This is a genomic window from Bifidobacterium sp. CP2, from assembly GCF_018555635.1.
In the GTDB taxonomy this organism is placed as follows: domain Bacteria; phylum Actinomycetota; class Actinomycetes; order Actinomycetales; family Bifidobacteriaceae; genus Bifidobacterium; species Bifidobacterium saguinibicoloris.
The window spans coordinates 287,661-345,331 of sequence record NZ_JAFEJX010000001.1 but is presented as its reverse complement, the minus strand read 5'-3'; the positions used below and the strand labels follow the sequence as shown (position 1 = coordinate 345,331).

Here is a 57,671-nt window from a genome sequence, read left to right as displayed (position 1 = left end):
CACATCAAATACCTGGCGGACAACGCCAGCGGCCTGTGGTACCACGGATGGACCTTCGACGAGCACCACAACTTCGTCGGCGCCCACTGGGCCCGCGGCAACTGCTGGGCCACGATGGCCATCCCCGAGATCGTCTCCATCCTCCGCCTGCCCGAAGGCGACGCGCTGCGCACGTGGCTCGTCGAGACCCTCGAGGCGCAGGTCGCGACCCTGGCCGAACACCAGGACGCCAGCGGCCTGTGGCACACGCTCATCGACGACCCGACCTCGTACTTGGAATCGTCCGGCACCGCCGGCATCGCCTACGGCATCCTCAAGGCCGTGCACGCGGGACTCCTCGACGAACGCTTCCTCGACGTCGCCTACAAGGCGGTCAAGGGCCTCATCGCCCAGATCGGCCCCTACGGCGAGGTGGGCAACGTGTCCGTCGGCACCGGCATGGGCGCCGACCTCGACTACTACCGCAACATCGAGATCTCCCCGATGCCGTACGGCCAGTCGCTCACGATCCTCGCCTTCACCGAGATGCTGGTCTCCTACTGCTGACCGGCCACCCATACCCGCCGTCGCGCCGCGATCTTCCAACCTCCTTACTCCTGCACGGCGCGGCGGCATCCACACCCCATAACCGAACACCACAGTCCAGCTCGCCAACAACCAAGCGGAACACCCGCGGAAAGGACACACCATGAGCTACGACATGAGCAAATTCTCCCTCGAAGGCAAAGTGGCCCTCGTCACCGGCGCCAGCTACGGAATCGGCTTCGCCATCGCCTCCGCCTTCGCCGCCGCCGGCGCGAAGATCGCCTTCAACGACCGCAACCAGGAGGCCGTCGACCGCGGCCTCGCCTCCTACAAGGCGGCCGGCATCGAAGCCCACGGCTACGTCGCCGACGTCACCGACGAGGAGGCCGTCGCCGGCCTCGTCGAGAACATCGAGAAGGACCTCGGCACCATCGACATCCTCGTCAACAACGCCGGCATCATCAAGCGCATCCCCATGCTCGAGATGTCCGCCGCCGACTTCCGCCAGGTCATCGACGTCGACCTCAACGGCCCGTTCATCGTCTCCAAGGCCGTCATCCCCGGCATGATCAAGAAGGGCCACGGCAAGATCATCAACATCTGCTCGATGATGTCCGAGCTCGGCCGCGAGACCGTCTCCGCCTACGCCGCCGCCAAGGGCGGACTCAAGATGCTCACCCGCAACATCTGCTCCGAGTACGGCGAGGCCAACATCCAGTGCAACGCCATCGGACCCGGCTACATCGCCACCCCGCAGACCGCGCCGCTGCGCGAACGCCAGCCCGACGGCTCCCGCCACCCGTTCGACGCCTTCATCGTGGCCAAGACCCCGGCCGCCCGCTGGGGCACCCCCGAGGACCTGCAGGGCCCGGCCATCTTCCTCGCCTCCGACGCCTCCGACTTCGTCAACGGCCACGTGCTGTACGTCGACGGCGGCATCCTGGCGTACATCGGCAAGCAGCCCCAGTGAGCGGCGACGCGCGATGACGGAGCGTCCGCGGCGTTGCCCTCGGTCGACGTGCCCTCGCACGCCTTCCCTCGGTGCGCCTTGCGGCCACACGGGTCATCGCGGTCTCCCATATAACCAACCGTCACCCATCACAAGGAATCCAAGCATATGAAGATCGCACTCATCAACGAGAACTCGCAGGCCGCCAAGAACGACGTCATCTACGGCGCGCTGAAGAAGGTCGCCGCCACCCACGGCTACGAGGTCGACAACTACGGCATGTACGCCGCGGATGACGCCGCGCAGCTCACCTACGTGCAGAACGGCATCCTCGCCGCGGCCCTCCTCAACACCAAGGCCGCCGACTTCGTCGTCACCGGCTGCGGCACCGGCGAAGGCGCCATGCTCGCCCTCAACAGCTTCCCCGGCGTGATCTGCGGACACGTCGAGGACCCGCTCGACGCCTACACCTTCGCCCAGATCAACGACGGCAACGCCATCGCCATCCCGTTCGCCCTCAAGAACGGCTGGGGCCAGGAGCTCAACCTCGAATACACGTTCGAGAAGCTGTGGCTCGAGGAGCCGGGCAGCGGCTATCCGAAGGAGCGCGTCGTCCCCGAGCAGCGCAACAAGAGGATCCTCGACGGCGTGCGCGCGGCCGCCTACCGCCCGCTCGTCGACATCTACAAGGACCTCGACCCGGAGCTCGTCAAGGGCGCCTTCGCGGGCGAGCACTTCCGCGAGCTGTTCACCGCCAACGCCGAGGACGGTGAGATCAAGGACTACGTGCTGTCCCTGATCGACTGATCGACGGCGTTTGCACGACCTTTCGCAACCAAGGCCGGGGAGCACCATGTGCTCTCCGGCCTTTCCCATAAACGGCGTCCATATTGGAAACGCTTATGCAAATCAGGTGGTACACCGCTGTGTACCATTGGAAACCAATGATGACTTTTCGAAACGGAGGTTCATACATGTCGGAAGCCACCATAACCGACGTCGCCAAGGCGGCGGGCGTGGCCGCGTCCACCGTCTCACGCGCCCTCAACGGCGGCAACGTCAAGGCCGAGACCCGCGAGCGCATCATCCAGTTCGCCCGCCAGATGGGATACCGCAACGGCACCGTCGCCGCCGCGCCCGTCCCGTCCGGCGACGGCAACAGCCGCGGCAACATCGCCGTGCTCGTCACCGACATCGGCAACTACTACTTCACCGACATCTTCAAGGGCCTGTTCTCCGTGGCCCAGAACGCGAAATACCGCCTGTTCGTGACCGACATCGACGTCTCCACGGACCGCGGCGAGACCATCCAGAGCGTCATCGGCGCCTCCGAGGGGCAGCTGCTCGTCTCGCCGCGTCTGAGCGACGCCGAGCTGCGCCGATACTGCGACCCGGCCACCACGGTGTTCACCAACCGCCAGGTGGAGGGCTACTCGTGCGTGGGCATCGACGACGCCTCCGGCATCCTCCAGGCGGTGCGGCATCTCGCCTCGCTGGGGCACCGCACCATCGCGTACGTCTCCGGCGCCGGCAACTCCTACGCCAACAGGGTGCGCTGCTCCACCTGCGTGGACGCGGCCAAGTCCTTCGGCATGGACTGCATCGTCATCGGTCCGTTCGAGCCGTCCTACGCGGGCGGCGTCAACGCGGGCGACGCGCTTCTGCTCGAGCAGGGGATCACCGGCGTGGTGGCGTTCAACGACCTCGTCGCCTCCGGCGTGATGGGGCGTCTGCAGGAGCGCGGCGTCGACATCCCGGGCGAGATGAGCGTGATCGGCGTGGACGACAGCGTCCTGTCGCGCGTGGTGCGCCCGCAGCTCACCACCATCGACGTGAGGCAGGAGCGCATGGGCGCCCTCGCCATGCAGATGCTCATCAACAAGATCGAGTCGCTGGCGCTCGGCGACGACGACCCCGAGTACCGTGAGCCGCGGGTGGAACTCGTTCCGGAAATCCTTGTCACCAGGGAATCCACCGGCATCGCCCCGGTGGTGGAACCACCGGAAAGCCAGGAACCTCCGGAAACGGCCAAAAACAAGGATTGAGAGAAGCGGCGAAAGCCGCTTCTCTGCTGTTTGCACGTCTTGCTGCAAGAATTTGTGGAAATAATTGCGGAAACAAGTTGCAACAAGGCGTGTTGTTATGGAAATCTTTGCTATAGTCTTTCTTGTCAAGGAAAACGTCACGGAAGACGGATTCCACACAGCCGATGGTCGATGAAGATCACACCTTCGGCAGTACAAGAAAGGTTCGCAGGATGAAGACCTACAAGAAGATCGTGGCCGCGATCGCCGCCGGTGCGGCGATGTTCTCGATGGCCGCGTGCGGCAACTCCAACTCCTCCGATGGCAAGGACGCCAACACCCTGACCGTCGCGTGGTGGGGCAACCAGCAGCGCAACGAACGCCAGGCGAAGGTCAACAAGCTGTTCGAGGAGGCCAACAAGGGCGTGACCGTCAACGGACAGTTCTCCGAGTGGGACGACTACTGGAAGAAGCTGTCCACCAACGCCGCCGGCAAGCAGATGCCCGACGTCATCGCCATGGACTACTCCTACCTGCAGCAGTACGTCGAGAACGGCCTGCTGCTCGACCTCGACGACTACCTGGGCAAGACCATCAAGACCGAGAACATCGACAAGAACGTGCTCCAGGCCGGCAAACTCGACGGCAAGACCTACGCGCTGAGCCTCGGCAACACCGCCCCGGCCCTCATCTACAACAAGACCCTGCTCGACAAGGCCGGCATCGAGGTCCCGGACCAGATGACCACCGACGACTTCATCGACATCTCCAAGCAGGTGTACGAGAAGACCGGCGTCAAGACCAACTACCGCTACTACGAGGCCTCCGAACTGCTCGAATACCAGCTGCGCGGCGAGGGCAAGACCCTGTTCGCCGACGGCAAGCTCGGCGCCAGCGCCAAGGACGTGGAGAAGTACCTCGACGTCTACCAGACCGGCATCGAGGACGGCTGGCACATCAGCCCCGAGATCTTCGCCCAGATCAAGGCCGGCTCCGTCGAGCAGGACCCGCTGGTCTACGGCTCCGACCCGGCCTCCCGCTCCTGGTGCTCCTTCAAGTTCACCTCCCACTTCACCTCGATGCAGTCCGTGCTCACCGACGGCACCGAACTGGCCATGACCACCTGGCCGGCCAAGAACGTCAAGAAGGCCGACTACGTCAAGCCCGCCATGTTCTTCGCGATCTCCAAGAGCGCCAAGAACCCCGAGCTCGCCGCCAAGTACATCGACTTCTACACCAACAACGAGAAGGCCGTGAAGGCCATGTCCACCGACCGCGGCCTGCCCATCAACTCCAAGATGATGGACGCCCTCGAGCCGTCGCTCGCCGACACCGACAAGAAGTCCGTCGCGTTCCTCAACGACCAGGTGATCCCGAACAGCTCCAAGATCAACCCGCCGGCCCCGTCCGCCGCCACCGAGTTCAACTCCACGATGCTGCCCACCGCCGAGGAGAACGTCCTGTACAAGAAGAACACCGCCGCCGAGGCCGCCAAGACCCTGGTCGACGAGGCCAACGACGCGCTCGCCAGCGGCAAGTGACGAAAGCGAGCGTGATAGCCACACCACGAACACACTTGTCCTGACGGACCGGAGCCGGGGCGACCAAGCCTCTTCTCACCAACACACCCCCGGTCCCGGTCCGCCCGGACATTCCAACCCCCGGCGGCACGCCGCCGGAACCGCAACTCCTTCTTTCTCCTTTCAACCTCCAACTCCAATCTCCTCCTTAGCGACTCAGGCCGGGGCACGGCTGGACAGGCACGTGTTCCGGCCTGAATCGCGCAAACTCCAACTTCTTCAGATTTCGAAAGGCATTGCCATGTCTCACGCAACCGCAGTCGCCCCCAAGGCGAACGGTCTACGGGCCAAGACGACATCCGGGGTGAGCTTCCGCAAGGAAGGCGCGATCCGCAGCTTCCTGCACAAGGAAAGCGTTTCAGGGTATGTCTGCGCCTCCCCGTTCATCTTCGGCTTCCTCATGTTCATGATCGTCCCGATGGTGCTCTCGCTGTACTACTCCTTCACCGACTACAGCATCATCGGCGAGGCCTCCTGGATCGGCCTCGACAACTACGTCGAGATGTTCACCAAGGACGACCTCTTCTGGAAGTCCCTCGGCGTGACCTTCCTGTTCGCCCTCGTCTCCGTGCCGCTCAAGCTCATCTTCGCCCTCTTCGTGGCCATGCTGCTGCTCAAGAACTCCAAGGCCTCCGGCTTCTACCGCGCCGCCTACTACCTGCCGTCCATCCTCGGCGGATCCGTGGCCATCGCCGTCCTGTGGAAGCAGATGTTCGCCTCCGACGGCACCATCAACCAGGTGCTGGGCCTGTTCGGCGTCAAGTCCGACTTCGCCTGGCTCGGCAACACGAAGACCGCCATCTGGACCCTCATCATCCTGGCCGTCTGGCAGTTCGGCTCCTCGATGCTCATCTTCCTCGCATCCCTCAAGCAGATCCCCGCCGAGCTGTACGAGGCCGCCAGCGTCGACGGCGCCAGCAAGTGGACGCAGTTCTGGAAGATCACCCTGCCCCTGCTCACCCCGACCATCTTCTTCAACCTGGTCATGCAGATGATCAACGGCTTCCTGGCCTTCACCCAGTGCTACATCATCACGCAGGGCAAGCCGATGAACTCCACGCTGTTCTACATGGTGCACATGTACGACGAGTCCTTCACCAACTACCATGCCGGCTACGGCGCCGCGATGGCATGGATCATGCTCCTTCTGGTCGGCGCCGTCACCCTGTTCCTGTTCGCCACCAAGCGTTTCTGGGTCTACGACGAGGAGGCCTGATCCACCATGACCGCTGCAACCACTTCCACCGCAGTCTCCGCATCGAAGCCGCGCATCAAGCCGGGCCGCGTGGTCTACCACGTCCTGGTCTTCGGATTCGCGCTGCTCATGCTGTACCCCATCGCCTGGATGGTGTTCAGCTCCTTCAAGCCCACCAAGACCGTGTTCACCACCGCCGGGCAGCTCTTCCCGACCACGTGGACGCTCAAAAACTACATCAACGGCTTCCGCGGCTTCGAACCCGGCATCCCGTTCTTCCGGTACATCGGCAACTCGCTGTTCATCGCCGTGACCGCCACCATCGGCACCGTGTTCTCCTCCGCCATCGTGGCCTACGCGCTGAGCCGCCTGAAGTTCAAGGGCCGCAAGCTCCTGTTCGTCGCCATGATGATCTCGATGATGCTGCCCGCCCAGGTGCTCATGGTCCCGCAGTACCTGTGGTACCAGAAGCTCGGCTGGACGAACTCCTACCTGCCGCTCATCGTCCCCTACTGCTTCGCCATCCAGGGCTTCTTCATCTACCTCATGATGAACTTCATCGAAGGCATCCCGAAGAGCCTCGACGAGGCCGCGAAGATCGACGGCTGCTCCTTCTACGGCATCTTCGCCCGCGTCATCTTCCCGCTGCTCACCCCGGCCCTCGTCACCGGCTGCATCTTCTCCTTCATGTGGCGCTGGGACGACTTCCTCGGAGCCCTGCTGTACGTGTCCGACACCGAGAAGTACCCGGTGGCCCTGGCGCTGAAGCTCTTCTCCGACCCCGGCTCCTCCTCCGACTACGGCGCCCTGTTCGCCATGGCGTCCGTCTCCATCCTTCCCTCCGTCCTGATCTTCCTCTTCTTCCAGAAGTACCTGGTGGAAGGCGTCAGCACCTCGGGTCTGAAGGGATAACACCAACCAACAACCGATACGTCCGGCACCATGCTTCTTGCTTCTCCTTCCTTCCGGCATGGTGCCGGACGCATCGCTATCACGTGGTTTCCATCTGTTCCATCCATCCTTACGAAAGTGGTGCGCCATGAGCCTGTACTCGATGCTCTACAACGGCAACGCGCATGAGAGCGACCGCCAGGCCAACCCCAAGGGCATCGCCCTGTTCTTCGCCGTCATCAAATGGCACTGGGGCCGGCTGATCGGCCTCAACCTCATGTTCATCCTCTCCTGCCTGCCCGTCGTGACCATCCCGTGCGCGATGACCGCGATGAGCGCGGTGACCGGGCGTCTGGTGCAGCGCCGCGTCTGCTATCCGGTCCACGACTACTGGCGCGCGTTCACGCGCGAGTGGAGGCGTTCCAGCCTGTGCGGCCTGGCCTTGTTCGGCGTGCTGGCGCTCGCCCTGTTCGGCGTGCTGTTCTACCCGCGTTCCGGCATGCCCGCCGGCATGGCGCTCGGCGGCGTGTGCCTCGTGGTGGCCGTGTTCGACGTCATGACCATGATGATGGCGTTCCCGATGGTGGCGTTCACCGACCTGTCCGTGGGGCGGGTGCTCAGGAACGCGGTGCTGGTCACGCAGATGCGTCTGGGGTGGATGGTCCTCGCGTTCGCGGCCTCGGCCGCGGTGCTCGTCGCCACCTATGCGTTCCTGCCGTACACGGTGGTCGTCATGCCGCTGTTCGGGTTCTCGCTCATCGCCCTGATCGGCGTGTTCGCCGCCTGGGACGGCATGAAGCGGTTCGTCGTGGTCGACCCCGCGGATTCCGGACGGGAGGACGCGCGATGAACGGCAAGGTGACGATCTACGACGTGGCGAAGCTCGCGGGCGTGGCGCCGTCCACCGTCTCGCGCACGTTCGCCGCCCCCGGGCGCGTGAGCGCCACCACCGCGCAGAAGGTGCAGGAGGCCGCCGATGCGCTCGGCTACCACGCCGCCCCCGTGCCCACGCGCAGGTCCGGCACCGGCAAGGGCCTCGTGGCGGTCATCGTGCCCGACCTGTCCAACCCGTTCTTCGCGGCCATCTGCCGCAGCGTGCAGGACGAATGCTCGGCGCGCGGCTTCGGCATGGTGGTGAGCGAATCGCGCGAGGTGGTGGCCAAGGAGCGCATCATCTTCGACGAGGTGCTGCCCTACGTGCGCGGCGTGCTGCTCGTGTCCTCGCGCATGCCCGACGTGATGATCCGCAAATGCGCGCAGCTGTGCCCGATCGTGGTGGTCAACCGCAACGTGCGCGGCGTGCCCAACGTGATCATCGACATCGGCGACGCCGTCAAGCAGGCCATCCGCTACTTCGCCATGATGGGCTTCCACCGGATCACCTACCTGGACGGCCCGCCGACGTCCTGGGTGGGCGGCGTGAAATGGCGCACCATCTCCGACGAATGCAACGCGCGCAACATCACGTTGCGCCGCTCCCACCCGTGCCTGCCCACCATCGACGGCGGCACCGTGTTCGTGGACGAGTACCTGGTGAACCCCACCGGGGCCGTCATCGCCTACAACGACCTCATGGCGCTGGGCTTCGTGGCCGGCATGCGCAAGCGCGGCTACGACTGCCCGGACTCCGTGTCCGTCATCGGCTTCGACAACGACAAGGTGGCGGCGCTCAACAACCCGTCGCTCACCTCCATCCACATGCCGGCCGCCGCGTTGGGCGCCGACGCCGCCGCGGCGCTGCTCAGCCGCCTGAGCGGCGGCGACGTGCCCGGCACCTCGGTGACCGTGCCGGCCCGACTGGTGCTGCGCCACAGCGTGGGCCGCGCCGCCTGACGGAAAGACGCAGAGAGAAAGGCGGAACGCCCGATGAAGGACGTCCGACATGCCGCGACGATGCGGCGATTGGGGGCCGCGCTGTGCGCGGCCGGTATGACGATGACGTTGGCGTGCGCGCCGCAGGCGGCCGTGGCGGACGATGGGGGCGTCGCGTCCGCCGCCGGCGCGCACGCCACGGCCTCCGGGACCGGCAGACTGATGGAGAACCTCGCGCGCGGCGTCGTCGCCGTGCGCCGGAACGCCACGGAGACGCTCGTCACCTGGCGACTGCTCGCGCAGGACCCGTCCGGCATCGCGTTCAACGTGTACCGCACGTCCGCCGACGGCGGCACGGTGCGGCTCAACGACGCGCCGCTGACCGGCGGCACGAACCTCGTCGACGCGACCGCCGACCCGGACGTCGACAACACGTACCGGGTCGTGCCCGTCGTCGACGGCAGGGAGCTGACGGAACAGTACGGCCGCGGCACCGGGGGAGAGGCGAACTCGTTCACCCTCAAGGCGGGCGCCGCCGCCGAGCCGATCGTGCGCATCCCCGTGGACGCCTCGCACGACCCGATCGCCTACCTGTGGCCCGGCGACCTCGACGGCGACGGCGAATACGATTACGTCATCGACCGCCAGCCCGAGGACACGTCCACGGCCGCCGGATCGCAGAAGCTCGAGGCCTACTCCTCCGACGGCACGTTCCTGTGGCGCGTGGACCTGGGCCGCAACAGCCTCGACCGCGGACGCATCGAAGGCGGATCGGCCGCCATCGACCAGGGGTCCGCCGACGGCGTCACCGTCTACGACCTCGACTCCGACGGCAAGGCGGAGGTCGCCGTGCGCATCGCGAACGGCACGACCTTCGCCGACGGCACGACGTACGAGGGACTCGACGGCGACGTGCGGCAGGCCATCGCCGTCATCGACGGCGAGACCGGCACGATGCGGGCCGTCGCGCCCGTACCCGAGACGTATCTCGCCGACGGGCCCATGTACGCGCGCTTCGGCGTCGGCTACCTGGACGGGCGCACGCCCAGCCTCATCGCCGCGTTGAAGAACCGGCAGGACGGGGCAAACGGCAAACCGAACGCCGGCGACTTCAACCTCATGTACACCGCGTGGGACTTCGACGGCACGTCGCTGAACCGCCGGTGGGAATGGGATGCGCCCGCCGACCTCACCGACGACGCGCACAACATCCGCATCGTCGACGTGGACGGCGACGGCCGTGACGAGACCTGCTCCATCCTCTTCTGCCTCACCCCGGACGGCACGCTGCGGCAGTCGTTCGCCGCCTCCGAGGGCACGCACCACGGCGACCGGTTCTACATCACCGACCTGCTGCCGGACCGCGACGGGCTCGAAGGATACGCGGTGCAGCAGCTCAACCCGAACGGCATGAAGGAATACGTGTACGACCCCGCCTACGTGGGGGAGGAGCCCGGTGCCACCTTATGGAAATACCCGGCCTCGAGCGGCGAGTGGGACGGCGTGGCCGAGGACGTGGGACGCGGCATGGTGGGCGACATCGACCCCGACGTGCCAGGCGCCGAGGTGTGGTCCAGCAGCGCCGGCCTCAAGAACGCCGCCACCGGCGAGACCATCGCGCCGCGCCAGGCGGGCGTCTCCGGCCGCATCTGGCCCGACATGGGCGTGCTGTGGGACGGCGACCTCGGCCGCGAGCTGCTCAACTCGATGACCTTCAACGAATGGGATCCGGCCGCGAAGAAGCTCAGGCGCATCACCTCCGCCTCCGGCACGGGGCTCAACGCGAAGAGCTTCGGCGCCGTGGCCTCGCGCGGCGGCTACGAATCGTCCGGCACACGCACCTCCCGTCCGCTGTTCTACGGCGATCTGTTCGGCGACTGGCGCGAGGAGGTGGTCTACACGGACGCCTCGTTCGGCGAGCTCGTCATCTTCAGCACCGACCAGCCCACCGACTACCGGGTGGCCACATTGGCGCAGAACCCCGCCTACCGCAACGACATGACCGTCAAGGGCTACATGCAGGACCACGAGCTCGACTACTACCTGGGCTTCGACACGCCGCTCGACGCCGACGGGCAGCCGATCACCCCGGAACGGAACGTCGAACCGATCGGCGCCGACGGGAAGACGGACGGTTCCGAGGGTACGGGCGGCGATGCGGGTGGTTCCGACGGATCCGGCGACGGTACGCAGGGCTCCGGCGGGACGGGGGACGGCTCCGGCGGTGGCGCGTCCGAGACCGGGAAACCCGATGCCGGGGACGATTCACCGCAACATCATGCAAATGGTTTCGAACAAATGGAAACCCTTGCCAACTCGGGTTCGTCGGTGTCCGCGGCGCTCGCGGCGGCACTGACGGCGGCCGTATTCGGGGGAGTCGTGCTGCTGGCGCGCCGCCGGCGGTAGTGTCCGTTGCAACAACGCGCGTCCGTTGCCAAAGCAATTCCATGCTTGGGTGGCGGACGCGTTTTTTCATGTTATGCTGTATCTAAGCAAATTAATGGAAAGTTTGCAGAAAATATGGCAAGCCAAAGTTGGCTTTGCCTCAGGTCCACCGCAACGCCGCATCCGGCATCCATAGTGGGCCGATCCAGAGGAAAGGAAACGCATGGGTGCATTCAGACAATGGGCCGCACGCGTCGTCACGATAGGCGTCTCCGCCGCAATGGCCGCGGCGATGATGCCGACGACGTCGGCCTTCGCCGACGCGTCCGCGGCCGCGGACTTCACCGGGTACACCGACAAGACCGCGCTCAAGGAAGCCGGACGGAACGTCGTCAAGGCGGGAAGCCTGCTCGTCGCCGACGACTCCGCCCCAGCCGGCGACGGCACCACCTACTATGTCGACTCCGCGGGCGGCGACGACGCCGCCGACGGCACCAGCGAAGCCACCGCATGGAAGACCTTCGCGAACGTGAACGCCAAGGAGTTCCAGCCCGGCGACCGCATCCTGCTCAAGGCCGGAAGCACCTGGACCGCCGAAGGCGACGCCGTCGCCAAGGAGGCCTACGACTACACCACGTGGAAGAACGGTGCCGGCACCGACGTGGACGGCGCGGCCCCCACCGCCCTGCTCGCGCCCAAGGGCTCCGGCACCGCCGAGAAGCCGATCGTCCTGTCCAGCTACGGCGACGGCGACGCGGACGCCGACCCGGCCCCCAAGCTGGAAGGCCGCGGCGTCGTCAACGACGTGCTGCAGCTCACCAACCAGCAGCACTGGGACATCTCCAACCTCGACATCTCCAACCTCACCGACGGCTTCGACCCCTCCAGGTTCACCTCCGACGAGGACCCCAAGGCCGGCGACCTGAGGGGCGTGCACATCCAGGGCGAAAGCGCCGGCGTCCTCGCCGGATACGACATCCACGGCCTGTACGTGCACGACGTGTCCGGACAGAAGTGGGCCATCGGCGCATGGGGCCTCGACCGCTCCAAGCGCACCGGCGGCATCATGTTCGAAGGCCTCAAGGGCGACGCGAAGACCGCCTCCACGTTCACCGACGTGACCGTGCGCGACAACGTGATCGCCAACACCTCCTTCGGCAACCTCGTCTTCAAGCAGTTCTCCGGCATGGGCACCGACAAGTACAAGGACCACGCCCCCGGCTGGGGCGACCGCGCCGTCGGCAAGGCCGCCGTGAACGGCACCATCAAGGAGGACCCGGACTGGGCCCCGCACACCGGCGTCACCATCTCCGGCAACTACATGACCAACCGCGACACCCAGTTCGGCTGGGACTCCATGTACCTCACGTCCGTCAAGGGCGCCACCGTGGAGAACAACGTGGTGGACGGCGCCGGCGTCTCCGGCATCGAGATGTACTACGCGGACGACATCGTCGTGCAGAACAACGAGGTCGCCGAGCTCGCCGCCCGCCCCAACGCCGCCGACTCCAACGGCATCGACCCGGACCGTGGCACCTCCAACGTCGTCATCCAAGGCAACTACGTGCATGACTCCGGCGAAGGCATCCTCCTGTGCGGCTTCGGCTTCAGCACCGCCGTCGTGCGCTACAACATCATCCAGGACGTCGAACGCTACTACGTCAACGGCCACGGCTCCACCGGCGTGAACGCCATCTACAACAACCTGATGGTCAACACCATCAAGCCGTGGAGCAAATCCAACGGCAACGTCGGATTCTTCGGCTCGTCCGGATCCAGCTACTTCAACACGAAGAACCTCCACTACGTGTTCAACAACACGTTCGTCAACCTCAACGCCAAGGACGTCAAGGGCGTCACCTTCTCCGACTCCAAGACCGGCGTCACCTTCTCCAACAACGCCTACTGGGGCGAGCACATGACCCCCGCCGCCGCGGACCAGGCCGCCGTCACCGACGACCCGAAGATCGGAAACCCCGCCGAAGGCCTCGACAACGCGAAGCCCGGCGAAGGCTCCCCGCTCATCGGCGCCGGCAAGGCCGTCGACCTCGCCGCCATCATGCCCGGCTTCACCGCCACCGGCGCCGACGGCGCGAACGACAACCCGATCGCCGCCGACTTCTTCGGCAACCCGATCGCCGATCCGCCGTCCATCGGCCCCGCCGGCACCCAGGCCGACGCCGAGGCCGGCACCGTCACCGGCACCGTGAAGACCGCGGACGGCACGCCCGTCGAAGGCGCGACCGTCACCGCCGACGGCGACGCCGCCAAGACGGCCTCCACCAACGCGGCCGGCGCGTACACGCTGAGCCTCAAGGCCGGCGGCCACACGCTCGTCGCCACCGCCCCCGGCCACAAGGACTCCGCCGCCACGACCGTCACCGTCGCCAAGGGACAGACCGTCGCCGCCGACCTCACGCTCGGCGAGGCCACCACGACCACCGGCACCATCGCCGGCACGACCACGGTGAACGGCAGCGCCGTCGGCGGCATCACCGTCACCCTCAAGGACAAGGACGGCAAGACCCTCGACACCACGACCAGCACGCTCGGCTCCGTCGACCCGGCCCACCCCGGCGCCTACTCGTTCGCCGTCGCCCCCGGCGAAGGCTACACGGTGACCGCCTCCCGCAAGAACTACGCGACCCGCACCGTGACGGACGTGGCCGTGAAGCTCGCGCAGACCACCACCGTCGACTTCGACCTCGTCAAGACCACCGACGACACCACGCTAGGATCGCTCACCGCCACCTCCGCCTACGGCGACCTCACGTTCACGCAGGCCGAGGACGGCACGTACGCCGCCGACGCCGGCCCGTACGCCGAGACCGCGACGCTCACCGCCAAGGCCAACAGCGCCGGAGCCAAGGTCGCCATCAACGGCGGCACGGCCTCCTCCGCCGCCACCGCGGACGTGCCGCTCGCCACCGGACCGAACAACGTCGAACTCGTCGTCACCTCCAAGAGCGGCAGGACCGCCACGTACACGGCCGTCATCACCCGCGCCGACGCCACCCAGACGGCCGCGCTCAAGGCGCTCGCCGTGGACGGCCACGAACTCACGCCCGCCTTCGACCACACGCGCCTCGGCGCCGAGAACCCGTACACCGTCACCGTGCCGGACTCCGTGAAGAGCCTCACGCTCACGTTCACGCGCGGCTGGGACGGACAGACCGTGCTCGTCAACGGCGCCAAGACCACCGGCGACACCGCCGACGTGGCCCTTACGGACGGCGAGAACACCATCGACGTGAACGTCGACGAATTCGCCGGCGACACCGCCGACTACGTCATCAAGGTCGCGCGCTCCGGCTCCGGCGGAACCACGCCGAACCCGCCCGCCACCGACCTCAGCCCGCTGCTCTCCGCCGACTTCACGCAGCAGACCGACCCGGAGAACCTCGGATTCACCGGCAACGCCGCCGTGACGGACGGCACGCTGACCGTCGGCACGGACCTCGCCGCCGGCAAGGCCGTCAAAGCCACGCTGCCGATCGCCGTGCGCGCCCAGAAGACCGCCGAAGCGCAGTTCACGTGGAAGGCCGACGCCACCGCCAAAGCCGGCCTCGAACTGCGTGACGCCTACGGACGCCTCCTGTTCGCCGTCGCCGCCGGCAACGACGGATCCAAGCAGACCGTACGATACGCGACCGCAGCCCCGCGCGACATCGAATGGACCGCCTCCACCGTCGGCGCCAAGCAGTTCAGGAACGGCGAACCCACCTGGACCGCCACCGAAGCCGACGCCACCGCCGCCTACCAGGTCAAGGTGCGCGCCGACTTCACGGCCGGCACGGTGACGTACGCGATCACCCCCGCCGCGGGCGGCGACCCGATCGCCTCCGGGGAGGCGGCCACGCGCGCCACCTCCATGGCCGCGCTGTTCGCCGTCAACTACGAAGGCACCGCCGTCCACACCATCGACGACGTGCTGTTCGCCGGCGCGACGAAGGCCGCCGACCTCGACCTGCCGCTCAACGGCAGGACCGCCTACGCGTTCGGCGACTCGATCATCGCCGGACACAAGTACGCGGACGCCAGCTTCGCCACCTTCGCCGGAGCCGAGGAGGGCGTGACCGTCCGACGCTACGCGCAGAACGGCGCCACCGTCATCAAGGGCGCCGCCGACTGGTCCACCCGCTACCTCGCCGCGCAGATCGACAAGGCCCCTGCCGCATCGCCGGACATGGTGATCTTCGACGGCGGCACCAACGACGCCATGTCCATCGACAAGGCCGGCGACAAGTGGACCACCGCCATGTACGAGGAGCAGCTGGGCGGCGTCATCGACCAGATGAAGGCCAAGTGGCCGGACGCGAAGATCGTGTTCGTCCAGGTGCCCAAGCTCAACACCCGCGACGCCGCGATCCAGGCCACGCTGCACGACATCCAGGACAAGGTCTGCGCCGCCAAGGGCGTGACCGTGGCCGACGTGTACGACACGTTCGAGGTGACCGACGCCAACCAGGGCGAGTTCTCGTTCACCGCGCTCGGCTCCACCGGCCTGCCGCAGACCAGCGGCTCGACCTCCGGCACCCACCCGAACTTCCCGGCCATCGAACGGTACTACGTGCCCGTCGTCCGCGCCGCCATGCGCGCCGCGTTCGCCGGCGGCGACACCCCGAACCCGCCCGTCGAGGACAAGGCCGCGCCGGTCATCTCCGGCGTCAGGGACGTCACGCTCGAGTACGGCGCCGACTACGACCCGCTCGCCGGCGTCACCGCCGTCGACGAGACCGACGGCGACGTCGCGGTCACGGTCGCGTCGGTCACGCGCGACGGCACCGCCGTCGACAAGGTCGACACCGCCACACCCGGCACGTACACGGTGACCTACACCGCCTCCGACAAGGCCGGCAACGCCGCCACCGCCACCGCCACGGTCACCGTCAAGGCGAAGGCCGGACCCGTCGACCCGAACCCGCCCGCCGGCGAAGTCGACCGGACCGGACTCGCCCAGGCCATCGCCGACGCCGAAGCCCTTGACCGGAACGACTACACGGCCGACAGCTGGAACGCGCTCGCCCAGGCGATCGCGAAGGCCAAGGGCGTCCTCACCGACGCCGACGCCGACCAGCAGGCCGTCGACGCGCAGGTCAAGGCCGTCAAGGCCGCGGTCGCCGCGCTCGAGGCCGTGCCCGCCGGCGACGCCGACAAGCCGGCCGCGAAGCCCTCCGACGGAACCCAAGGCGGGACGCTGTCCCGCACCGGATCCGCGGTCGCCGCGGTCGCCGCGCTGGCCGTCCTCGCCCTGACCGGCGGCCTCGCCGCCGCCGCCATCCGCCGGGAACGCCGCTGACGGCGGACCCGACCACCCACTTGGCGCGCCGCCTCCCGAGATCGCAACGACCGCGATGAGAGGAAGCGGAAGGCGGCGCGTCAACCCCATACCCATCAACCACACCACACCACGCCATCGCCGACGACGGCGAACGCATACGCAGGCCGGACCCACCGGAGGGCACGGCCGCAACATCCAAAGGATGGTCCATCAATGAAGACAGACAAGAACAGGAAGCCGTGGCTCAAGCGGGCCGTGGCCGCGCTCGCGGGCGCCGCCACGCTCGGCACCGTGGCGATCGCGGGGGCGCCCGCCGCCTACGCCTACGACGGCTCCCTCGACACGGCCGACAACGGCACCTCCTGGACGGCGGAACGGTACGCCGACCGCGCCCTCACCGTGGTGCCCACCACCCAGGGCGTGCTCGCCACCTGGCGCCTCTACGCGAACGACGCGAAGGACACCACGTTCACGCTCAAGCGCAACGGCGAGACCGTGTACACCGGAACCACCACCAACTACACCGACAAGGACGGCAAGCCCGGCGACACCTACACGCTGTCCGCCAGCAAGGGCGCATACGGCGAGGAGACCGCCACCGCATGGGCCTCCAAGTCACTCACCCTCAAGCTCGACCCGCCGGCCGACCAGAAGATGCCCGCCGGGCAGACCACCGGCGTGGACCAGGTCGCCACCTACACCGCCAACGACATGAGCCCCGCCGACCTCGACGGCGACGGCGTGCTCGACCTCGTCGTCAAATGGGATCCGAGCAACTGGCAGGACAACTACTACGCCGGCTTCACCGGCACCACGTTCCTCGACGGATACACGTTCGACCGCTCCACCGGCGCCACCAAGCGCCTGTGGCGCATCAACCTGGGTGTGAACATCCGCTCCGGCGCGCACTACACGCAGTTCCAGGTATGGGACTATGACGGCGACGGCAAGGCCGAAGTGCTCGTCAAGACCGCCGACGGCACCTCCACGTACAAGGACGAGGCCGGCAAGCTCGTCGAGACCGGGCACGTGGGCGCCGCCAGCGCCGAGGACCTGCCCACCGACACGGTCAGCGGCTCCGCCAAGCACGACTACCGCATGACCGGCAAGGCCAGCGACCCGAAGGACAAGAAGAACGGCAAGATCAACTCCGGTCCGGAGTACCTCACCGCCTTCGCCGGCGACGACGGCCACATCATCGACACCACCGACTTCCAGCCGAGCCGCGACGACGGCATGTGGCACTGGGGCCCCTCCGACGCGAACATCGTCGACCGCTTCCTCGCCGGCACCGCCTACCTCGACGGTGAGAACGGCAGGCCGTACGCCGTGTTCTCCCGCGGCTACTACTTCCGCACCGAGATCGCCACATACTCGCTCCAGGACGGCAAGCTCAAGCTCAACTGGCACTTCCGCGCCAACAAGGACACCTCGTCCGGCAAGGATCCGAGCTGGGTGGAGAACCCCGACTTCGCGCAGCAGGGCTTCCACAACCTGTCCATCAACGACGTGGACGGCGACGGCAAGGATGACATCGTCTTCGGCTCGATGACCGTCAAGAGCGACGGCACCGGCCTGGCCAGCTCCAAGCTCGGCCACGGCGACGCCCAGCACATCGGCGACTGGAACGACGACGGCGTGCTCGACACGTGGAACGTGCACGAGGGCAAGCGCGACGCCACGCTCACCAACCCGGCCACCGGCCAGGTGATGTTCCGCCAGCCCGTGAGCGGCGACAACGGCCGCGGCATGGCCGCCGACATCGACGCCCGCTACCAGGGCGCCGAACTGTGGAGCGCGATGGACGACAACACCTACAACGCCGTCACCCCGGCCCCCGCGGACAAGACCTCCTGCACCGCCAAGAGCCCGACGCCGTGCGTCAAGAAGATCTACAGCAAGACCAAGCCCGCCAGCGCCAACTTCTCCCTCCACTGGGACGGCGACCTGCTCGACGAGCTGTTCGAATACAGCGGCACGCAGGACCCGTCCATCACCACCGCGCACCAGGACCGCGTGGCCCCGCAGGTGCAGAAGTGGAACCCCGAGACCATGACCACCGACGTGATCTGGGAGGACGCGGCCGCGTCCACCAACAACGGCTCCAAGGGCAACGCGGGCCTCATCGGCGACATCATGGGCGACTGGCGCGACGAGATCATCGTGCGCGACACCAAGGACCCGTCCGTCGTACGCCTGTACTCGACCGACATCGCCACCCCGTACTCCATCGCCACGTCTCTCCAGTCCCGCTCCTACCGTGAGGGCCTCGCCTGGCAGAACACCGCCTACAACCAGCCGGCCCACCGCCAGACCATGCTCTCCGCCGGCGTGACCGTGCCGACCGTCACCGCCACGAAGCATGGCGCCGACGCCTCCGTCACCTGGACCGCCGCCACCGACGGCCGCGTCTGGGGCGTGGGCGTGGGCGGATACCGCGTCTACCGCGCCGCCAAGGGCTCCACCGAGTTCACCGCCGTGGCCGACGTCGCCGCCGACACGCTCTCCTACACGGACACCGGCCTCGACAAGGCCAAGGACTACACGTACCGCGTGGCCGCCCTCATCGACGGCAACCCCTACTACCAGTCCTTCGACGCGGATACCGCCGCCGGCGCGGTGACCGACCCGACCGCCGACCTCGTGTTCGCCGACGGCTACCCGCAGCTGTTCGACAAGGACGGCAAGCAGGTGACGCTCACCCCCGTGAACGGCAAGACCGACACCTACGCCGCCACCGTGCCGCTGGCCAACAGCAAGGTCACCGTGAAGGCCAAGGCCGCGAACGCCGGCCACGTGGTGTACATCGGCTCCAAGAAGCTCGAAAGCCGCGACCTGACCATCAGCCTCGAAGGCCTCAACAACGTCCACGTGTTCGTCAAGAGCGCCGACGGCAAGCTCAGCCGCGACTACCTGCTCCAGATCACCCGCAAGGATGAGGAGACCACGCCGTCCGCGAACAAGACCCGCCTGAACCGCCTCATCGACGCATACGATGGCGCTGACTCCGCCCTCAAGGAGGACGACTACACCGCCGAGGCGTGGGCCGAATTCCAGAAGGCGCTCGACGCGGCCAAGGCCGTTGCCGCCGACCAGGACGCCACGCAGGACCAGGTCGACGCCGCCGTCACCGCGCTCGCCGCCGCCAAGACCAAACTCGTCACCGACGGCAGGAAGCCCGCCGCGGAGAACAAGGCCCCGGTCGTCACGCTCAACGCGGGCGTGGACGCGGCCGTGACCCTCGACTACGGCGCCGACTTCGCCCAGCCGACCGCCGATGACGTCACCGTCACCGACGACGCGGACGCCGACCTCAAGGCCACGGTCGCCATCACCCTCGACGGCAAGGCCATCGACAAGGTCGACACCACCGTGCCCGGCACGTACACCGTCACCTACACGGCCACCGACTCCGGCAAGCTCACCGGCGCCGCGACCCGCACCGTGACCGTCGACGAGAAGGCCGCGCCCGTGATCGACACGGCCAAGCTGGAACTCGCCGTCAACGAGGCCAAGGCCAAGGCCGCCCTCGGCGAGGACGCCTACGTCGCCGACACGTGGACGCCGTTCGCCACGGCCCTCGCCGAAGCCGAGAAGGTGCTCGCCGCGCCGACCGACCAGACGACGGTCGACGCCGCCGCCGACGACCTCGCCGCGAAGACCGCCGCGCTCAAGACCAAGCCGGCCGTCACCCCGACCCCGGATCCGGACGGCGAAGGCAAGGGCGACCAGAACGGTGACGGCGACCAGAACGGCAAGGACGACGGCGGTTCCGATGCCGACGGCAAGTCCGACGGCAAGTCCGACGGCAAGTCCGACGGCAAGAACGACGGCTCCGGTACGACGCGGCGCCTGTCCCGCACCGGCTCCTCCGTGGCGACGGTCGCCGCGGCCGCCGCGCTGACGCTCGCCGCCGGCGGTGCCGCGTTCGCCCTGCGCAGGCGCGACACCGACCGCTGACCATGTGGCCTCCCGTGGGTTCCCGTCGGCCGGTCGGCGATCCGTCCGGTCGGCCGACGGGAACCCCGCCCATCCCATTCCCGTATCCAGTGCTTCCGCACGACGTGCCCGCACGGCGCACGGAAGCACGCCGCACACAATCCCCTCAACGAAGAAGGAAGACACATGCACACCCGCAACCCATGGCGTCCCATCGCCGCGGCGGCCCTCGCCCTCGCCACCGCGTTCGCCACGGCGGCACCCGCGGCGCTCGCCGCGGACGACACCGCCTCCGCCGGCATCGTCGCGACGTCGGAAGCCACGACGCCCACGGCCGGCGCCACCGGCACCATGACCGCCACCACCCAGCGCGTATTCGACAACGTGCAGTACGTGGACGGCTCCACCAACCCCGCCCAACAGCTCTTCATCCAACTGCCCGAAACCGGCTCCGGACCCTACCCGGTGCTCATCTACATCCACGGCGGCGGATGGAGCAAGGGCAACTACGGCTCCATGGCCGAAGTGCTCACGCAGAAGGCCGACGTCAAGGCCGCCCTCGCCAAGGGCTACGCCGTGGCCGCCGTCAACTACCGGCTCACCGACGAGGCCCAGTGGCCCGCCCAGATCCTCGACGTCAAGGCCGCCGTGCGCTACCTGCGCGCCCACGCCGCCGAGTACGGCCTCGACGCGGAGCATTTCGCCGCGCTCGGCGCCTCCGCCGGCGGACACCTCGCCCAGTTCCTCGGCGTCACCAACGGCGACGCCACCTGGGACGACGCCACGATGGGCAACGCCGGCGTTTCCAGCGCCGTGCAGGCCGTGCTCTCCGACTACGGCATCGCCGACCTCACCCGCTACAAGTCCACCAACCTGCTTGGATCCGGATACACCGCCGACCAGGCGAAAGCCGCCAGTCCGCTGAACTACGTGACCGCCGACGACGTGCCGTTCTACATCGCGCACGCCGCCGATGACAACAAGGTCAGGCAGCAGATCAGCAGGGACTTCGCCGCCAAGCTCAAGGAGACTATCGGCGCCGACAAGGTCGTCGAATACTACCCCGAGACCGGCGGGCACGGCAGCGCGGCCTTCTACAACGAGACCGCCATCGCCAACGAACTCGACTTCCTCGCCAAGGTCATGCCGCTCGGCGGAACCGGAACGGGTTCGGAAGGCGGAGCTGGGAACGGGTCCGGTTCGGAAGGCTCCGGCACCGAGGACGGCTCGGGGAACGCGGATTACGACCCCGCCTACCCGGACAACCACCAGGGCGAGAACACCACCGACTACCTCATGGCGTACTTCGTGACCGCCGCCGACTACAACCTGTGGGAGGAGCAGGTCTACTTCGCCACCAGCCATGACAGCCGCGAATGGACCGACCTGCACAAGGCCACGCTGCCCGTGCTCACCTCCACCGTGGGATGCAACGGCATCCGCGACCCGTTCCTGCTGCGCTCCCCGGACGGCTCGAAGTTCTACATCCTCGCCACCGACCAGAACCAGGTGAACAAAGGCAACCCCGGCTGCGGATGGAACGTGGACGGCTCCCGCAAGATCATCATCTGGGAATCCACCGATCTGGTGAACTGGAGCCAGCCGCGCGCCGTGGACGTCGGCTCCAAGATCCCCTCCAGCGAGAAGAAGGAGGGCATGGTCTGGGCGCCCGAGGCCGTGTGGGACGAGGAGAACCAGCAGTACTTCGTGTACTGGTCCACGAACTCCGGTGTGGATGACCAGTACGGCCGTTCCGACTCGCCGAACCAGTACTACGCCACCACGAAGGACTTCGTGACCTTCTCCGACCCGGTCAAATGGATCGACCGCAAGGGCTACACGCTCGACTCCACGATGATGAAGGCCGACGACGGCTACTGGTACCGCGTGCACAACGCCGGCATCATCGAACGCACGAAGAACCTGTACGCCACCTCCTTCAAGGAGAAGACCCGCAAGGCCGACGACACCAAGGAATGGAAGTACCTCACCCAGGTGCAGTCCGCGCTCTCCGTGAACAACAAGCAGGTCGAAGGCAACGAGTTCCTCGTCACCAACAAGGACGACATCGACGAACTCGGCTACAAGTACGCCATCGTGGCCGACCAGTTCAAGGAGGAGAAGGGCTTCGGCATCGTGAGGACCAACGACCTCGCCGCCACGACCCCCGCCGAATGGCACCGCGACGACCTCGTCGACTTCCATCAGGACCCGGCCAAGGGCGAGACCATCAAGAAGCACGGCAGCTTCCTCAACATCACCAGCGAAGAGTACGACCGCATCCACGCCGCCTTCGACAACGACAGATGGCCGGTCACGTTCGATACCGCAGGCGGATCCGCCGTGGCGATGGAGACGTTCGGCAAGGGGGAGAGGGTCACCAAGCCCGCCGACCCGACTCGTGACGGCTACACGTTCAAGGGCTGGGCCCTCGCCTCCGACACCACGCAGGTCTTCGACTTCGATCAGGCCATCGAGAACCCGACCGGCCCCATCAACCTCGTCGCCCAGTGGGAGAAGAGCGCGGAGACGCCCGACCCGGATCCGGAACCGACGCCCGACCCCGATCCCACGCCGGACCCGGACCCGGACAAGCCCGGCACACCCGATCCGGACACGCCGACCGACCAGACCAAGCCCGGTGACGGAGACGCCGACGGCAAGGACAAGGCCGACAAGGCCGACCCAGCCGACGGAAATGCGCGGACGAAGCCTCTGGCGCGCACCGGCGCCAACGTGGCCGGCCTCGCGGCAGTGGGCGTGCTCATGACGCTCGCCGCCGCCATGGCCGCGTACATCAGGCGCAACCCGATGCGCTGACGCCGGCACCGACCCGACGACCCGAACAGGTCCCGGACGCGGCCGTGGAATCAAGCGATTCCGCGGCCGCGTCCGCGTATGTGGCGGAGGTGCGACGGCGGGACGCGGAGAATCGGCTGGGCGCGGAGAATCGGCTGGGCGGCGTGGGAGGCCGCTGGGAGACGTTCTGTCGGACCATGGATATGCCAGCCGCTGCAACAGGCTGCAACTCATTGACGGGCGGCGGCGCGGCGGCGATAGTCTGGCCGCGGAAACCGCCGGACCGACGCCGCGCCCGGCCTGATGAAGGAGAGCTCCATGCCGTTGCCCGTTCCGCCGCGAGACTGCGGCTACGACCATGACCACGCCGTCGCCCTGGCGCGTCGGGAAGGCGTCACCGACGCCGAATTCGCCGAAGCCGCCGAATACGGGCGTCTGCTCGACGCGCACCGGGCGTGGGGGCTGCCGTTCAACGGCTACTGCAACGCCGCCGGATACGGCTATGTGCAGGAGCCGACGTTCGCCGTGGCCCGGGACGGTTGGAATGCTTATGAGGCGTTCAGCCGGCTCAGCCGCGGCGCGCAGACCGCGGTCGTCTACGAGAGCCTGACCGCCGGGCATGACGTCGACCACGAATCGGCGCGCCAGTTCCTCAAGCACGAACGCGGCGTCATCATCCACGCCAACCAGCCGTACTGATTGGAAACGGGACGTTCTTCTTCAAGGCGTGCCGCGGGTGCCGTCCGTCGTCGTGCATGCGGCATCGGGGCTTACGGTCGTTTTGGCCGTTTCGGGCGTTCCAGGTGGCGACGCGCCAGATCGAACGTGTAGACGGCGAGGGCGAGCCAGATCACCGAAAACGAGATAAACCGGTGGGCGGGCACATGCTCCCCGAGCACCATGATGCCGAGGACCAGCTGGATGGTGGGCGTGATGTACTGGGTGAAGCTCAGCGTGAGGAATGCCGCATGCCGCACGCCGTACGAGGTGAGCACCAACGGGACGGCGGTGAGCAGGCCGCAGCCGCCGAGCAGCGCCCATACCCACCACGGTTCGCCGGCGGGCACGCCGAAGCGCGGCTGGACGGCGAGCGCCGCGAACGCGAACGGCGCGAGCACGCCGGTCTCGAATGTCAATGATTGGAACGGGTCGAGCGGGATGAACCGTTTGATGAGACAGTATCCCGAGTAGCTGACGGTCATGAGCAGCGCGAGTCCGGGGAACGCGCCCGTGTCGAGCACGTAGAGCGCGCCGCCCGCGAGCGCGATCGCCATCGAGACGAGGCCGAGACGCGTGGTCCGCTCGCGCAGGATGATGAGCGCGAGCGCCATGTTGATGAGCGGCATAAGGAAGTTCGCGGCGCTCGCCTCCGAGGTGCGTCCCACGGCGACGAGCCGGATGTACACCACCCAGTCGATGGTGACGAGCACGGCGGCGGCGACTTCGGCCCAGAAGATGCGTGGCTCGTGCCACATGGCCTGTACGGCCGCGACGAACCCGCGCCAGCGGCGGGTGAGCAGCATGAACAGGATCATGACGGCGGCGGCTGTGACGATGCGGTAGAGCATCACGTTCATCGAGGGGACCGTGGCCAAGGCGGCCCAGTAGAGCGGGAACATGCCGTAGACGAACGCCTGCGCGAGCGTCGCCGCGACGCCCTTCGGCGTCTGGATGACATGCTGCGGGGAGTGGGTTCCGTCGTCCGCCGCGTCCGCCGTGACGCGTCCCTGTGACATATTGTCTCCTGTCCTATGGTCGCCGGTCACCGAGCGTTCCGGGCCCTCCGTAGGGTACCGCCTACGGACGATCGGCGAAGGCGCCGGCGAGGAACGTGAGCGCGAGGTCCGGCCAGATTTGGACGGCCGGCACCACGTTGTCCGGGTCCGGTTCGCCTGCGGCGCCCGGCGAACCCGCCCTGGCCGTGGCGCGTGTGGCCAGCGACAATCCGTGCCCGCCTTCGGGGAAGAGATGCGCCTCCACCCGCACTCCTGCCTCGTGGCAGGCTTGGATGAGCATCAGCGTGTTCTCCACGGGCACGGTGGGGTCGGTCATCGTATGCCATACGAACACGGGCGGCGTGCGTCCGTCGATATGCCGTTCGATGGACAGCATGTCCAACAGTGCGGCGTCATGCCGGTGCTCCGGCCCGAGCAGCGTGCTGATGCTTCTGCGATGCGCGTGTGGCCCGGTCGTGATGACCGGGTAGGCGAGCAGCAATGCGTCCGGGCGGACCTCCTGCGGTTCCGTGAACCCATGTTCCCGCAGCGCGGCCTCGCCGGATGCGGTGGCGAGCGTCGCCGCGAGATGGCCTCCCGCCGAGAAGCCGAGCAACGCCACGCGTGCGGGGGCCACGCGCCAATCGTCCGCATGGGCGCGGATGAGGCGCATGGCCTGGGCGGCCTGCAGCAACGCCACGGGGTGGCGGCTCGGCGCGCACGAGTATCGCAATATGAAGGTCTGGTATCCGGCCGCCGTGAACCGCAGTGCGATCGGGTCGGATTCGCGTTCGGAGGTCATCGCGTATCCTCCGCCGGGCAGGATGAGCATCGCCGGCCGGGCCGTATCGGCCATCTCGCTACTGGATTCGGCCACGTATCCGGTGAGTCGTGCCGTGCTGCCGTCGATGCCGGTTATCGTTTTCTCCACTATGCGCATGGTTCGATTATCACCCGGAACGCCGCGACCCGTCCGTCGGCCGATGGGGTTCGTGGACGCGCGAGGGCCGTGGGACGGAGCGTCACTCCGTCCCACGGCCCTGGAGGTGGTGGAAGTATGGGCGCCCCATTGCGCCGATGCGCGTCGCGCAGGCGCGGATCAGTACTTGTTGGCGCCCTCGCCGATGAAGTTCACTTTGAAGCCGCGCTGGTAGTGGAGGAACATGCTGGCGCCGTAGCGGTCGACCGGACGGTGGGTGAACAGCATGCGGATCGCGAACGCGGTCTGCACGTCCTCCGGCAGCGCGAGGAACGCCTTGTGGGCGTCCCAGTAGGGTTCGCGCACGATGGCGGCGTCCGGCACGTAGGCGTAGCCGTAGCCGTCGTCGTTTACGTAGCCCATGAACGGCAGGTCCCAGGCGTTGTAGCGGGTGAGCTTGTTCTTGTAGTCCTCGACCTCGGCGATGGCCTCGTCGCTGATGCCGAACGACTTTGCGACCTTGTTGGCCTCGGCGGTCTTCTCCTCCGGGGTCTTGTCGAACATGTCGAAGTTGACGGTGATGACCTTGTCCTGCTGTGCCATATCGGCTCCTTTCGTCATAAACGAACATGGAAGATGTTCGTTTATGACGTGAGAAAATGTACGTTCTTGTTGATGACGATTGCGGATTTATTGACTGCCTGCGCTGTCGTCTGCAACACAGACTAGCACGATGTGAGCGTTCACCATGTTGGAATCATGCGATTTTCGATCTTGTTTACGTGGACTTCACCTGAGTGGTCGGTATTGTGCGTCTGCTTGGTTTCATGTTCGGATTGCGATGATGTTCGATGGTGATGATGGTAGAAAACATGTCGAAACGAACATTCATGGTCGCCTCGACGGAGCCGTGCGGCGTGTCGCGTGACCGTCCGCGGCGCCGGTACAATCGTGTGGGTCGCCCCCGTAGCTCAGTCGGTTAGAGCAGCACCCTTATAAGGTGTTTGTCCTGGGTTCAAGTCCCAGCGGGGGCACTTCGTGCCACTGGTTTCTGGCTCACTGTCGTTCGCTTTCGCCTAAAAACGCCGTGTCGCGGCGGGGGTCTATCATCTTGAAGGTTCCGGTTCACGCCAGCCATAGGGGCATGGCGACCCGGGTCACCTGAATTCCTTAGGAGACACTATGAAGCAGGGTATCCATCCCGATTACCATGCCGTCGAGGTCCTGTGCTCGTGCGGCAACACCTTCGTCACCCGTTCCACCTACAAGGGCGACCACATGACGGTCGACGTGTGCTCGAAGTGCCACCCCTTCTACACCGGCAAGCAGAAGATCCTCGATACCGGCGGCCGCGTCGCCCGCTTCGAGCGTCGCTACGGCAAGAAGACCAAGTAGCAAACGTGACGCCAGTCCCCTCGTGCGGGACGGGGCGCGCCTCGGCGCATACCCGTCCCGCACGCCACGGGACTGGCGTTTTTGTATGCCCTGACCGGGCCATGACCGGCGGGCGGCGCGCATCCGCGCGGCCGACCGCCACAGTCGGCACCTCATACCTCCCGGAACGTCCAGCCGACGTCCAGCCGACGTTCCGCCCGACCCCCCACAACCCACCGCGCCGGACCGCACCGGCGCCATCAGACAGGAAGACGCGCCCATGGCAGACGAACAGTTCCCCGCGGCGGCCACCGCACTGGAGGAATACCGCTCCATCGAAGAGCAGATGGCCAGCCCGGAAGTGGTGACGAATCCGGACAAGATGCGCAAGCTGGGACGGCGCCACGCCGAGCTCGGCGCCATCGTCTCCGCATATCAGGCGTACCTGTCCGTGCGCGACGATCTCGAGGCCGCGCAGGAGATGGCCGGCGAGGACCCGGACTTCGCCGAGGAGGCCAAGCGGCTCGAAGCCGAGCTGCCGGCCGTCGAGGAGAAGCTCCGCACCGCGCTCATCCCGCGCGACCCGGATGACGCGCGTGACACCATCATGGAGATCAAGGCCGGCACCGGCGGCGAGGAGGCCGCGCTGTTCGCCGGCGACCTCATGCGCATGTACACGCGTTACGCCGAGAAGCGCGGCTGGACCGTCACCGTCCAGTCCGAGAACACCACCGAGCTCGGCGGCGTCAAGGACGTGCAGATGGCCATCCGCGCCAAGGGCACGCCCGCCCCGGAGGACGGCGTGTGGGCGTCCCTCAAGTACGAGGGCGGCGTGCACCGCGTGCAGCGCATCCCCGTGACCGAATCCCAGGGCCGCATCCAGACCTCCGCGGCCGGCGTCATCGTCTTCCCGGAGGCCGACGAGGACGACGACGAGATCGAGATCGATCCGAAGGACCTCAAGATCGACATCTTCATGAGCTCCGGCCCCGGCGGCCAGTCCGTGAACACCACGTACTCCGCCGTGCGCATGACCCACCTGCCCACCGGCATCACGGTGAACATGCAGGACGAGAAGTCGCAGATCCAGAACCGCGCCGCCGCGCTGCGCGTCCTCAAATCCCGCCTGCTCGCCATGAAGCACGAGCAGGAGGCCGCCGAGGCCGCCGACATGCGCCACTCCCAAGTGCGTTCCCTCGACCGCTCCGAGCGCATCCGTACCTACAACTTCCCGGAGAACCGCATCGTCGACCACCGCACCAACTACAAGGCGTACAACCTCGACCAAGTGCTCGACGGCGACCTGCAGGCCGTCATCGACTCCGACATCCAGGCCGACGAGGCGGAGCGCCTCGCCAACCAGAAGTAGCCGCGGACGGGCCGTGCCGAACGGTCCGCGCCCGGCCCGCATATCGATCCGAAGACGATGGGGAGGATGGTAGTGTCTCTGACCGATGTGATCCGCGATGCGTCGGCGACGCTGCGCGAGGCCGGCGTGGACACGCCGGAGCATGACGCGAAGCTGCTGCTCGCCGAAGCGGCCGGCGTGGACCTGCGCGACGTGGACAAGGCCCTGCTGATGGGGGAGCCGCTCGCGTTCGACGAGGCGCGGTTCGACGGGATGGTCGCGCGCCGCGCCAAGCGCGAGCCGTTGCAGTACATCGTGGGGCATGCGCCGTTCCGCTACCTCGACCTCGAGGTCGGTCCCGGCGTGTTCATCCCGCGGCCGGAGACCGAGATGGTCGTGCAGGAGGGCATCGACTGGATCGTCCGCAACCGCATCGCCACGCCGCGCGTGGTCGACCTGTGCGCCGGATCCGGCGCGATCGGCCTGTCCGTCGCCACCGAGGTGCGCGGCGCCGAGGTGTGGGCCGTCGAACTGTCGCCGGACGCGTACGCGTGGACCGAACGCAACCGGGAGCGCGTCGCGCGTCGCGACCCGCTGGCCGGCTACGACTATCACCTCGAACGCGGCGACGCGACCAGCCCGCTCACCCTGCCGCAGCTCGACGGCACCATCGACATCGTCATCACCAACCCGCCGTACGTGCCGCAGACGCAGGTGCCCGAACAGCCCGAGGTGCGCGACCATGACCCGGACATGGCCTTGTACGGTGGTTCCGCCGACGGCGTCCTCATCCCCGAGCGGATCGTCCTGCGCGCGGGCCGTCTGCTGCGTTCCGGCGGTGCGCTCGTCATGGAGCATGACGTGACGCAGGGCGACCGCCTCGTCGCCTTCGCGCACGCCAACGGCTTCGCCGAGGCACGTACCGGGAACGACTGGACCGGCCGCCCCCGGTTCCTGTTCGCCGTCAAAGGCTGACTACGCGGCGTACTCCTGGTAGACGGAGGCGTCCGCGTCGGTGATGGTTTTGATGACGCGCGCCGGGTTGCCCACGGCCACCGAATTCGCCGGGATGTCCTTCGTGACGACCGCGCCGGCGCCGATCACGCAGCCGTCCCCTATGGTCACGCCGCCCAGCACCGTCACGTTGCCGCCGAACCAGCAGTTCGACCCGATGACGATGGGACGGCCGTACTCGTAGTCGTAGGAGGTGCCGTCCTCGCGCGTGCGCACGTTGCGGTCCTGCCATCTGAGCGGGTGCATCGGCGGCAGCAGGGACACGTTCGGCCCGAACAGGACGTCGTCGCCGATGGTCACCGACGCGCAGTCGAGCACGGTGAAGTTGAAGTTCGCGAACACGCGGTCGCCGATCGTCGTGTGGCAGCCGTAGTCGAAGAAGACGGGGCCCATCACGTCCAGGTTCGCGCCGTGGCCCGGCAGCAGCTCGTCGAGGATCGCGGCGCGCGTCGCGGCGTCGTGACGCGAGGTGGCGTTGAAGCGGGTGCACAGGTCGGCGGCCTTGTCGCGCAGTGCGGCGAGTTCCGGATCGGAGGCGTCGTAGAGCCTGCCGGCGAGCATCTCCTCGCGTTCCGACGCGCGCGGCGTGCGCAGCTCCACCGGTGGAACGGGGGAGGGGGACGGTCCGTTCGTTGCGGACGTTGCGGGCTGCGACGGTTGCGCGGGTGCGGTGTCGGTCATGGATGCTCCTTTGCGGGTGGCGGATGCGGCCGCCTCGTCCGGGCGGCGGTGGCGTCGTGGACGGCACCAGTTTAGGGCCGCGACCGTACCCGGTACGGCGATGCGAACGTTTGCGGAGTGTCGTCGCGTGGCGCCGCCGGATACCGTTCCGGGGCGTCCGCCCGCGGGTCCCCGCGCCGTCCGATCGGCGGCAGGTCTGGTCGTCGGGGCGCGATGGTGCAATGATGGATTGTGGAAAATCAGGTTCAGGAGGCGTGTGATGAGTGAGATTCGCGCGATCGACGAGGCGTCGCTGGCGCTGGCGGCCTCGATCGTGAGGGACGGGGGACTGGTGGTCATCCCCACCGACACCGTGTACGGCATCGCCGGGGACCCGCGCGACCGCCGCGCCATCGACCGCATCTATCGGCTCAAGCGGCGGCCCCGGTTCAAGGCGCTGCAGGTGCTGCTCGCCGACATCGCCGACATCGACGGGCTGGGTCTCGACCTGCCGGTGCCGCTCAACCGTCTCGCCGCACGATTCATGCCCGGCGCGTTCTCGCCGATCGCCGTGGCGCGCGAGGGCTGCACGCTCGGCACGCTCGCCGGCGACGGCACGCAGGGCGTGCGCGTGCCGAACTCGCAGGCCGCGCTGCGCGTGCTCGCGGCCACCGGTCCGCTCGCCGCGTCCAGCGCGAACCTGTCCGGCGGCCAGAGCGCGCAGACCGTGCACGAGGCGGTCGAGGCGTTCGGCGACAGCGTGTCGCTGTACCTCGACGGCGGCGCCACGCCCGGGCATGTGGCCTCCACCGTGGTGGCCGCCGACCCGCACGAGCGTGACGGCATCCGCATCCTGCGCGAGGGCATCATCCCGCAGAGCGCCATCCGCGCCGCGCTGCACGTGAACGGAGGGGGACTGGGCGCATGAGGATCTACCTGTTCATCGCCGCCGTGGCCGGCGGCGCCACCTACCTGCTCACGCCGATCGTGCGTCACGTGGCCATCGAGATCGGCGCCGTGGGCGAGGTCCGCGCGCGCGACGTGCACACCGTGCCCACGCCCCGCATGGGCGGCCTCGGCATGATGTTCGGCTTCGCCGTGGCCATGCTGTTCGCCAGCCGCATCCCCTTCATCCAGGGGCTGTTCCAGGAGAGCAGACAGGCGTGGGTGGTGCTCGCCGGCGCCGTGATGATCTGCCTGCTCGGCATGGCCGACGACCTGTGGGACCTCGACTGGATGCTCAAGCTCGCCGGACAGCTGCTCATCTCCGTGTTCGTGGCGTGGGGAGGGCTGCAGATCATCTCCCTGCCGATGGGCTCGCTCGTCACGGCCTCGCCCAGCCTGTCCATGGCGATCACCGCGTTCCTCATCGTCGCCTCGATCAACGCGGTCAACTTCGTCGACGGCCTGGACGGACTCGCCTCCGGCATCGTGGCGTTCGGCGGCGTGGCGTTCGCCATCTACTCGTACATCCTGGCGCGCACCTCGCCCTCCTACGCCTCGATGGCGACGCTCATCGACGTGGCGCTCGTCGGCATCTGCGTGGGCTTCATTATGCACAACTGGCATCCGGCGAAGCTGTTCATGGGCGATTCCGGCTCCATGCTGCTCGGCTATCTCATCACCTGCGCGTCCATCGTGATGACCGGGCGCATCGACCCGGCCTCCGTGCACACCAGCGTGTACCTGCCGGTGTTCATGCCGATCCTGCTGCCCATCCTCGTGCTGTTCCTGCCCGTACTCGACATGTGCCTCGCCATCACGCGGCGTCTCGCCAAGGGCCAGTCGCCGATGCACCCGGACCGCATGCACCTGCACCACCGCATGCTGCGCATCGGGCATTCGGTGCGCGGCGCCGTGCTCATCCTGTGGGCGTGGGCGGCGCTCATCTCGTTCGGCTCGCTCGGCATCCTGTTCTTCAAGGCGTGGCACGTGTTCATCGGCATGACCGTGGCGGCCGTGGTGCTCGCCGTGATCACCATGTACCCGTACCTCAAGCACCGCATCCCGGAGCTCAGGGCGGAGAGCGAGGGCGCGCAGCACGTGCGCGACGGACGTGAGGGACGCGGCGGCGACGGCAAGTAGCCATGCGAACGGGCGGTGAACCGTCGGGGAACGGGAGCGGAACGACGGCATGAGGTCCGGCGGAACGCCGTATAGTCGTGTTCCCCGTCCAACGTCAACACACATTCATATAGTGGTCACATGGCTACAAACCTCGATATGAACGCAGAATCCGCGTACGCTCCCCTTCCGCCGATTTTCGCGAAGCTCGGCCTCGCCTATGACGATGTGCTGCTGCTGCCGAACGAGACGGACGTCATCCCCTCCGAGGTGGACACCACCACCCACCTGACCCGCAAGATCACCATGAAGGCCCCGGTCCTCTCCGCCGCCATGGACACCGTGACCGAATCCGAGATGGCCATCGCCATGGCCCGCAACGGCGGCATCGGCGTGCTGCACCGCAACCTCTCCATCGACGACCAGGCCGCCCAGGTCGACGTCGTCAAGCGCTCCGAGTCCGGCATGATCACCGACCCGCTGACCGTCAACCCGGACGTCACCCTCGCCGACCTCGACAAGCTGTGCGGCAAGTTCCACATCTCCGGCCTGCCGGTCGTCGACAAGGACAACAAGCTCGTCGGCATCATCACCAACCGCGACATGCGCTTCATCGCGTCCGAGGACTACGACCACCTCAAGGTCAAGGACGTCATGACCAAGGAGAACCTGGTCACCGGCCCGTCCAACATCTCCAAGGAGGACGCCCACCGTCTGCTCGCCGAGCACAAGGTCGAGAAGCTGCCGCTCGTCGACGCCGAAGGCCACCTGACCGGCCTCATCACCGTCAAGGACTTCGTCAAGACCGAGCAGTACCCGGACGCCACCAAGGACGAGCAGGGCCGCCTGCGCGTCGCCGCCGGCGTCGGCTTCCTCGGCGACGCCTGGCAGCGCGCCTCCGCCCTGATGGAGGCCGGCGTCGACGTGCTCGTCGTCGACACCGCCAACGGCGAGGCCCGCCTCGCCCTTGACATGATCTCCCGCCTCAAGCACGACTCCGCGTTCGACGGCGTGCAGATCATCGGCGGCAACGTCGGCACCCGCTCCGGCGCCCAGGCGATGATCGACGCCGGCGCCGACGCCGTCAAGGTCGGCATCGGACCGGGCTCCATCTGCACCACCCGCGTGGTCGCCGGCGTCGGCGTCCCGCAGCTGACCGCCGTGTACGAGGCCGCCCAGGCCTGCCGCGCGGCCGGCGTGCCCTGCATCGCCGACGGCGGCATCCACTACTCCGGCGACATCGCCAAGGCCCTCGTGGCCGGCGCGTCCTCCGTCATGCTCGGCGGCACCCTCGCCGGCTGCGAGGAGGCCCCGGGCGAGAAGGTCCTGCTGCACGGCAAGCAGTACAAGCTGTACCGCGGCATGGGCTCCCTCGGCGCGATGGCCCCGCGCGGCAAGAAGTCCTACTCCAAGGACCGCTACTTCCAGGCCGACGTCACCTCCAACGACAAGGTCGTGCCGGAGGGCGTCGAAGGCGAGGTGCCGTACCGCGGACCGCTCAACGCCGTGCTCTACCAGATGCTCGGCGGCCTGCACCAGTCGATGTTCTACATCGGCGCCCACAACATCGGCGAGATGGCCGAGAAGGGCCGCTTCATCCGCATCACCGACGCCGGCCTGCGCGAATCCCACCCGCACGACATCGTGATGACGGCCGAGGCCCCGAACTACTCCGGCTTCCACGCCAACTGATCCGCGGCTCCCGTCCATCGGACGACACGATCCGGCATTACGACGAAAGGCTCCCCAAGGGGAGCCTTTCCCGTTTTCCGGGACCTTCCGGAACCGTCCGGCGGGGGAACGGCCCGGCGCGACGCCGTCCGATATGTAGGAGCCGCGATATAGTCTGAACTGTTCTTTGAAGACGGACCAATGACGAAAGAGGACTGACGATGGTTGACGCACATGACGCCGAAACCTACAGCGCGAAGGACTCGCGCCTCATCTGGATCGACTGCGAGATGACCGGACTCGACATCTTCGGCGGCGACGAGCTCGTCGAGGTGTCCGTCGTGCCCACCGACTTCGACCTGAACGTGCTGGACGAGGGCGTCGACTACGTCATCAAGCCGAGCGACAAGGCCGTGGCATACATGAACGACTTCGTGCGCCAGATGCACACCCGCTCCGGCCTCATCAACGAGTGGGAGCACGGCCTCAGCCTCGAGGAAGCCGAGCGGAAGGTCACCGAGTACGTGCTCCGCTTCACGCCCGAGGGCGTCAAGCCCCTGCTCGCCGGCAACACCATCGGAAGCGACAAGAAGTTCCTTGACCACTACATGCCGGACCTCATGAGCCACCTGCACTACCGCAGCATCGACGTGAGCACGTTCAAGGAGCTCGCCCGCCGCTGGTACCCGGCCGTGTACGAGAACCGCCCGCCGAAGAACGGCGGCCACCGCGCGCTCGCCGACATCATCGAATCGCTCGACGAGCTGCGCTACTACCGTGCTGCCGTCATGGCGGCGGCCCCCGGCCCGGACGCGGCCGAGGCCGCGCGCATCCGCGACGAGATCGTCGCGACCAGCATCAACGCGGCGGAATAGACGGATAGACGGAACGGGCGGGCGGCGTCGCGTCCCACGCCGGGGACGCGCGCAGCGCGCGGAAGCTCATCGGAGAGACGGAAGGAACGGAAATGATGGACATGACAGGGAACACGCCGTATATGCCTCCGCAGGGACAGGGGGCGGCCTTCCCGCCGCCCCAGCCGCAGCCGCGTGTGCCGTTGCCGCCGATGCCGCCCCGACCGCAGCAGCAGGTGCCGTTGCCGCCCATGCCGCCCCGGCCGCAGCAGCAGCCGGTCCAGCAGCCGGCGTACCCGCAGCAGCCGGTCCAACAGCCGGTCCAACAACAGGCACCCCAGCCGCAGCCGGCCGCGCCGCAGCCCCGCCCCAAGGGTGAAGACGTCCCCTGGGGACAGCGCGACTTTTCCGCCCAGGCCCACGCCGCGCTCAAACACTACTTCGGCTACGACGAATTCCGCCCCGGCCAGTTCAAGGTGATCAACTCCATCCTCAACGGGCGTGACGTGATGGCAATCATGCCCACCGGCGCCGGCAAATCCATGTGCTACCAGCTGCCCGCCACCGTGCCGAACACGCTCACCCTGGTGATCACGCCGCTGCGCGCCCTCATGCGCGACCAGGTGCAGCATCTCGAGGCGCGCGGCATCCCCGCCGCGCTCATCGACAGCCAGGTCGACTGGCGCGGGCGCAACGCCATCTATCAGTCCGCCGCCACGCACGGCCTCAGGATGCTGTACGCCGCCCCCGAACGCCTGCAGAGCCGCGACTTCCTCGACTTCGCCTCGAAGGTGCGCATCGACATGATCGTGGTCGACGAGGCGCACTGCGTGCTGCAATGGGGTTCCGACTTCCGCCCCGACTACCGCAACATCGCCGATTTCGTGCGCAGGCTGCCGCACCGGCCCGTCATCGCCGCGTTCACCGCCACCGCCACACCCGCGCAGCGCGATGAGATCATCAACAACCTGGGGCTCGACCACCCCTACCGCATCACGACCAGCTTCGATCGCCCCAACATCCATTTCCGCGTCATCAAGGCCACGCCGAAGGAACGCATGGAGCAGATCGTCGCCTGGGCGCACATGCACGCCGAGGAATGCGGCATCGTGTACTGCCCGTCGCGCAAGCGCACCGAGCAGATGGCGCAGACGCTCAAGACCGCCGGCGTGAACGCGGAATACTTCCATGCGAAGATGCCCGAGGACCGCAAGGGCGAGGTGCAGGACGCGTTCCTCAAGGGCGACATCCGCGTGATCTGCGCCACCACCGCGTTCGGCATGGGCGTCGACAAGTCCGACGTGCGCTGGGTCATCAACGATTCCGCGCCCGCCAGCATGGAGGAGTACTACCAGATGGCCGGCCGCGCCGGCCGCGACCGCGACCGCTCCACCGCCGTGCTCATGTGGAGCGACGGCGACTTCGTGAACCTCCGCCGGCGACTCGACGACGCCGGCAGCGCCCTGACCGACCCCAATGACCAGAAGATGGCCCGCCAGGCCGCCACCGAACGCCTCAACGCGGTGAGCCGCTACTGCGAGGCGAAACGATGCCTGCGCGCCGAGATGCTCGCCTACTTCGGCGAGAAGGCGCCGTCCAGATGCGACGACTGCAGCGTGTGCGAACACGAGGACAACACGCTGGCCGTGCTGACCGCCGCCGAACGCAAACGCATCACGGCCGCCGGCAAGCAGAAGACGGCCAAGGCGAAGCAGCCCACCGGGAAGCGGTCAACCGAGAAGCGGCCCAGCGAGAAGAAGCTGGCCCAGCAGGCCGAGGTGGAGGAGCGCAGGAAGGCGCTCGCCGCGCGCGTCGGCGCGGTCGACGGCGGCGAGCGCGCCGCCGCGGAACGCGCCATCTTGTCGATGGTGGCGGACCTGCGCGCCTCCACCGGTGAGGACCCGGCGCTCTCCTCGGTCACGTACACGCTCGCCGGTGAGGACGCCGACTTCATCGTCGAGGCGGGACTGACCTCCCACCCCCGGTTCGGCGAGCTCAAGGGCCGTTTCGACAAGGACCTGCTGCGCGGCATCGTCACGGACATGGTGGACAGGAAGCAGCTGGAGATGAGCAAGCGCCGGCGTCTGAGCCTGCCGGGACAAGGCCAGGCGTGACGGCGCATACGATGTACGCCCGATAAGCCACAGGAAGAAAGGACCAGACCATGACAGCTCAGGATTGGACGGCCATCGCCCCCGGCCCTCACGACATCCGCCTCGTCGTCGCGGACATGGACGGCACGCTGCTTGACGGCGAAAGCCGCATCCCCGACGGCTTCTGGCCGCTGCTCGCCGACCTCAAGGCCCGCGGCATCGAATTCGTGCCCGCGTCCGGCCGCCAGCTCGCCACGCTCAAGTCGATGTTCGAAGGCGTCGACCCAACCGACGGCAACGCCGACGGCAGGGCCATGTCGTTCGTCGCGGAGAACGGCAACGTCGTCGTCGCCGACGGCGACGTCGTCGACGTGCACGGCGTCGGCTGGGACCTGACCCGCACGCTCGTCGACATCGTCGACCGAGCCGTCGCGGACGGTTCCCACGACATCGGCCTGGTGGTGTGCGGCCTGAAGACCGCGTACATCCAGCGCAAGGACAAGCCGTTCGTCGACGAATGCCTGAAGTACTACCACGCGTTGGAGATCGTCGACGACCTGCATGACGTGCTCGGCACGCCCGGCGAGACCGTGCTCAAGCTCGCGATCTTCGACTTCGGCGACGCCGAGCCGATGGCCGCCGACCTGCTCGGCGACGTGGCGCGCACGCACGCGGTGGTCGTCTCCGGCGCGCATTGGGTGGACATCATGGACCCGGACACCAACAAGCGTCAGGGCGTGGTGGCGCTGCAGCGGCATTTCGGCGTCACCCCCGCCCAGACCGCCGTGTTCGGCGACTACCTCAACGACCTCGAGATGCTCGAGGCCGGCGAATGGTCGTTCGCGATGGCCAACGCGCACGACGACCTCAAGGCGGCGGCGCATTGGATCGCCCCCGCCAACACCGAGCACGGCGTCCTCAAGGCCGTGCGCCGGCTCATCGGTTCCGACGGCGAGTAGGGGCGGACCGGTCCATGCGGCAGAGCGAGGCCCTCGCGATCCTGAACGCCGGCGCGAACGTGTTCCTGACGGGCGCGCCCGGCGCGGGCAAGACGTACGTGCTCAACGAGTTCATCCGTGACGCCCGCGCCCGCGACGCCGACGTGGCCGTCACCGCGTCCACCGGCATCGCCGCCACGCACGTCGACGGGCAGACCATCCACTCGTGGAGCGGCATCGGCCTCGCGAACGTGCTCACGCCCAGCCTGCTCAAGACCATCAGGACCCGGCGCCGGCGCCGCATCCAGGCCACCGACGTGCTCGTCATCGACGAGGTGTCGATGCTCCACGCATGGCTGTTCGACATGGTCGACCAGGTATGCCGCGAGATCCGCCGCGACCCGCGCCCGTTCGGCGGCCTGCAGGTCGTGCTCTCCGGCGACCTCTTTCAGCTGCCGCCCGTCTCCGTGGCGGCGCGCAACCGGGACGTGCTCCCGCCGCCGCCCGAATTCACGGCCGCACGCGAACGCTACGCGAAGGCCGGGCTCGACCCGGAGGGCTTCGTCACCGAATCGCTCGTCTGGCAGGAGCTCGCCCCGGTCGTCTGCTATCTGACCGAACAGCATCGTCAGGACGACGGGCGTCTCCTCACCGTGCTCACGCACATCCGCGAAAGCCGCGTGGACGACGACGACCGGGACGCGCTCGTCACCCGCCTCGGCGTGGCGCCGGCGGAAGGCGTGGTGGCCACGCACCTGTTCCCGATGAACCGTCAGGCCGACAACCTCAACGACATGCGGCTCGCCCGCATCACCGCCGACCCGCACGAGTTCTTCGCCGAGCAGCGGGGCCCCGCGAACCTCGTCGCACGCCTCAAACGCAACATGCTCGCCCCGGAACGGCTCGTCCTCAAGGAGGGCGCGGCCGTCATGGCCCTGCGCAACGACGCCGACCACCAGTTCGTCAACGGCTCGCTCGGCACCGTGCGCGCGTTCGCGGACGAACGCAAGGGCGGATGGCCGATCGTCGCATTCGAGAACGGCAACATCGTCACGATGAAACCGGTCTCCTGGGAGATGACGGACGGCGACGTCGTGCTCGCCTCCGTCTCCCAGGTGCCGTTGCGCTGCGCGTGGGGCATCACCATCCACAAGTCGCAGGGCATGACCCTCGACCGCGCCGTCATGGACCTCAAACGCACGTTCGCGCCCGGCATGGGCTATGTGGCGCTCTCCCGAGTGGAACGCCTCTCCGGCCTGTATCTGGAGGGCGTCAACAACCGCATGTTCGCGGTCTCGCCCGAGGCGGTCATGCTCGACGGCGACTTGCGCGAGGCGTCCGAGGCGGCGTCCGACCGTCTTGCCGACGCCGGCCCGTCCGCGTTCCGTCCCGGCACGTCCGGGAACGACCCGTCGCAGGCCGGTGCGGCGGCGTCCGACGACGATTTCGTCCAGCCGTTGTTCTGACCGTCCAAGCCGGATTGTTCGCGCGGAGGCGACGTCGACCCGACTACCATGGGAGTCGAAGAGGTGGTCGTCATGAAGCGTTCCCTTTCCGTGCGTCCGGCCGCGGTGGCCGGCGCCTTCTATCCCGCGGACCGTGACGAGCTGACGGGGATGATCGACCGGCAGTTCGACTATGGGCGCAAGCTGGTCGCGGCCATGGGGGAGTCCCTGCCCGCCGGCGCGCCGAAGGCGGTGATCGTGCCGCATGCCGGATACGTCTATTCCGGCACGACGGCGGCGCTCGCCTACGCGCTGCTCGCACGCGGACGCGGCTCGGTCCGCCGCGCGGTCATCGTCGGACCCACGCATCGCGTGGCCGTGCGCGGCGTCGCCTGCCCCACGGCGGAAGCGTTCTCGACGCCGCTCGGCGTGACGCCGGTCGACGTCGCGTCCGAACGCCGCGCGTTGGGCCTGCCGTCCGACGCGCCGTTGCGCTCCGGCATGAAGGCCGCGCCCGACGCCCCCGCGCCCGCGCTCATCGTCCACGACCCGACGCATGCGCGGGAGCATGCCGTCGAGGTACAGATCCCGTTCCTCGAGACCGTGTTCGGTCCGGATCTCGAAATCGTGCCGTTGAACGCCGGCGACGCCTCCCCGCGCGAGGTCGGCGACGTGCTGCGCGCCCTGTGGGGAGGGTCTGAGACCGTCATCGTCATCAGCTCCGATCTGTCCCACTATCATCCGCAGGAGGTCGCGCGCGCGTTGGACGACGAGACCATCGACGCGATCGCGCATCTCGACGGGCCCATCCACCCGCGTCGCGCATGCGGCGCGTATCCGGTCGACGGCCTGCTCGACGTGCTGACGCGCGGGCTGCGTCCGGAAGCGCACGGCGACGGTCCTGCCGACGACGACGTCGCGTTCGACCTGCGGCTGCTCGGCCGCAGCACGTCCGGCGACGACGGTGTGGTCGCGCCCGCCGACGAGCCGCGTCCGCGCATGGACGACCCGGACGAGGCCGTCGTCGGCTACGCGTCGTTCGCCGTCTGGCAGACGGCCGTGGCGGCCGATGACGACGGCACGGCGACGGCGGAAGCGGCGGCCGCGGCCGGAAGCGCGGACGCCGAAGGCACGGCGGACATGACCGATGAGGACGGCGGCGACGCCGACGCATCGCACGGCGACGTGCTGCTGCGCCTCGCACGCGCCGCGATCCGCGAACACCTGGAACTGGACGACGCGCCCGAGGACCGGCCGAACGCGATCATCGAACGCCACCCATGGCTCTACGGGAACGGCGCGAGCTTCGTCACCCTCACCGAAGACGGGGACCTGCGCGGCTGCATCGGCACGCTGCAGGCGTACCGGCCGCTCGGCTGCGACGTGGCCGCCCACGCGGTCGACGCCGCCAGCCGCGACCCGCGCTTCACGCCCGTCACCGCGGAGGAATACCCGCTGCTCGACGTCGAGGTGTCGGTGCTGGGCAAACCCGAGCCCATCGAAGTCGTGACGCCTGTATGGCGGCGCGGGGACGACGGCATGACGGCCGCCGAACCGGAACGGCATCCCGTGCGCTCGCGCAACGAGCTCGAACGGGCCTTGAGGCCCGGCGAGGACGGGCTCGTGCTCGCCGAACGCGGCGGACGCGGCCGCCGGGCGACGTTCCTGCCGCAGGTATGGGAGCAGCTGCCCTCCCCGCACGATTTCGTCTCGCACCTGCTCGCCAAGGCCGGCCTGCCCGCGGACCTCGACTGGCGGGACGGCGAGATCGCCTGTGAACGCTACGAGGTGACGGCGTATGCCGAACACGCGTGAGACGGCCCACGCCAGACACGCCGGCGGCGGGACCACGATCATATCGGCCGTGGATGCGCGGGCCAAGTACGGCCCCGCGCTGGGGCGCTGGCAGACGCGGTTCGCGGACGGCACCGGACGCGCCCGCTGCGAACTGTGCCCGCGGCGCTGCGTGCTGAGACCCGGCCAACGCGGCTTCTGCTTCGTGCGATCCAACCACGAAGGATTCATCGTGTCCGACACGTACGGGCGCAGCTCCGGGTTCGCCGTCGATCCGGTGGAGAAGAAGCCCCTCAACCACTTCCACCCCGGATCGAGCGTATTGAGCTTCGGCACGGCCGGATGCAACTCCGGATGCCGGTTCTGCCAGAACTGGGACATCTCCAAGGCGCGCGACTTTGACCGGCTCGGCGTCGAGGCGTCCCCGGAACGGATCGCGGCCGTCGCCGCCGAACGCGGCATCGACTCCATCGCGTTCACATACAACGACCCCATCGTGTTCGCCGAATACGCCATCGACACGGCGGCCGCCTGCCGTGCGCGCGGCATCCACCCGATCGCCGTCACCGCCGGATACATGGCCGCGCCGGCCCGGCCCGAATTCTACGGGATGATGGACGCCGCCAACATCGACCTCAAAGGATTCACCGAGGACTTCTATCGGAAGGTCACCGGCACGCACCTGAAGGACGTGCTCGACACCATCGACTACGCGGTCAACGAGGCGCGCACCCCGGACGGACGGCACGTGTGGGTGGAGCTCACCACGCTGCTCATCCCCGGACTCAACGACGACGACGCGCAGCTGCACGCCGAATGCGCATGGATCCGCGAACACTGCGGACCGGACGTGCCATTGCACTTCTCCGCGTTCCACCCGGCGTGGAAGATGACTGACGTGCCGCCCACGCCGCACGCGACGCTGACCCGCGCCCGTCGCATCGCGATGGCGGAGGGGATGCACTACGTCTACACCGGCAACGTGCACGACAGCGAGGGCGACACCACCTACTGCCCGAACCCGGACTGCCGCGCCGCGCTCATCGTGCGCGACTGGTACCGGATCGTCGAGGACCGATTGCGCGGCACGGACGGCCGCTGCCCCGAATGCGGCACGCCGATAGCGGGACGATGGGCGTAGCGGACGGCGTCGTACACGTCGTGCGCGTCGTGCGCGTCGGGCGCGTCGGGCGGCCCGTCGGGCCTCCCACGTCCGGTCAGCGCAGGTCGCCGATACGCGAGGCGAGCGTGCGCATCGACTTCAGGCTCGCCTCGTAGCGTGCCGCCGTCGCGATGAGCAGCACGCCGGCGATGAGCAGCCACACCCACCAGAAATCACGGGAGAACGCGCTGATCCACGGCCACAGCACCGTGACGACATGCACGACGAGCACCACCGAACCATACACCAGCGGGAACTGCAACCGGCCGATCGCACCCAGCAGCACCATGCCCACGGCGATGGCGAACAAGGCGAACATGCGCAGGAACGACGGCGTCCCCCGCCAGCTGATGAGCAGCGAAGGCGCGGTCAGCAGCACCAGTCCCGGCGCGAGCGCCGGCGCGCTGCGCAACGCCGGCCACAGCATCATCCAGCGCAGGCCCACCAGCAGCGCCGCCACGCCCACGATGTCGATGATCAGATCGATGGACACGTACGGGTGCGGCGTGAACAACGTGGACAGGAACAGATAGGCCGTGGCGATGACGGCGAACGCCACGGCGATGATGCCGTTCGCATCCATGCCCTTGGCGGCGGTCACCGTGGCGGTGCACTCCGCCGGAACGGGGGCTGCCAACGGCATCGGCTCCGGCTGGGGCGTGAGCATGGGGGCGGCGGAATACGCCGGAGCGGGCATGACCTGACTGACGGGCGCCGGGCCACCCATCGGCGGCTCGGGCATCGGACCTGCATATCCGGGGGCGGAGGCCGGGGCCGGCACCGAACCCAACGGCGGCATCGGGCCGCCGGAAGGCATCGGGCCGCCGGGAGCCATCGGACCGTGCGGAGGCGCCGGACGCAGCACGACGGTCTTCTCCACCGGACGCGCGGCGAGCATCCACGCGCCCGCCGCACCGGCCGCCAACGCGCCATAGGCCGTCAACGACGGCAGCAACGACGGGCCATCGAACCGGGAGAACTCGCTGCACACCATGATCGTCGCCAGCGCGGAACCGGACAGCGTGGCGGCCACACGCTCCGGAGCGCTCACCACCGTGACCCGATCCGACGTGAGACAACCCACACCCACCGCGATTGCGGCCACGAGCACCGTCGCCAGATTCGCCCAGGCACGGCCCCAATCCTCGCCCAGCATCGGACGCAGCACCCGCAGCAACGGCACCGACACGCTCGCCGCCGCCACGACCAGACCGATCACCGGCGGCACACGCAGCCCATGCGCGACCGGACGGCCCGCGGAACCGCGCCGCACATGCAGCACCGTGAGCAACAACAGCCAGACGGCCAGCACCAGCGGCAGCGGACAGAGTGCGAACCACAGCGGGTCGCCGTAATCCATCCCCGGATACAACAGCAGCGAGGCCGGCGCAGACAGGACCATCGCCACGATCGCGGCGCACAGCCACTCGAAATCCGCGTGACGGGAACGCGGATCGGACGGCAACAGGAACGCCAACGCGACCGCCGTCAACGCGCCGCCCGTCAACTCCAACGAGACCAACGTCTCGCCGCCCCGCACCGGCAGGGCGTACAGCATCATCATCACCGACAACGGCAGCGCCGGCGTCACGAACAACGCATACGCGCGCAACGGCGGCACGTCCTCCCCATGCGGCACCAGACGCAGGCCGAGCGCCACGAACGCGAGCACGGCGAGCAGGATGCCGGACAGCAGCCTGTCGCCGCCGGCCGCGGCCGGAATCGGGGAGACGTCGCCGAACAGGAACGCGCTCGCCGACAACGCGAGCAGTCCGGCCCACGACAGGCCCTCGGCCGTGACGCGCAGACGCCGGGCGAGCGGGACGCCGGCCGCCAGCGCGGCCGCGCCGACCACGCCGATGCAGACCGCGCGGCCGAAGTCGCCGAGCAGACCGTACGCGAACCATCCGAACGCGATGACGGCCAGCACGACCAACGCCACGCCCAGCACGAGCAGCAGCGTCTGCACGCTCGAATGGGGGCGCCGCTGCGGGTAGGGTTGCGGTTGCGGTTGCGGTTGCGGTTGCGGTTGTGGGTAGGGCTGTGGGCCCGATTGCGGATACGGCGACGGTTGGGGATACGGCTGCGTCTGCGGATACGGATACGACGACGGCTGGTATGGCGGTTGATACGACGGTTGGTACGGCGACGGCGGATACGGACGGGCCGGAGGCTGCGGCGGCACGGCACCCTGCGGTACGGCCCACTGGGGCGCGGCGTGCCCCGACATGTCCTCCTGCGGTGCGGCCGCCGGCCGATCGTTCCCCTCAGGCTGCGGCTGTATGCCCGGTCGTGGCTCTGGTTGCGTCATCGCGCCCCTCCTGTTCCCCTATGTGCCACCATTGTCGCACCGAACGACGGGAAAACCAAGCACGCGCGGATGGGATGCGGGGAGCCGGGGCGGCTTGTCGTTTGACGCGAATATCTTGGAGCCTATGACTTCCAAAACCCTTCGTATGTCTACCCTGTTCCTGCGCACCCTGCGCGAGGACCCCGCCGACGCGGACGTCGATTCCGCGAAGCTCCTGCAGCGCGCCGGATACATCCGCAAGGCCGCGCCCGGCATCTGGACCTGGCTGCCGCTCGGCCTGCGCGTGCTCAACAAGATCGAGGCCATCATCCGCGAGGAGATGGCAGGCATCGGCGCCCAGGAGGTGCACTTCCCGGCCCTGCTGCCGCGCGAACCGTACGAGGCCACCCACCGCTGGGAGGAATACGGCGACAACATCTTCCGTCTCAAGGACCGCCATCAGGCCGACTACCTGCTCGCGCCGACCCACGAGGAGATGTTCACCCTCCTGGTCAAGGACATGTACTCGTCCTACAAGGACCTGCCCGTCACGCTCTACCAGATCCAGACCAAGTACCGCGACGAGTTCCGTCCGCGCGCCGGCCTCATCCGCGGCCGCGAGTTCGTGATGAAGGACGCCTACTCGTTCAGCATCGACGAGGAGGGCCTCAAGAAGGCGTATTACGACGAGCGCGGCGCGTACGAGCGCGTGTTCCAGCGCCTCGACCTCAAGTACGTGCCGGTGTTCGCGATGTCCGGCCCGATGGGCGGCTCCGCATCCGAGGAGTTCCTCGCCCCGATGCCGATCGGCGAGGACACGTTCGCGCTCGCCCCGTCCGGCAAGGCATGGAACGTCGAGGCCCTGCACACGCCGGAACTGCCGGAGATCGACGCCTCGAACACCCCGGCCGCGCACAAGGAGGCGACCCCGGACGCCAAGACCATCGACAAGATGATCGAACGCGCCGACGCCGACCATCCGCGCACCGACGGCCGCACGTGGGCGGCCTCCGACATCCTCAAGAACGTCGCCATCACCGTCAAGCACCCCGAGGACGAGGACCACGACGAGCCGTGGCGTGAAGTCGTCGTCGTGGGCGTGCCGGGCGACCGCACCGTCGACATGAAGCGTCTCGAAGCGCAGTTCGCGCCGGCCGAGATCGAGGAGGCCACCGAGGACGACCTCAAGCAGCACCCCGAACTGGTGCTCGGCTACATCGGACCGATGGTGCTCGGCCCCCAGGCGAAGGCCGCGGGCGTCGAGAACCCGTGCCGCTACTTCGTCGACGCGCACGTCGTCAAGGGTTCCGCATGGTTCACCGGCGCCGACGAGCACGAGGTCGACTACTACGACCTCGTCTACGGACGCGACTTCGAGGCCGACGGCACCGTCGAGGCCGTCGAGGTCCGTCACGGCGACATGAGCCCGGACGGCTCCGGCCCGTTGAGCTTCGAGCGCGGCGTGGAGATCGGCCAGGTCTTCCAGCTGGGCCTCAAGTACTCCAACGCGCTGGGACTCAAGGTCCTCGACCAGAACGGCAAGGCCGTCCCGGTGTGGATGGGCTGCTACGGCATCGGCGTCTCCCGTGTGCTCGCCTGCGTCGCCGAGACGCATCACGACGAGCGCGGCCTCGCCTGGCCGACCGTCATCGCGCCGGCCCAGGTGCACGTCGTCGCCACCGGCAAGGACGAGAAGGCGTTCGAAGGTGCTGAGAAGCTGGTGGAGGAGCTCGAGGCCAAGGGCGTCGAGGTCATCTACGACGACCGCAAGAAGGTGTCCCCGGGTGTGAAGTTCAAGGACGCCGAGCTCATCGGCGTGCCGGTCATTGCTGTGGTGGGTCGCGACTACGTCAACGACGGCACCATCGAGGTGCGCGGCCGCGACGGCTCCGACAAGGTGGCCGTGCCCGCCGCCGACGCCGTCGACGAGCTGCTCAAGCGCCTGTAAAGGACGAAACGTCGTCCGTTGCGGAACGACATCGAGGAATCCCGTCGCATCCTTTTCCGGGGTGCGGCGGGATCGTTCGTATGTGGGGATGCGTCCATGGAAAGACCCTTGGCATGAATGTGGATAACCGGTCCGCCATCCACACGCCGTCCACAACACGCCCGGCGGGCGGGGCTCCGGCCACAATGCCCGGTCCCCGTTGCCGCACTGGCCTCCGATGCCGCACGCTGGAGACACCGAAGGGCCGATGTGGACCCGGACGGGACGCACGGCGACACGGCGGCCGTCGCACGTTTTCGTCGCAACGCATGCGGTCCTTCGGTCCAATCGTCGAACCGGCCGATCGGCCGCATACGGAAAGGACCGCACATGGGCATCCAACAAGGGCTGGTGACCGTCACCGGCAACCTCGGGGCCAACCCCACCTCGTTCTCCGGCAAGGACGGCACGCCGGCCTGCTCGTTCAGGGTGGGCGTGACGCCGCGCTACTACGATTCGCGTTCCGGGCAATGGCGCGACCGGAACACCTCATGGATCAACGTGCGCGCCTACCGCACGCTGGCCATGAACATCATGGGCTCGCTCAACAAAGGCGACCCGGTCATCGTGACCGGCACGCTGCACAGCGACCGCTGGCAGAAGGACGGCGTGGACCGGGAGATGCCCGTCATCGAGGCGAACGCCGTCGGCCACGACCTGAGCCAGGGTGTCGCCAACTTCGGACGGCGCAGGCAGCCGAACATGGGACAGCCGAACATGGGGCAACCGAACATGGGGCAGCAGGCCAACACGCAAGGCAACATGCAGACCAACGTGCAGACGGCCGGCGGCTCCGGGGCCGCCGGCACAGTGCAGGCGCCCGTCGTGCAGGCACCCGTCGTGCCGCCGCAGCCGGCCGGCGTGCAGATTCCCGCCGCGCAACCGCAGCCGGCCGGACAGCCGGTCGACCTCGCCACCGGCGAGATCCGCGAGACCGGCGTGACGACCGGCGGCGGGAATCCGACCGCCGTCCAGACGGCATCGGCCGACGGAACACCCCCATCGGAGCCCGAGGACGGCTTCGAGCCGGGCGACTTCCAATAGGACGCGTGCGGGTGACGGATTCCGCGGCAACGGAAACGGGTGTGCCCGGACGGATGCCCGCATCCGTCCGGGCACACCCGGGATGGCCGTGGCGCGGCCCGTGCGGCGTGGTCCTACGGACCGCTACCAGATGCGCACGCGCGCTTCCGGCGCGAGGTACATCGGGTCGCCCGGCTTCACGTCGAACGCCCGGTAGAACAGGTCCACGTTGCGCACGATGCCGTTCGTGCGGCATTCGGCGGGGGAGTGCGGGTCGATCTGCAGGTACTGCTCGGCCAGCTCGTCACGGTTCTTCGTGCGCCAGATCGATGCGTAGCTCAGGAAGAAGCGCTGCAGACCGGTGAAGCCGTCCAGCTCCGGGGCGGTCGCGAGCGACGCCTCGATGGCCTCGGCGGAGCCGTCCTCGGGACGGCCCGCGGCCTTGTCAAGCGCGAACGCGTACGCCTTGAGCGCGATGTTCACGCCGCCCAGATCGCCGATGTTCTCGCCGATTGTCAGCGCGCCGTTGACGTGCGGGGCCTTGTCCGGCTCGTCCGCGTACTTCTCCTGAAGCTGCTTGGGCACGAACGCGTCGTACTGCTCGATGAGCGCCTTCGTGCGCGCCTCGAAGTTCGCCTTGTCGTCGGCCGTCCACCAGTCGTGGAGCCTGCCGTCGCCGTCGTACTGGGCGCCCTGGTCGTCGAAGCCGTGGCCGATCTCGTGACCGATCACCGCGCCGATGCCGCCGTAATTGGCCGCGTCCTCCGCGTCCGGGTCGAAGAACGGAGGCTGCAGGATGGCCGCCGGGAACACGATGACGTTCATCGTCGGCTCGTAGTAGGCGTTCACCGTCTGCGGGTTCATCAGCCACTCGTCCTTGTCGACCGGCTTGCCGGCCTTGCCCAGCTCGTAGCCCATCACATACAGGGCCACGGCCTTCATGTTGTCGGCGAACACCGCGTCCTCGTGCACGTCCAGCGCCGCATAGTCGCGCCAGTGGTTCGTGTAGCCGATCTTCGGCGTGAATTTGGAGAGCTTCTCCAGCGCCTTCGCCTTGGTGTCCTCGCCCAGCCAATCGGAGTTCGTGATGGACACGCGGTACGCGTCGATGAGGTTCGCGACCAGCTGCTCCATGCGCTTCTTCGAGCTTTCCGGGAAGTGACGGCGCACGTACTCGCGGCCCACGTCCTCGCCGCACACGCCGTTGACCATGCCCACGCCGCGCTTCCAACGGTCGCGCTGCTTCTTCTGACCGGACAGCACCTTGCCGAAGAAGTCGAAGTTCGTCCGGTCGAACTCATGCGACAGGTAGGAGGCGCCGCCGACGATCATGTGGACGCGCGCCCACAGCTTGAGGTCCTCCAGATCGGCCGCCTCCCAGAACGCGTCGAGACCCGTGAGGAAGCTCGGCTCGTGCACGATCACGCGGCTGAAGACCGCGCGGAAGTCGAGCGGCTGCACGGCCGATGCGGGCTTGGCGTCGTAGCCGGCCTGGCAGGCGTCGATCCACGCGCCGATGTCGAAGTGCTTCAGCTCCTCGGACAGCTCGGCGAAGTCGGTGGGGTTGTAGGTCTTCACCGAGTCGCGCGTGGCCACGTTGTCCCAATGGTTCGCGGCGATGCGGGTCTCCACGTCGAGGAAGCGGCGGGCCATGTCGAGAGCCGCCTCGCTCGGAGTGGGGATCGGGGATTCGCCGGAGTCCGCGGCATCCTCGTCGGAGGCGTCGCCGTGCGTCGGAATCTCGTCGTCGACGTTCGGATTGTCCTCGGCGGCGGGCGCGTAGCCGGCGTTCACCAGCTGGGTGGCGACCATGCGCACGTACGCCTCGCGCACCGGCGCGTAGTGGTCCTCACGGTAGTAGGCCTCGTCCGGCAGCAGCAGGCCGGCCTGCTCGATGTGCAGGATGTTGTGGTCCGGGTCGCCCGGGTCGCCGTAGACGGCGATGCCGAGGATGTCGGAGCCGCCCTCGGCGTTGAGCCTGCCGAGCGCGCGGGTCATGCCGGCCTTGTCCGTCACGGCGTCGATGATGTCGAGCGCCGGTCTGATTGGGCTGATGCCGGCCTTCTCGATCGCCTCGGTGTTGAGGAACGAACGGTACAGGGCTCGCGACTTCGCGGCCGGACGGGCCTCGCCGTTCTCCGGGGCGTCGCCGGAATCATCCTCGTCCTCGAGGATGTCGCGGATCTGGTTCTCCGCGTCCTCGGCGAGCTTGTCGAACGAACCGTAGCGGGAACGGTCGTCGGGCAGGCGGTAGGTGTCGATCCACGGGCCGTTCACGTAGCGGAACAGGTCCTCGGAGGGCTTGATGACGCCGGAGAACGACGCCGGATCGATGCCGGCCTTCAACGCCGGCGTGGTTGTTGCTGATGTTGCACTCATAACGCCCAGCCTAGTCCCCGCGGCGGGCATCCGGTTGATGTATGGGGATGGTTGGATGTGCGGGGACGGTTGGATGTGCGGGGACGGTTGGATGTGCGGGTAGCAGGATGGAGGGCGATGGATTGATGGCGGGACGGGGTTGGGGGAGTCGTTTCCGTGCCAATCCCGTCGTATCCCTGCCATCCTTGGCGCGCTTCCGACGCGCATGGCCGGTCGGCGTCGGTTCCGTGCCATCCTTGGCTCGCATGCGATGCTGAGGGGCCTCGTAGCATCGCCTCCGTGCCAACTTTGGCGCGCATGCGACGCGCATGACCTGTCAGCGTTGCTTCCGTGCCATATTTGGCGCGCTCCCGACGCTGAGCGGTCTCGTAGCGTCGCCTCCCTGCCATCCGTGGCACGCATGCGACGTTTCCGTCCCGTTGGCGTCGATTTCATGCCAGCCGTGGCACGCTCCCTACGCAGATGGCACAGAACCGACGCGGATGGCGTGCTCCCGACGCTGGTGTTGAAAACATGCGGGGTGGCACCAGCGATGTGCGGATACGACAACCCCATCGATGAATCGCGGATACGCCGATGACGGCTCACGCCGTCCCGAAGGTCACGCGTCGCCCAAAGGCCTGACCACGAGCGCCTGGCCCAATTGCGCGCACAGCGCATTGCAGATGGCGTTCACATGGTCGTCGTTCTTGCCCCACACGTCCACGAGACCGACCTCGAGCACCGAGGTGATGGTCACCCACGTCCGTCCGTCGGGCCCTTGGGTGACCTGCGCGGTCACCCTTTCACCCCACGAGGTGAGGCCGACGCCCTTGCTGAACATCACCATCCACGATTCTGGGTGGGGCATGGCGGGTCCCAGCCCGTCCACACCCGGCCCGATGCGCGTGAGCGCGTTGTAGACGTCGATGGGACGTTGCGGGAACGATACGGTCGTCGTCCTTCCAGCTCCCCAACCCATGGGAACCTCCTTGGTTCGTGGCCCTCGGCTCCACCCGGCGGCCGGGACGGCACCGATCAGTACAGCACGATCTGCCGGTGGAGGATGGCCTTGTTGCCCTTGGCGGGCGTCGCCTTCCAGTCTACGCCGCGGAACCCGCTGTGTCCGGCGTGACGGTCCGCGTACTTGTGCATCCATTCGAAGCACTGCTGCGTCTGGATGGCGTCGCTCAACGCGCGATGCTCCTCGTTGTCCGCGATGCCGAACCGTTGGATGAGGTCGAGCAGACGGTGTCGGCGCTGTTCGGGGAACATGGCGCGGCTGATCTGCATGGTGTCGTAGTCCAGGCAGGAGAACGGCTCGCCGAGCACCTGACGGCAGTTGTAGTCGATGAAGCTCAGGTCGAACTTGATGTTGTGGCCGATGAGCGGTTCGATTGCGGCGATGCCGCCGTCGGTCCCGCCGTCCGCCCCGTCCGCGCCCTGCGCGAGCCACGCGGTGAACTCCGGCAGCACCTGGTCGATGGGGTCGAGCCCGGAGACCATGTCGTCGGTGATGCCGGTGAGCCTGACCACCTGCGCCGGAATCGGCTTCAACGGGTTCACCAGACGCTGGAACCGGTCCACGATGCGCCGGTCGCGCACGCGCACGGCGCCGATCTCCGTGATCGCGCAGCTGTTCGGATAGAAGCCGGTGGTCTCCAGGTCGAGCGCCACGTAGTCGGACGGGAACCCCTCCACGCGGGGCGCGCGGGCGGCCTCCGCGGGTTCCGCGGCCTCAGCGGTGACGTCCTCGGAATCCGGCTGCCGGCCGAACGTGGTGATGCCGGAAACGGTCATGGTGTGCTCCTGTCCCTCAAGTGCGGTGATGGGCGTGGATGCCGTGCCCCTGCGACGGCGGCACGAAACGCCCACCCCATAGTAGACGGACATGCGGAGACGGGCGGACATGCGGAGACGGGCGGACATGCGGGGACCTGTCCGGGCCGCACGGCGGGGCGCCCGCTTCGCCCTCCGCGCCCGCGCCGTCCTATATTGGTGGGATATGCGTTCGGAACGACGGAAGGACGGATGATGACGCGGATCGTGGCGGGAATCGTGGCGCACGTGGACGCCGGCAAGACCACGCTGTCCGAGGCGCTGCTGTACCGCACCGGTGAGATCCGCAGACTCGGCCGCGTGGACCACGGCGACGCCTTCCTCGACACCGACGCCCTCGAGAAGGCGCGCGGCATCACCATCTCCGCGCATCAGGCGCTCGTCGAATACGGCGGCCTCGGCCTCACCCTGCTCGACACGCCCGGCCACGTCGACTTCGCGGCGGAGACCGAGCGTGTGCTGCGCGTGCTCGACTACGCGATCCTCGTGGTCTCCGGCACGGACGGCGTGCAGGGCCACACCGAGACGCTGTGGCGTCTGCTCGACCGCTACCATGTGCCCACGTTCGTCTTCGTCAACAAGTGCGACGCGCCCGGCTTCGACCGTGACGCCGTGCTCGCCCAGCTGCGCCGGCGCCTGTCCGACGCGGTCCAGCCGCTGCCTGCGATGGGGGAGGCGTCCGACGACGCGACGCCCGTGCCGTTCGGCGACGAGGTGGAGGACGTCGCCGCGTTGGACGAGCGGGCGATGGACGAGTATTTCGAGGCCGGTTCGCTTACGTTGGGCCGCGTGCGCGCGATGGTCGCCGCACGCGCGTTGTTCCCCGTGTTCTTCGGTTCCGCGTTGAAGCTCGACGGTGTCGGCGAGTTCCTCGACGGGTTCGCCGCGTACGCGCGCGAACCCGTGTGGCCGGCGGGGTTCGGCGCCCGCGTGTTCAAGGTCTCGCACGACGACAAGCACAACCGGCTCACCTGGCTGAGGGTGACCGGCGGCACGCTCAAGGCCAAGTCGCTGGTGCGTACGGGCGTAGGCGCCGGAGGCGACGCCGACGCGGATGTTCCGTCCGACGCGCCTGTGGACGCCGGCGCCGGAGGATACACCGAGAAGATCGACCAGGTGCGCGTCTACAACGGCGCGCGGTTCGACATCGCCACCGAACTGCCCGCCGGCGCGGTGTGCGCCGTGACCGGCCTCGAACACACGTTCCCCGGCGAAGGGCTGGGATGCGAACCCGACGCCGCATCGCCCTCCATGCAGCCGGTCCTCACCTACACCGTGCTGCCCGCCGGTGCGGCCGGAACGGACGGCGCCGGCGGCGACGTCCCGTCTCCAGCCACGACGCCCCGGTTCGACGACCTCACCCTGCACAAGGTCCTCACCGCCCTGCGCGAGCTCGAGGACGAGGACCCGCTGCTGCACGTGAACTGGGTGGAACGCGTGCAGGAGATCCACGTGCAGCTCATGGGCGCCATCCAGCTCGAAATCATCCAGCAGACCCTGCATGAACGGTTCGGATTGGACGTGTCGTTCGGCACGGGATCGATCCTCTACCGTGAGACCATCACGAAGCCCATCGAAGGCGTCGGACACTTCGAACCGCTGCGGCACTACGCCGAGGCGCACATCCTCATTGAACCGGGGGAGCCGGGCAGCGGCGTGAAGGTCGCGTCGGCCCTCACGACGAACGAGCTCGACCGCAACTGGCAGCGGCTCATCCTCACGCATCTGACCGAACGCGAGCATCTCGGCGTGCTCACCGGCTCGCCGCTCACCGACGTCGTGATGACGCTCGTCGCCGCACGCGCGCATCTTAAGCACACCGAAGGCGGCGACTTCCGTCAGGCGACGTACCGGGCGATCCGACAGGGGCTGATGGAGGCGCGTTCCGGCGTCGCCGGACACGCCGTCGTCGGACGGGACACGCAGCGTCCCGCGTACGAGATTGACGATGACGACGCCGACGACGCGACGGCGTCGTCGGCGAAGTCGGAGAAGACGGGAAAGGACGCGTCGGACGGGACCGCCGCGTCGGACGACGCCCGCGCCGAAGCCGTCACAGCGATGGCGAAGGCCGTCGCCGCCGACCCGGGCCATTGCATGGTGCTGGAGCCGTGGTACCGGTTCCGTCTCGAAGTGCCGGACGACATGCTGGGACGTGCGATGGCCGACGTCCAACGCATGTCCGGCACGTTCGGCCCGTCCTCGCAGGACGGCGGATACGCGCTCATCGAAGGCGAGGCGCCGGTCTCCGAGATGCGCGACTACGCGATGGACGTCAACGCGTACACGCACGGACGCGGCCGGCTCTCCCTCACGTTCGGCGGGTACCGTCCGTGCCACGACCAGGCGCGCGTCATCGAGGAGGCCCGGTACGATCCGGAGGCCGATTTGGACCACACACCCGATTCCGTGTTCTGCGCGCACGGCGCCGGATACCCGGTGAAATGGTACAAGGTGCCCGAATTCATGCACGTGCCATACGCCACGGCGTGAGGACGCGACGCGCGCCGCACGCGCCTGACGCGGCGGCGTCGGACGGCGTCACCAGATCCGCGGACGGACCAGACCGTTCGACTCGAGGAAACGCTGCACGTCGCGCAGCTCGTCCATGTTGATGGAATGCGCCATGCCCGGGTAGATGTGCTCGCTCAACGTGCCGTGCGCACGCCAGAACGCGCCCATCGCCGCCACGTCCGCGGACGGGAAGATGTCGTCGGCGGCGCCGTGGCCGTAGAAGACCGGCGGCTGCGAGGCCTCGAGCGCCTTGTCGCCGTCCATCACGCCCGGCGCGAGCCAGCCGGAGAAGCTCACGGCCGCCGCATAGCGGGCCGGATCGAAGCGCAGCATGTGCGCCGCCAACAGACCGCCCTGCGAGAAGCCCATCGTGACCACCGGACGCGCGGCCGGGACGTTCGCCTTCACCCACGCGTCGATGGCGGCCGCCGCGTCGTACGCCTGACGGGTCAGCGACTCGCCCTCCGGCACACCCTCATGCGCCCAATCGCCGAACCACGTGTAGCCCATGCCGTACGCGATCGGTGCTCTGAGGCTCGCGTAGTCGGCCGAACCGGCGCCGCAGTAACGCAGCAGGTCGGGCAGGTCGTATTCGTTGGAACCCCAGCCGTGCAGCAGCACGAACACCGGGTCGGCGGAGGAATCGGAACCGTTCAGACGTGTCAAAGCCTTGGTGATTGTCATAGGACTTGTCATGATTCCCAGTGTAGGCGGGCGCCGGGGCGAAGGCATCGGGGCGGAGGTGCGCATAACACCCCATAAGCAACCCGTATAACGACACCCTGTTTCATGCGGGACGCGTGCGTTATCGTCGATACCAGCCGCGCGGGGAAGGGCTCCGCGCAACGCCATGCGAACACGATAGGGGGTGCGCAATGACCAGGTTCAACACTCAGCTCGTGCACGGCCTGCCGGTCGGCGACAACGCCACCGGCGCCGTGAACCCGCCGATCTACAACTCAACGACATATGCCTTCGAAGGGGTCGGGTCCATGCCCCGCTACGACTACGCGCGCAGCGGCAACCCCACCCGCGAGTTCCTCGAGCGCCAGATCGCGCAGCTCGAGCACGGCACCCGCGGCTTCGCGTTCGCCTCCGGCCTCGCCGCCATCCACGCCACGCTGAGCATCTTCAAGCCGGGCGACCGCATCGTCGTCGGCAAGAACATCTACGGCGGCACCTATTCGCTGTTCCACGAGTACTTCGGCGAGCGCGGCCTCGTCTTCGACTCGGTCGACACGCACGACTTCCAGGCGCTGACGGCGGCCGTCGCCGGCGACCCTGCGAACGACGTGCCCGCGGCAAAGGCCGTCTACTTCGAGGTGCTCACGAACCCGCTGCTCGACGTGAACGACGTGCGCGGCATCGCGAACGTCGCCCACCGTTACGGGGCGCTCGCCATCGTGGACAACACGTTCGTCACCCCGTACCTGCAGCGTCCACTGGATCTCGGCGCCGACATCGTCATCCACTCCGCCACTAAGTACCTGGCCGGCCACTCCGACGTGAACGCCGGACTCGTGGTGAGTCTCGGCGAGGAGGTCGGCAACAAGCTGTACTTCGCGCAGAACCGCTTCGGCGGCGTGCTCGCGCCTCTGGAATGCGATGCGGTGCGCCGCGGCATCCAGACGCTCGCCCTGCGCATGGACCGCCAGCAGGCCAACGCGAAGGCCATCGCGCAGTATCTGCTCGCCCATCCGCTCGTCAAGACCGTGAATTACCCGGGTCTGCCTGGCCGTGAGGCGGAGCTGCGTGAGAAGGGTCTCAAGGGCGCCGGCGGCGTGCTGAGCTTCGAGGTCGTGCCCGGCGTGGACCCGGCCGACGTGCTCGACAACCTGCATGTGTTCCGTCTGGCCGTCTCGCTGGGCGCGGTGGAGAGCCTCGCGGAGCTGCCGTGTCGCATGACGCATTTCGAACTGCCGCGCGAGGAACGGCTCAAGGTGGGCATCACCGACGAGCTCGTGCGTCTCGCCGTCGGCATCGAGGACGCCGCCGACCTCATCGAGGATCTGGGGCAGGCGTTCGACATCGCCTACTCAAGGTATCTGGAACGTCACGCGGGAGCCGACGTGTTCGCGCAGCTCGCGTCCGGCGTGTTCGCCTGACGGGAACGATACGGAGACGGAGCGGCACGGAAGGGGAAGGAACGTCGCGGCCGGTTCGGGGGATCCGGCCGCGACGACTTTTTCGTGTGTTCTCCGATGTGCTTCCTCCGACGTTCTGTGGGATGCGGCCTGTCCGCCGCATCCCAAGGCCCCGGCATGCGTCCGCATGCCGGGGCCGAATCGTGTCGTCCATGCCGCGGCGCGTCCGCGCCGGCGGAGGCCGTCACTCGGTGAAGCCCTGCTCCCTGATCTGTTCGAACAGCTTCACGTCCGTGGTGCGTGTGGCGAGGCCGGCCACATAGTCGGTGAATCCGGTCAGTGGATTGTCCGGGTTGCGGCGCTCGTAGTAGTCGTGTACGTCCTTGTCGAAGTCCGCGAGCGCGCCCACGAGGTCCGGCGTGTCCCCGTCGGACGGGTAGACGTCGTCGAAGTATTGGAATGCGATCGGCGGGCGCGGCTTGAGCTCCGGCACCTTGACCGGCTTGCCGATGGCCAGGCCCAGCACGGGGAACACGTGCTTCGGCAGGTGCAGGGCCTCGACGAGCTGCGGGACGCCGCGGCTGATGGCGCCGAGGATCACCGCGCCGAGGCCCAATGATTCCGCCGCGGTCTCGGTGGCGTGCACGGCGAGCACCGCGTCGTCGTACGCCTGCAGGAACAGGTGCGTGGAGGACAGGACGCCGCCGGCCGTATCGACGCCTTTCTCCTCGGCGATGCGCAGGTTGCGGTGCTGGTCCGCCAGGAAGATGTACAGCAGGGGAGCGCGGGCGATGCGCGCATGCCCGCAGATCGAGGCGACGAGTTCGCGCAGTTTCGGATCCTTGACGCGGATCACGGACCACGAGCTCAGCGATTCGCTGGTGGCGGTCTGCCGGGCCGCCTGTTCGATGGCGTCGATGGTCTCCTGGTCGATGGGTTCCTCGGCGAACTTGCGGATGGTGCGCCGGCTTTCCAGGATGCCGAGCGTGGCGTTCCGGGCCGGATCGGCGCCGGCGCTTTCGGGCGGGAACGGGATGGCGGATGCTGTCATGGTGACCTCCTTGTCGATGGCCTGGAACGGCCGTATGCATGGGTGCGAGTCGTTGACTGCCGATTGTAGGCGGCATGGCCGGATGACGGCGTAC

At 67.9% G+C, this 57,671-nt stretch carries 40 protein-coding genes and 1 tRNA gene (1 of these 41 only partly in view); 31 read left to right on the top strand and 10 right to left on the bottom strand.

Features of this window, described 5'->3' with window-relative positions; all coding sequences use genetic code 11:
* From JS531_RS01345 to JS531_RS01280, 14 genes are all read left to right on the top strand, one after another.
* Nucleotides 1–546, top strand: partial view of a glycoside hydrolase family 88 protein gene (locus JS531_RS01345; protein WP_214311525.1) — the 3' end only. The gene continues 558 nt to the left of window position 1, outside the view; the window shows 546 of its 1,104 coding nt (coding positions 559–1,104); the start codon falls outside the window, past its left edge; it ends in the stop codon at nucleotides 544–546.
* 154 nt (nucleotides 547–700) lie between these two features.
* Nucleotides 701–1,495, top strand: coding sequence for a gluconate 5-dehydrogenase (locus JS531_RS01340; RefSeq protein WP_214311660.1), 795 nt, complete (start codon nucleotides 701–703; stop codon nucleotides 1,493–1,495).
* A 147-nt stretch (nucleotides 1,496–1,642) separates the two neighbouring features.
* On the top strand, nucleotides 1,643–2,281 hold the full coding sequence (locus JS531_RS01335) for an RpiB/LacA/LacB family sugar-phosphate isomerase (protein ID WP_214311523.1): 639 nt from the start codon (nucleotides 1,643–1,645) through the stop codon (nucleotides 2,279–2,281).
* A gap of 167 nt (nucleotides 2,282–2,448) precedes the next feature.
* Nucleotides 2,449–3,519: a LacI family DNA-binding transcriptional regulator gene (locus JS531_RS01330; protein WP_214311521.1), complete on the top strand. Its 1,071-nt coding sequence runs from the start codon at nucleotides 2,449–2,451 to the stop codon at nucleotides 3,517–3,519.
* 212 nt (nucleotides 3,520–3,731) lie between these two features.
* On the top strand, nucleotides 3,732–5,039 hold the full coding sequence (locus JS531_RS01325; RefSeq protein WP_214311520.1) for an ABC transporter substrate-binding protein: 1,308 nt from the start codon (nucleotides 3,732–3,734) through the stop codon (nucleotides 5,037–5,039).
* Nucleotides 5,040–5,319: 280 nt separating this feature from the next.
* Nucleotides 5,320–6,294, top strand: a complete 975-nt coding sequence (locus tag JS531_RS01320; RefSeq protein ID WP_214311518.1) for a sugar ABC transporter permease — start codon at nucleotides 5,320–5,322, stop codon at nucleotides 6,292–6,294.
* A 6-nt stretch (nucleotides 6,295–6,300) separates the two neighbouring features.
* Nucleotides 6,301–7,185 (top strand): carbohydrate ABC transporter permease, encoded by an 885-nt coding sequence (locus tag JS531_RS01315; RefSeq protein WP_214311511.1) that lies wholly within the window; start codon nucleotides 6,301–6,303, stop codon nucleotides 7,183–7,185.
* Between the two features lie 127 nt (nucleotides 7,186–7,312).
* Nucleotides 7,313–8,014: a YesL family protein gene (locus JS531_RS01310; protein ID WP_214311509.1), complete on the top strand. Its 702-nt coding sequence runs from the start codon at nucleotides 7,313–7,315 to the stop codon at nucleotides 8,012–8,014.
* Complete coding sequence (locus JS531_RS01305) at nucleotides 8,011–8,997, top strand: LacI family DNA-binding transcriptional regulator (RefSeq protein ID WP_214311507.1); 987 nt, start codon at nucleotides 8,011–8,013, stop codon at nucleotides 8,995–8,997. Before JS531_RS01310 ends, JS531_RS01305 begins: the two co-directional genes overlap by 4 nt.
* A 33-nt stretch (nucleotides 8,998–9,030) precedes the next feature.
* Entirely contained in the window at nucleotides 9,031–11,382 is a 2,352-nt protein-coding gene (locus JS531_RS01300; protein WP_214311499.1) for a hypothetical protein, read from the top strand.
* A 202-nt stretch (nucleotides 11,383–11,584) separates the two neighbouring features.
* Complete coding sequence (locus tag JS531_RS11210) at nucleotides 11,585–16,660, top strand: carboxypeptidase regulatory-like domain-containing protein (protein WP_214311497.1); 5,076 nt, start codon at nucleotides 11,585–11,587, stop codon at nucleotides 16,658–16,660.
* Between the two features lie 195 nt (nucleotides 16,661–16,855).
* Nucleotides 16,856–20,602, top strand: a complete 3,747-nt coding sequence (locus tag JS531_RS01290; protein WP_214311495.1) for an immunoglobulin-like domain-containing protein — start codon at nucleotides 16,856–16,858, stop codon at nucleotides 20,600–20,602.
* Nucleotides 20,603–20,767: 165 nt separating this feature from the next.
* On the top strand, nucleotides 20,768–23,401 hold the full coding sequence (locus JS531_RS01285) for an alpha/beta hydrolase fold domain-containing protein (RefSeq protein ID WP_214311493.1): 2,634 nt from the start codon (nucleotides 20,768–20,770) through the stop codon (nucleotides 23,399–23,401).
* A 297-nt stretch (nucleotides 23,402–23,698) separates the two neighbouring features.
* The gene (locus JS531_RS01280) at nucleotides 23,699–24,079 is read left to right on the top strand and encodes a glycerophosphodiester phosphodiesterase (protein WP_214311485.1); all 381 of its coding nucleotides are present in this window, start codon (nucleotides 23,699–23,701) and stop codon (nucleotides 24,077–24,079) included.
* A gap of 71 nt (nucleotides 24,080–24,150) precedes the next feature.
* Here JS531_RS01280 and JS531_RS01275 read toward each other — a convergent pair whose 3' ends face one another.
* The 3 genes from JS531_RS01275 to JS531_RS01265 form a co-directional block, all read right to left on the bottom strand.
* Complete coding sequence (locus JS531_RS01275; RefSeq protein ID WP_214311483.1) at nucleotides 24,151–25,116, bottom strand: EamA family transporter; 966 nt, start codon at nucleotides 25,114–25,116, stop codon at nucleotides 24,151–24,153.
* Between the two features lie 61 nt (nucleotides 25,117–25,177).
* Nucleotides 25,178–26,035: an alpha/beta hydrolase gene (locus JS531_RS01270; protein WP_214311482.1), complete on the bottom strand. Its 858-nt coding sequence runs from the start codon at nucleotides 26,033–26,035 to the stop codon at nucleotides 25,178–25,180.
* A 159-nt stretch (nucleotides 26,036–26,194) separates the two neighbouring features.
* On the bottom strand, nucleotides 26,195–26,617 hold the full coding sequence (locus JS531_RS01265) for a glycerophosphodiester phosphodiesterase (protein ID WP_214311480.1): 423 nt from the start codon (nucleotides 26,615–26,617) through the stop codon (nucleotides 26,195–26,197).
* 357 nt (nucleotides 26,618–26,974) lie between these two features.
* On the opposite strand from JS531_RS01265, the gene JS531_RS01260 reads away from it, so the two are divergent.
* From JS531_RS01260 to prmC, 4 genes are all read left to right on the top strand, one after another.
* A tRNA-Ile gene (locus JS531_RS01260) sits at nucleotides 26,975–27,048 on the top strand.
* Between the two features lie 148 nt (nucleotides 27,049–27,196).
* Entirely contained in the window at nucleotides 27,197–27,409 is a 213-nt protein-coding gene (gene rpmE / locus JS531_RS01255; protein WP_151917191.1) for a 50S ribosomal protein L31, read from the top strand.
* Between the two features lie 259 nt (nucleotides 27,410–27,668).
* Complete coding sequence (gene prfA, locus JS531_RS01250) at nucleotides 27,669–28,757, top strand: peptide chain release factor 1 (RefSeq protein ID WP_214311478.1); 1,089 nt, start codon at nucleotides 27,669–27,671, stop codon at nucleotides 28,755–28,757.
* A 72-nt stretch (nucleotides 28,758–28,829) separates the two neighbouring features.
* On the top strand, nucleotides 28,830–29,711 hold the full coding sequence (prmC, locus tag JS531_RS01245) for a peptide chain release factor N(5)-glutamine methyltransferase (RefSeq protein WP_214311658.1): 882 nt from the start codon (nucleotides 28,830–28,832) through the stop codon (nucleotides 29,709–29,711).
* Here the strand turns inward: prmC and JS531_RS01240 are convergent, their stop codons facing one another.
* Nucleotides 29,712–30,431, bottom strand: a complete 720-nt coding sequence (locus tag JS531_RS01240) for a sugar O-acetyltransferase (protein WP_240541972.1) — start codon at nucleotides 30,429–30,431, stop codon at nucleotides 29,712–29,714.
* Nucleotides 30,432–30,690: 259 nt separating this feature from the next.
* Here JS531_RS01240 and JS531_RS01235 point away from each other — a divergent pair, with 259 nt between their 5' ends.
* The 9 genes from JS531_RS01235 to amrS all read left to right on the top strand — a co-directional run bounded on the left by JS531_RS01235 (nucleotide 30,691) and on the right by amrS (nucleotide 42,410).
* Nucleotides 30,691–31,338 (top strand): L-threonylcarbamoyladenylate synthase, encoded by a 648-nt coding sequence (locus JS531_RS01235; RefSeq protein ID WP_214311476.1) that lies wholly within the window; start codon nucleotides 30,691–30,693, stop codon nucleotides 31,336–31,338.
* Nucleotides 31,335–32,495, top strand: a complete 1,161-nt coding sequence (locus JS531_RS01230) for an MraY family glycosyltransferase (RefSeq protein WP_214311474.1) — start codon at nucleotides 31,335–31,337, stop codon at nucleotides 32,493–32,495. Before JS531_RS01235 ends, JS531_RS01230 begins: the two co-directional genes overlap by 4 nt.
* 120 nt (nucleotides 32,496–32,615) lie before the next feature.
* Nucleotides 32,616–34,166 (top strand): IMP dehydrogenase, encoded by a 1,551-nt coding sequence (guaB, locus tag JS531_RS01225; protein WP_214311466.1) that lies wholly within the window; start codon nucleotides 32,616–32,618, stop codon nucleotides 34,164–34,166.
* A 200-nt stretch (nucleotides 34,167–34,366) separates the two neighbouring features.
* Nucleotides 34,367–35,020: an oligoribonuclease gene (orn, locus tag JS531_RS01220; RefSeq protein ID WP_214311464.1), complete on the top strand. Its 654-nt coding sequence runs from the start codon at nucleotides 34,367–34,369 to the stop codon at nucleotides 35,018–35,020.
* Between the two features lie 92 nt (nucleotides 35,021–35,112).
* Nucleotides 35,113–37,113 carry an ATP-dependent DNA helicase RecQ gene (locus tag JS531_RS01215; RefSeq protein WP_214311462.1) on the top strand — a complete coding sequence of 667 codons (2,001 nt, stop codon included), beginning with the start codon at nucleotides 35,113–35,115 and terminating at the stop codon, nucleotides 37,111–37,113.
* 50 nt (nucleotides 37,114–37,163) lie between these two features.
* Complete coding sequence (locus JS531_RS01210) at nucleotides 37,164–38,051, top strand: Cof-type HAD-IIB family hydrolase (RefSeq protein WP_214311461.1); 888 nt, start codon at nucleotides 37,164–37,166, stop codon at nucleotides 38,049–38,051.
* A 14-nt stretch (nucleotides 38,052–38,065) separates the two neighbouring features.
* Nucleotides 38,066–39,496 (top strand): PIF1 family DEAD/DEAH box helicase, encoded by a 1,431-nt coding sequence (locus JS531_RS01205; protein ID WP_214311459.1) that lies wholly within the window; start codon nucleotides 38,066–38,068, stop codon nucleotides 39,494–39,496.
* Nucleotides 39,497–39,568: 72 nt separating this feature from the next.
* A complete protein-coding gene (amrB, locus tag JS531_RS01200; protein WP_240541971.1) occupies nucleotides 39,569–41,290 on the top strand; it encodes an AmmeMemoRadiSam system protein B in 1,722 nt (573 codons plus the stop codon).
* Nucleotides 41,274–42,410: an AmmeMemoRadiSam system radical SAM enzyme gene (gene amrS / locus JS531_RS01195; RefSeq protein ID WP_214311455.1), complete on the top strand. Its 1,137-nt coding sequence runs from the start codon at nucleotides 41,274–41,276 to the stop codon at nucleotides 42,408–42,410. Before amrB ends, amrS begins: the two co-directional genes overlap by 17 nt.
* A 76-nt stretch (nucleotides 42,411–42,486) precedes the next feature.
* Here amrS and JS531_RS01190 read toward each other — a convergent pair whose 3' ends face one another.
* Nucleotides 42,487–44,400 carry a hypothetical protein gene (locus JS531_RS01190; protein ID WP_214311668.1) on the bottom strand — a complete coding sequence of 638 codons (1,914 nt, stop codon included), beginning with the start codon at nucleotides 44,398–44,400 and terminating at the stop codon, nucleotides 42,487–42,489.
* A gap of 466 nt (nucleotides 44,401–44,866) precedes the next feature.
* On the opposite strand from JS531_RS01190, the gene JS531_RS01185 reads away from it, so the two are divergent.
* Together JS531_RS01185 and JS531_RS01180 are read left to right on the top strand one after the other, a co-directional pair.
* Nucleotides 44,867–46,669 (top strand): proline--tRNA ligase, encoded by a 1,803-nt coding sequence (locus JS531_RS01185; RefSeq protein ID WP_214311453.1) that lies wholly within the window; start codon nucleotides 44,867–44,869, stop codon nucleotides 46,667–46,669.
* A 369-nt stretch (nucleotides 46,670–47,038) separates the two neighbouring features.
* Complete coding sequence (locus JS531_RS01180; RefSeq protein ID WP_214311447.1) at nucleotides 47,039–47,752, top strand: single-stranded DNA-binding protein; 714 nt, start codon at nucleotides 47,039–47,041, stop codon at nucleotides 47,750–47,752.
* A 123-nt stretch (nucleotides 47,753–47,875) separates the two neighbouring features.
* On the opposite strand, the gene JS531_RS01175 is transcribed toward JS531_RS01180, so the two are convergent.
* From JS531_RS01175 to JS531_RS01165, 3 genes are all read right to left on the bottom strand, one after another.
* Complete coding sequence (locus JS531_RS01175; protein WP_214311445.1) at nucleotides 47,876–50,110, bottom strand: M13-type metalloendopeptidase; 2,235 nt, start codon at nucleotides 50,108–50,110, stop codon at nucleotides 47,876–47,878.
* A gap of 601 nt (nucleotides 50,111–50,711) precedes the next feature.
* Nucleotides 50,712–51,071, bottom strand: a complete 360-nt coding sequence (locus JS531_RS01170) for a hypothetical protein (RefSeq protein WP_214311443.1) — start codon at nucleotides 51,069–51,071, stop codon at nucleotides 50,712–50,714.
* A 56-nt stretch (nucleotides 51,072–51,127) separates the two neighbouring features.
* The gene (locus JS531_RS01165; protein ID WP_214311441.1) at nucleotides 51,128–51,889 is read right to left on the bottom strand and encodes a 3'-5' exonuclease; all 762 of its coding nucleotides are present in this window, start codon (nucleotides 51,887–51,889) and stop codon (nucleotides 51,128–51,130) included.
* A gap of 234 nt (nucleotides 51,890–52,123) precedes the next feature.
* Between JS531_RS01165 and JS531_RS01160 the strand changes: the two genes are divergently transcribed.
* A complete protein-coding gene (locus tag JS531_RS01160) occupies nucleotides 52,124–54,421 on the top strand; it encodes a TetM/TetW/TetO/TetS family tetracycline resistance ribosomal protection protein (RefSeq protein ID WP_240541981.1) in 2,298 nt (765 codons plus the stop codon).
* A 48-nt stretch (nucleotides 54,422–54,469) separates the two neighbouring features.
* Here the strand turns inward: JS531_RS01160 and JS531_RS01155 are convergent, their stop codons facing one another.
* Nucleotides 54,470–55,126, bottom strand: a complete 657-nt coding sequence (locus tag JS531_RS01155; protein WP_214311436.1) for a dienelactone hydrolase family protein — start codon at nucleotides 55,124–55,126, stop codon at nucleotides 54,470–54,472.
* Nucleotides 55,127–55,317: 191 nt separating this feature from the next.
* Here JS531_RS01155 and JS531_RS01150 point away from each other — a divergent pair, with 191 nt between their 5' ends.
* Entirely contained in the window at nucleotides 55,318–56,547 is a 1,230-nt protein-coding gene (locus tag JS531_RS01150) for an aminotransferase class I/II-fold pyridoxal phosphate-dependent enzyme (RefSeq protein ID WP_214311434.1), read from the top strand.
* Nucleotides 56,548–56,770: 223 nt separating this feature from the next.
* Here the strand turns inward: JS531_RS01150 and JS531_RS01145 are convergent, their stop codons facing one another.
* Nucleotides 56,771–57,577: a nitroreductase family protein gene (locus JS531_RS01145; protein WP_214311432.1), complete on the bottom strand. Its 807-nt coding sequence runs from the start codon at nucleotides 57,575–57,577 to the stop codon at nucleotides 56,771–56,773.
* Between the last annotated feature and the right edge of the window lie 94 nt (nucleotides 57,578–57,671).

Excerpts from the sequence above, each read along its gene's own strand:
- JS531_RS01340 (WP_214311660.1), top strand. The coding sequence starts at position 701 with ATGAGCAAATTCTCCCTCGAAGGCAAAGTGGCCCTCGTCACCGGCGCC.
- JS531_RS01335 (WP_214311523.1), top strand. The coding sequence starts at position 1,643 with ATGAAGATCGCACTCATCAACGAGAACTCGCAGGCCGCCAAGAACGAC.
- JS531_RS01330 (WP_214311521.1), top strand. The coding sequence starts at position 2,449 with ATGTCGGAAGCCACCATAACCGACGTCGCCAAGGCGGCGGGCGTGGCC.
- JS531_RS01325 (WP_214311520.1), top strand. The coding sequence starts at position 3,732 with ATGAAGACCTACAAGAAGATCGTGGCCGCGATCGCCGCCGGTGCGGCG.
- JS531_RS01320 (WP_214311518.1), top strand. The coding sequence starts at position 5,320 with ATGTCTCACGCAACCGCAGTCGCCCCCAAGGCGAACGGTCTACGGGCC.
- JS531_RS01315 (WP_214311511.1), top strand. The coding sequence starts at position 6,301 with ATGACCGCTGCAACCACTTCCACCGCAGTCTCCGCATCGAAGCCGCGC.
- JS531_RS01310 (WP_214311509.1), top strand. The coding sequence starts at position 7,313 with ATGAGCCTGTACTCGATGCTCTACAACGGCAACGCGCATGAGAGCGAC.
- JS531_RS01305 (WP_214311507.1), top strand. The coding sequence starts at position 8,011 with ATGAACGGCAAGGTGACGATCTACGACGTGGCGAAGCTCGCGGGCGTG.
- JS531_RS01300 (WP_214311499.1), top strand. The coding sequence starts at position 9,031 with ATGAAGGACGTCCGACATGCCGCGACGATGCGGCGATTGGGGGCCGCG.
- JS531_RS11210 (WP_214311497.1), top strand. The coding sequence starts at position 11,585 with ATGGGTGCATTCAGACAATGGGCCGCACGCGTCGTCACGATAGGCGTC.
- JS531_RS01290 (WP_214311495.1), top strand. The coding sequence starts at position 16,856 with ATGAAGACAGACAAGAACAGGAAGCCGTGGCTCAAGCGGGCCGTGGCC.
- JS531_RS01285 (WP_214311493.1), top strand. The coding sequence starts at position 20,768 with ATGCACACCCGCAACCCATGGCGTCCCATCGCCGCGGCGGCCCTCGCC.
- JS531_RS01280 (WP_214311485.1), top strand. The coding sequence starts at position 23,699 with ATGCCGTTGCCCGTTCCGCCGCGAGACTGCGGCTACGACCATGACCAC.
- JS531_RS01275 (WP_214311483.1), bottom strand. The coding sequence starts at position 25,116 with ATGTCACAGGGACGCGTCACGGCGGACGCGGCGGACGACGGAACCCAC.
- JS531_RS01270 (WP_214311482.1), bottom strand. The coding sequence starts at position 26,035 with ATGCGCATAGTGGAGAAAACGATAACCGGCATCGACGGCAGCACGGCA.
- JS531_RS01265 (WP_214311480.1), bottom strand. The coding sequence starts at position 26,617 with ATGGCACAGCAGGACAAGGTCATCACCGTCAACTTCGACATGTTCGAC.
- rpmE (WP_151917191.1), top strand. The coding sequence starts at position 27,197 with ATGAAGCAGGGTATCCATCCCGATTACCATGCCGTCGAGGTCCTGTGC.
- prfA (WP_214311478.1), top strand. The coding sequence starts at position 27,669 with ATGGCAGACGAACAGTTCCCCGCGGCGGCCACCGCACTGGAGGAATAC.
- JS531_RS01240 (WP_240541972.1), bottom strand. The coding sequence starts at position 30,431 with ATGACCGACACCGCACCCGCGCAACCGTCGCAGCCCGCAACGTCCGCA.
- JS531_RS01235 (WP_214311476.1), top strand. The coding sequence starts at position 30,691 with ATGAGTGAGATTCGCGCGATCGACGAGGCGTCGCTGGCGCTGGCGGCC.
- JS531_RS01230 (WP_214311474.1), top strand. The coding sequence starts at position 31,335 with ATGAGGATCTACCTGTTCATCGCCGCCGTGGCCGGCGGCGCCACCTAC.
- guaB (WP_214311466.1), top strand. The coding sequence starts at position 32,616 with ATGGCTACAAACCTCGATATGAACGCAGAATCCGCGTACGCTCCCCTT.
- orn (WP_214311464.1), top strand. The coding sequence starts at position 34,367 with ATGGTTGACGCACATGACGCCGAAACCTACAGCGCGAAGGACTCGCGC.
- JS531_RS01215 (WP_214311462.1), top strand. The coding sequence starts at position 35,113 with ATGATGGACATGACAGGGAACACGCCGTATATGCCTCCGCAGGGACAG.
- JS531_RS01210 (WP_214311461.1), top strand. The coding sequence starts at position 37,164 with ATGACAGCTCAGGATTGGACGGCCATCGCCCCCGGCCCTCACGACATC.
- JS531_RS01205 (WP_214311459.1), top strand. The coding sequence starts at position 38,066 with ATGCGGCAGAGCGAGGCCCTCGCGATCCTGAACGCCGGCGCGAACGTG.
- amrB (WP_240541971.1), top strand. The coding sequence starts at position 39,569 with ATGAAGCGTTCCCTTTCCGTGCGTCCGGCCGCGGTGGCCGGCGCCTTC.
- amrS (WP_214311455.1), top strand. The coding sequence starts at position 41,274 with ATGCCGAACACGCGTGAGACGGCCCACGCCAGACACGCCGGCGGCGGG.
- JS531_RS01185 (WP_214311453.1), top strand. The coding sequence starts at position 44,867 with ATGACTTCCAAAACCCTTCGTATGTCTACCCTGTTCCTGCGCACCCTG.
- JS531_RS01180 (WP_214311447.1), top strand. The coding sequence starts at position 47,039 with ATGGGCATCCAACAAGGGCTGGTGACCGTCACCGGCAACCTCGGGGCC.
- JS531_RS01175 (WP_214311445.1), bottom strand. The coding sequence starts at position 50,110 with ATGAGTGCAACATCAGCAACAACCACGCCGGCGTTGAAGGCCGGCATC.
- JS531_RS01170 (WP_214311443.1), bottom strand. The coding sequence starts at position 51,071 with ATGGGTTGGGGAGCTGGAAGGACGACGACCGTATCGTTCCCGCAACGT.
- JS531_RS01165 (WP_214311441.1), bottom strand. The coding sequence starts at position 51,889 with ATGACCGTTTCCGGCATCACCACGTTCGGCCGGCAGCCGGATTCCGAG.
- JS531_RS01160 (WP_240541981.1), top strand. The coding sequence starts at position 52,124 with ATGACGCGGATCGTGGCGGGAATCGTGGCGCACGTGGACGCCGGCAAG.
- JS531_RS01155 (WP_214311436.1), bottom strand. The coding sequence starts at position 55,126 with ATGACAATCACCAAGGCTTTGACACGTCTGAACGGTTCCGATTCCTCC.
- JS531_RS01150 (WP_214311434.1), top strand. The coding sequence starts at position 55,318 with ATGACCAGGTTCAACACTCAGCTCGTGCACGGCCTGCCGGTCGGCGAC.
- JS531_RS01145 (WP_214311432.1), bottom strand. The coding sequence starts at position 57,577 with ATGACAGCATCCGCCATCCCGTTCCCGCCCGAAAGCGCCGGCGCCGAT.